This is a genomic window from Sphaerochaeta sp. PS, from assembly GCF_032144095.1.
In the GTDB taxonomy this organism is placed as follows: domain Bacteria; phylum Spirochaetota; class Spirochaetia; order Sphaerochaetales; family Sphaerochaetaceae; genus Sphaerochaeta.
This window is the reverse complement of sequence record NZ_JAVSNJ010000001.1, coordinates 55233-111863: the sequence shown is the minus strand read 5'-3', so window position 1 is coordinate 111863 and position 56631 is coordinate 55233. Positions and strand designations below refer to the sequence as shown.

The window sequence follows — 56631 nt, the reverse complement described above, 5'->3', positions numbered from 1 at the left end:
GCGGCCGTGGTACAGAGGAACAGGACACCCCTCATCATGGCAGGGGCAACGACCGCGGCAGGGTTTCTTGCACAACTTACCAGCCCCCTCGGTCCTTTCAGGACGTTCGGCCTTCTCTGTGCGATCGGGGTAGTCCTTTCGCTTGTCGCAACGCTCTACATTGTGCCAGCCCTGCTCCGCCTATCGTATGCCAACACAACGGTGCAGAAAAGACACAAGCATGTTCGCCAGAGGTTCGACCCATCCAGACTGTTCATCTACCTGGCATCCAAACAGAGCAAGCTGCTCATACTGCTTTCCCTCTTGTTTATAACGGCAACCCTCATCCTTCTTCCCAGGATCAAGACGGGTACCAACATGCTGGATTTTTTCCGGCCATCCTCTGCGCTCGTGAAGGATACCAGGCTCTACAACAGCAAGATGCAGGGTAGCGGTATCCTGACGGTCATGATAAAGAGGGACGGGGATGCCTCCATCCTGGAGCCCTCCTTCCTTACATCCTTGGACGAATTCTCCTCTTCCCTGGAACAGCGGGATGATGTTGGTGGGGTACAGACCATCCTTCCCTTCATCAAGCGGATGAACCAGATACTGGGGCCACAACAGGGAGAGAGTGTACAGAGAGAGCAGGCAGCTCTTGCCTTTGATTTCTTTGGAGGTTCCTTCGGTGAAGCCGGAGGTGATGATGCACCTACCTCGAACGATGAAAACCTGGCAGTGACCGAGGGAGGCAGCTACTACGAGATACCTTCCGACCCTGAGAAGTACGGCCTCACCACAGAAGAGGAGCTCGGTCAGCTGATAACCCAGTATCTCTTGCTCTACAGTGGAAACCTGGGGAAATTCATCAATGACCCGATCGAGCCAAACGCCCTTCTGATGACCATCAGCCTCTTGAAGAGTGATACCAAAACCTTGCGAGAGGTCACCAACACCATCAGAAGCCACTTCGAACAGACCCTTCCTGCAGGGTGGAGAGCTGAGATCGGAGGAGGCGAGGCGATAAGCCTGGCCCTCACCGAGCTGGTCACACGATCGCAGATCTACTCCCTCTTCGGTGCCCTGCTCATTGTCTGGTTCCTGTTGCTCCTACTGTTCCGCTCGGTCAAGCTGGCCACCCTGGGGCTCATCCCCTGTGTCTTTGCCCTGATGGGAATCTTCACCTCCATGGCGGTTTTCTCCATCGAGCTGGATATTGTCACCAGCCTGCTAGCCTCGCTTGCCATCGGGATAGGGGTTGACTATGCGATCCACCTGATAGCGGCATACCAGAGGATAGGATCCACCCTACCCCAGGGGGAGGTCTTTACAGAGGTGATGAAGACCACAGGCAAGGCAATCCTCATCAATGCAGCCTCAGTCACCCTGGGCTTTCTTGGCCTGCTCTTCAGCCAATTCACCCCCATCTCCCGCATGGGCCTGCTCTTCTGCATCTCGATGGTGTTTGCCTCGTTGAGCAGCCTCACCATCCTGCCGGCCCTGCTACGCCACATGCTTGTAAAAAACCAAGAACTCACTCAAGGCACACACCATTCAAGGAGAACCCTATCATGAAACGAGTACGACCAATGCTACTGGCCCTTCTGATCTTTACCCTAACCCTCCCTCTCATGGCGGCCGAACAGCCACAGGAGATCATGAAGAAGGTCATGGAGGTACAGAGCAGCAACAGCTCGGCCCTGGAACTTCTGCTAACCCTCACCGACGCAGGAGGACAGGCCAGGGAGAGGCAACTACAGACCCTCTCACTGACTGAGGAGGGGAGAACCTCCTCCATCACCGTCTTCCTCTCACCGGCCAGCGTCAAGAACACCCGCTTCCTCTCGGTGGAGAACAGTACAGGCAAGAGTGAGCAGTGGATATACCTTCCAGCACTAAAACGGGTCAAGCGGATAGCTGCAAACGAGGAGGGAGGGTCCTTCATGGGTAGTGATTTCTCCTACTCTGACATGGCCTCCACCACCTACGATGCGACTGAGGCAACCCATACCCTGCTTGAGGAGACGGCGACAACCTACACAATCAGGTCGGTGCCTTTCGACAAGAGCAGCTATGGGAAGACCGAGACCACGGTGGACAAGAGCACCTACCTCCCACTGCAGGTCGACTTCTATGCCAAGGACGGCTTGACCTTGGAGAAACAGCTTGTCACCCAAAAGATGGAGCAGATGCAAGGCCGGTGGGTACCCAAGGTCCTCACCATGACCACAGTGGCAAGCGGACACACCACCAGGCTGGAGATCCTGCAGGCCCAGTACGACATCGCCATGAACAGCAACTATTTCACCACCAAATTCCTTGAGACAGGGAGGCCCTAATGAAACGTATCCTGCCCTTGCTGCTTGCCATAAGCCTGCTCGCCACCAACCTCTTTGCCTTTAGTGGCTTTGATGACATATTTGCACCAACCACCTCCTTGGATGAGAGTGCAAAACCAACTGTCTCCGGCTCGGGTTCGGTCGGAGCCGATGTTGGCGTTTTTTTGGATGACCTCCATTTCTCTGAGCAGCTTCTGAGACTAAATCTCCTTGTTGACAGTCAATCGTTCAAATCAGAAGCTGCTCTCTCCTACGACGCACTGGACCAGAGCCTACAGGTATCGACCGCTTCAGTGACCTATTTCTTCGACTGGGGTCAGATAGAGGCAGGCCTATTGAAGGAGGAATGGGGCTCGGCAGACGGCCTGCATGTGGTGGATGTCCTCAATGCCTTCGACTACTCAAAAGGCTTTTCCGATGACCTTGCAAGCATGAAGCGCTCTGAGTTCATGGTAGGGACCACCCTCTACAAGGGATCGAGTTCGCTGCAGCTCTATTTCAAGCCGACCTTTACACCCGGGCTCAGTGCCATGGAAGGCAGGTGGTCCCTCCTGCCCCAAACGCTGACGCTCACCATCAAGGAGCCTCCAAAGACAGACTCGTGGGAGTATGCACAGTTCGCTCTTAGAGGAAGGACCAGCATAGGGGGTGTTGACCTAGGCCTGCTCTATTACCGGGGGCACATGGCCCAGCCAGGTGCCGTACTTACCATGACGGGAATGACAACTGCTGACATGGATATAGTCTACACACCCTACCAACTCTTCGGAACAGAGGCGACCTATCTTCTTGGGCAGTTCACCTTCATGGCAGAGGGAGGGTATTTGCTCAGCAAGGACCGACCAGGTAGCGACCCCACACTCTACAACAGCAAGTGGGTCTACCTGGGAGGGGTGAGCTACCTTGAGCCTACAAGCAACCTCTACCTGGCTCTGATGTACAACGGCCACTTCGTCGAGCACTATGACAAGGTTGAACCCAATGCCCTGGATGTCGACCAGGCCCAGGCCTTCGACAACAAGGCCTATGGCAATACCCTTACCCTTGCCATGGAGGTGCCCCTCTTCCGCGAGAGGGTGAAGGTGCGCCTTGGGGCCACCTACCAGATCGAGACCGAAGGCTATGCCCTGCTTCCCTCCATCGGATGGCAGGTAAGCGACACGCTGTTGCTTGAATGCAAGGCTGTTGTCTATGGCTCATTGGGCTCCAAGTCGAGCGTCTTCAAGACATGGGAGGGGAATGACTCTCTTACGATTGGCATGACACACTACTTCTGACGCCTATCATAGAGCCCTCGGGTGTGGTAGAATCCTCCTCAGGAGGGTTGGACAGTGTTCATTATTGGAGACATCCTGCTTTTTCTGACTACCGCACTGGTCTTTTCCATAACCTGTCTCTGCGTCCTCTTGCATGTCCGGTCGAAGGACAGCTATACCAGCGGTTTTCTGGCTGTGCTCATCCCGTTGTGTTTGCAGATGTTTTTGACCATGCTCTACGCCTACATACCCCGGGTCTATCCGCCAGAGTTGCTTACCGGAGAGATCTACAGCTATTTCTGCCTTAGTGCAACCCTGGTCTCCATATTCCTCACCACCCTGCTGCTCTTCACCATGAGCCGATACCTCATAGCCCTGCTGCCTGCAAGCGAACAGGAAAAGGCCCTGGGAAAGCGGATCCTGGGTTTTCTCGTCCTTGTGTTCCTCATCCTCAGCCTCTTGGTAATCATTGGCATGAGCGAAGGGGACTGGATCTTGGCGATGAACCTCACCTTCTCCTACCACTTCTTCAGTGGCAGTGTGTTCATGGTCCTCCATGGCTTCATAGCCTTGCTATACAGGAAGAAGGCACAGGGTTGGGAGCAGGAGCGCCTGTTGACCGGCATCAGCGCCACCTTCCTGCCCCTGCTGGTACTCTTTCCCCTGGACCTCATCTTCTTCTGGAACCACGCCTTCAAGTTCACCTATCTCAGCTTTTCGGCCTTTGCGGTCTACCTCTACTACTTCATCAGCAGGAGGTATTTCCTTACCTACGAGGTGGTCAGCGAGGCTTCCGTTTCACAACAGACCGATTTCCTCGATGCCCATGATGTTTCATCCCGCGAGCAGGAGATCATAGCGTTGCTGGTAAAGGGGCTGAGCAACAGGGAGATAGCGGAATTGCTCTTCATCTCCCCCAACACAGTGAAGACCCACATCAAGAACATCTATGCCAAGCTGGGGGTCTCCAATAGGGTGCTTCTCTTCTCGCTCTTGCAGAAAGACTCACGTCGCTAGAGCTTTCCTGCACTCTTTGCAGATTCCTGTGATGTAGAAGGTATGGTCATGGACGATAAATCCATGTTCGTCCTCAAAGCCTTGCAGAAGGTCCGAATAAAAACACCCCCCCAGGTCAATGAAGCAGTGACAGCTCTCACAATGGAACCAGTGGTGGTGCCCCTTCCCTTCCTTGCTGCTGTAGTAACGCTCGGTGCCATGTTCGCTGCAGTGCAGGATGAAGGATGTGGCAAGATTGTTCTGTTCCAGATAGTGCAGGTTCCTGTACACGGTGGCTGGGTCGCAGAGGTCGGAGAGTTGCTTGGCAAGATCTGTGACGGAGATGGGTTCCTTGGCATCCTCCAAGCCTTTGAGGATGGCTCGTCTAGCCTTAGTCATGGTGCAGGGCCCTCCTTCTCCTGTAGGTAAGTAGCATCTTGGTAGCGGCAGTGCCGAGGAATACCCCTCCTGCAATGACGACAACCATCGCACCGACAGGGACATCGAGCATCCAACCTGCGGCCAACCCCCCAAAGGAGAAGAGTGCAGAAAACAGCGTTCCCAGCCCCATCATCGCTGCAAGGTTCTTTGCCCAATAGCCGGCGGTCCCTGCAGGGAGGGTGAGCATCGCAATGACCATGACGATACCCACGAAGGTCTGCAGCAGCACCACTGCCACAGCTGTTATGGTGAGCATCAAGAGGAATACCCACTGGGTGGGAATTCCCCTGACCTGGGCAAACTCCTCGTCAAAGGAGGTGGCCTCTATCTGGGGATAGAAGCGCCAGGCGAGAAGGATGACGATTACATCGAGGGAAAAGAGCAGGACCAAATCCTTGGTGGAGATGAGCAGGATGTTTCCAAACAGGTAGGAAGAGGGGTCGGTATAGCCTGGGGTCTTCGCCATGAAGAGCACCCCGATACTCATCCCGATGGCCCAAATGGCCTGGATGACCGTATCCTCGCGCTGCTTGGCCTTCAATGAGACCACCCCAATGATGGCAGCTGCCAGAATGGCAAAGACAATTGCCCCTGCCATGGGGGTGATGCCTGGCACCTTTCCGGTTGCTGAAAGGTAGAGGGCGATACCAATGCCGCCCAACACTGCATGGGAGATTGCCCCTGCTAGCCCGGCGATACGCTTGACGGTCACCACCGACCCTATGACACCAAAGAGGATGGAGGAGAGCAGACCTGCCAGGAGTGCATTCCGCACAAAGGGGAAGTCAGGGTTTCCTAGGGCAGAGAAGAAGCCAAAGAGGTTATCCATTGTTCGGTCCCCCGTCAAATGTGCAGTAGTCGGCAGGAAGCTCCACATCGTGCAAGACGCGCAGGGCAGAGCCGCCATAGAGTTCAGTCGGTGAGTTCAGGAGAGGCTCCAGGGAGTGCTGGACCACGGTGCGTCCCTTCTGCCCAGGTTTCTGGGCCCCGATGCAGAATACACGGTCGGTAAGGGAGGAGACGGTACTCATATCGTGGGTGACGATGAGGATGGTGGTCTTGCCCTTGAAGAACCGCAGGGTATCGAACAGGCGCTTCTCGCTCTCCGCATCCATATTGGCCGTAGGTTCATCAAGGATAAGCATCTTCGGCCCCGCTACCAGGGCACGTGCAACCAGGACCCGTCTTCGTTGCCCACCGGAGAGCTCACTGTAGGGCCTCTGGGCAAGGTCTCTCAGCTCCACCTGCTCAAGCGCTGCATAGGCTGCAGTGTCACGTTCAAGGCGGCCTTTGCGGGAGATGGATAGAAGACCTCCCATCCTAACCACCTCAAGGACCGAGATGGGAAAGGTCGGGTCGTAGGTTATGTGCTGGGGCACGTACCCGATCATCGACCTGTTTTTCCTGGGTGCGTCCCCGAAGAGCAGGACCTCCCCTTTCTGGCTCTGTTCAAGGCCTAGGATCAACTTGAGGATCGTGGTCTTGCCTGAACCGTTGGGTCCTACCAGGGCGCTGAACTCACCTGCATGGATGTGGAAGTTCACATCCTCAAGCACAGACAACGCCTCATAGGAAAACGCAACATGGGAAAACCGTAGTGCAATCGGTACATCGCTCATAATTTCTCCTGTAGGGTATCCAACAGTGCCCCACCCATCAGGCGGATGTTTGCCATCCAGTCCTTGGCAAGAGGGTCGAGTGCAAGGACACGTGCCCCCACGGCCTTGGCGACCGTCTGGGCAGAGGCCAGCGGAAACTGTTTCTGTACAAAGAGGGCTACGACCCTATCTTTCTTTGCTTCCTGGATGAGCAGTGCTAGGTCCTTGGCAGTCGGTTCCTTCCCCCCTACCTCCACAGCTTCCTGGACAAGGCCAAATTCATCGAAGAAGTATCCAAAGGAGGGGTGGTAGACAAACACCGTCCTCCCTGCTAGGGGGGCAAGGTCCCCCTTCAGCTTGAGGAAGGTGGCGTCTATCTCATCGACAAGGGCCTGGTAGTTCGCTTCCAGCAGGGCTTTTTGTTCGGGAAGCAAGGCAATGGTCGTTTCCAGCACCTGGTTGGCAAGGATCTTTGAGCTCTCCCATCCGAGCCAGGTATGGCGATCCCGTTCAAGGCTCTCCCCAGATACAACCTCTGCAACCCCATCCTCGTGCTCATGAGCCTCCAAGGAGCGGAAGGTCACCCCCTGGGTTCCATCAACCAAGAGCAAATTGGGATAGAGGGAAGCCACCTTGGGAACAAGAGCCTGCTCAAAGTCAGTGCCGCTCAAAATCCAGGCCTTGGCCTTGGCGAGGGAGGCCATCTGGGATGGGGTCGGCTCATAGGAGTGTGGGCTCTGCCCTTCCCCTACCAGTACAACCGACTGCACAAGGGAGCCTGCGATGCGTTCGAGAAAATACTCTTGGGGAAGAATGCTCAAAGCAATGGTAGGTCTATCGTCAGAGGCCGGCCTCTCGCCCTTTCCTTGCGAAAAAAGAAGGGTGGTGCCGGTCAGCAAAAGTATCAAGAGCAAAGCAAAACGATTCGGAATTCTCATATTCCCTCCTCGGGGGTAAGCAGAGCATACAAAGAGGGCCGGATATTTGCAAGTCATTTGCAATAATAATGCAAATGAGTTGCATCCTTCCCTCCTGCATCTACCCAAGCCCCACGCTCCGCGTTATGATCAGAGAGAAAGAGGAGACTAGAGATGCTACTACCTTTCAAAGGAATCGAGCCCAGGATTGGGAAGCAGTGCTTCATCGCACCATCGGCAGCTCTCATTGGGGACGTGGTACTGGGCCCTTCCTGCTCGGTCTGGTTCAATGCCACCATCAGGGGCGATGACGCGTCCATCCACATCGGCAAAGAGAGTAACGTACAGGACAATGCGGTGATCCATTGCAGCATAGGAGTGCCGACTACCATTGGGGAACGTGTCACCATCGGCCATGGGGCCATCATCCACTCCTGCACCATTGGGGATGACTGCCTCATCGGCATGGGATCGATCATCCTCGATGGGGCAGTGCTCCCTTCCCATGTGCTGGTAGGGGCCGGTTCCCTCATACCCCAGGGCAAGACCTACCCCCCAAGGAGCTTGGTTATGGGTTCTCCCGCCAAGGCCGTAAGGCCCTTGACCGAAAAAGAGTTAGAGGAGATGCACAAGAATGCCCAGCACTATTGCCAGGCTTCCCTTGCCTATGCCCCTAGTTCTCGTTGACCTTCTCAAACTTCTTGATGGCCTCGTTGTTCCCGCCGACAACCAGGATATCTTCTGCTTCCAGTACGAGCTCGGGGGTAATTTCGGTAATGGCCTTGTCATTCCTCAGCACCACTATCACATTCAGGTGGTACTTTTTGCGGATGTTCAGGTCCTCAATCGTATGGCCTACAAAACTCTCCGCAATGGGGATGTTTGCTATGGAGAAGTCGTCGCATAGCGCAAGGAAATCGAGGGTACCTGTAGCTACCAGGGACTGGGCAAGCCGGAAGCCCATGTCCACTTCAGGAAATACCGCCTCAGCCCCTATCTTCTCCAGGACCCTGCCATGGTCAGCCGACGTGGCCTTGCTGATGACCCGAGGGATGTGCAACTCAAGGGCGTTCATGGTCGCCAGGATGTTTGACTCAATATCCTTGCCTATGCAGACGATGACCGTCCCACAATGGGCTAGTCCGGACTCCTTGAGCACATCCTGGGTAATGCCCGTCACCGGATAGACGTTGGACAACTTGTCCTTCACCGCGTCGAGCTTCTCTTCCTCTATCTCCAGGACGATCACCTCCTTGCCTGCCTTGGTAAGCTCCAGGGCAAGGGAGAGGCCAAACCTTCCCAATCCAATAATTCCATATGCATCCGAATCAAATTCGCTTTTCATTCTGGTCACTCCTTACTCAACCGATGAACACCTTCTCCTCAACATACTTGAGAGAAGATGGCTTGCCCCTGATGCTGGTTGCAACGGTTATGGGCCCCAGCCTCCCAACGAACATGACAACTATGAGGATGAACTTGGATGCGGTATGCAGGTGGGTCGTGATGCCTGTAGAAAGCCCTACCGTTGCAAAGGCTGACACACTTTCAAAGGCGACCTGCAAAAAGCTGAAGGCTCCCCCCTCGGCGAGGAGGATACCCATCATGCCAAATCCGATGACCAGCAATGCCAGCAAAAGCACCTGATAGGCCTTGAGGATGCTCGCTTCGTTGATCTTCCTCTTGAAGGCGGAGCTATCCCGTCTGGATATCATCGACCCCAGGCTAAGCATGAGGGCAAAGGCTGTGGTCGTCTTGATACCACCACCTGTGGACCCCGGAGAGGCTCCGACGAACATCAGGATCATCATGAAGAACTGGCCAACATCGCTCATCGAGCCAATGTCTATGGTGTTGAAGCCCGCGGTCCTGGCACTCGCACTCTGGAAAAACGCACTGAGCAGCGAGATATGCTCGACCAGAAAGAAAACTACAGTCCCCAACAAAAGAAGCAGTCCATTCATGGAGAGCACAATCTTGCTATGCAGGGAGAGGCGCTTCCACCTTCGGGCCTTCGTCACGTCGGCAAGGACAAAAAACCCTGTCCCCCCGATGATGATCAATAGCGAGGTCACCAGGTTCATCGCAAGGTTCCCCTTATAGGCGCTCAGGCTCTGGAAGTTCCCCTGGATATCAAAGCCCGCATTGTTGAATGCACTGATGGTATTGAATGCAGCATGGCCCAAAGCCTGGAGCGGCTCATGAGAGGTGCGGAAGATGAAATATTCGACGAAGGTCCCCACACCCTGGAACACCAGGGCGGCGAGGCCGACAGCCTTCACCACCTGCATCGTCCCCTTCACCGTCCCCAGATTGTACGCTTCCCTGATGACACTGTACTTGCCGATGGAAATGGGGAAGCCCAGCATGAGGATGAAGGTCATGACCACAGAGGCAAAGCCCAGCCCCCCGAGGAGGATGAGAGCTGCAATGACCGTCCTGCCGAAGATCGTGAAGGTCTGGGCAACATCGATGGTTACCAGGCCTGTTACACAGACAGCGCTGGCTGAGGTGAAGAGGGCATCGACATAGGAGAGGGAAATGCCTTCATGGTGGGCAAACGGAAGGGAGAGCAGGCCTGACCCTGCCAAAATTATCAGAGCGAACCCGAGCAGAAGATACTGGTTGGGCAAAAGGGTTCTTCGTCTTATCATACTCATAGTTGGTCTGAGTCTACCATTAGGGAAACTCTAGTACAATATGCTTGTCAGAGGGCCCTGTTGATTTGCCGATAGGCGCATTTTATGGTATATTGGTTCGTGACTGGGAAAAGTCCAGGCAAAGTGAGGTTCTGATGATTGACAAGAAAATTGTGAAATTGATAAACGAACAGATCAACAAGGAATTCTATTCTGCATATCTGTATCTGGATATGGCAGACTTCTATGCCCACGAAGGGCTCAACGGTTTCGAAAACTGGTTCAAGGTGCAAGCCCAGGAGGAGATGGCCCATGCCCTGCTCTTTAGGCAGTACCTCATCAACAACGGCTATGCTGTGGAACTGGCTGCCATCGGCGACCCTACCATGAAGTACTCCGACAACAAGGCACCTCTGGTGGAAGCCCTGAAGCACGAGCAGTATGTAACAGCATCCATCAACACCATCTACAGTGAAGCATTTGCTCTCAAGGACTATCGCACCATCCAGTTCCTTGACTGGTTCGTAAAGGAACAGGGTGAGGAAGAGATGAACGCCGAGGACAACATCCGCAAGTTTGACCTCTTCGGTACCGATGCCAAGAGCCTCTACCTGCTCGACCAAGAGCTTAAGGGCAGAGTATTCACTCCACCATCGCTGGTAATCTAATCATTGTGTCACCCGCTTTCCGATGAAGGCGGGTGATGTTTTTTACTAACAGCACAAAGGAGCCATCATGCAGAGCAAGCCGATCAGGAGAGTAACAGGGGGATCCGTCCAATACGATGGGGCTGGCGTCAAGCTGGTCAGAGTAATAGGATATCAGGATGTCTATGATTTCGACCCATTCCTTCTCTTGGATGCTTTTGACTCCACTGACCCCGAAGACTACCTCAAAGGTTTCCCCTGGCATCCCCATAGAGGGATAGAAACAGTCACCTACCTTATCCAAGGCGATATCGAGCATGGGGACAGCCTGGGAAACAAGGGGTCCATCAAGGACGGCAGTTGCCAATGGATGACCGCCGGCAGCGGTATCATCCATCAGGAGATGCCCCAGAAGAGCGAGCGGATGCTCGGCAGCCAGCTGTGGATCAACCTCCCCCAGAAGGACAAGATGACCCATCCTGTCTACAGGGACATCAAGAGCGAGCAGATCCCAACGGTCAAGGAAGAGGGGGTGGAAGTCCGGGTCATAAGCGGAACCTACAAGGGTACCAATGGCCCTGAGCAAGGCGACTTCGTAAAGACCATCTACCTCGATGTCAAGCTCGATGCCCATACGAAATGGGTATTCCCAGTCGACCCCCAGAAAAAGATCTTCTGCTATATGGTGGAAGGCTCAGCCTTGGTAAGCGACACGAGCCAGAGGATTCCCCACCACCAGGCAGTGCTCTTTGGAGACGGTGACACGGTGGAGATCAGTGCAACTGAAGAGGGTCTTCGCTTCTTCTTCTATGCGGCAAAACCCCTAGGGGAGAGCATCGCCTGGAAAGGGCCCATCGTGATGAACACCCAGGACGAGCTCAAGCTTGCTTCCAAGGAACTGAGGGACGGGACATTCATCAAGCACGCTTGAGAGCTCACCACCCTTCCCTATTCCATTCAACCTTACACCGATACCAGTCGTATCGGTGTTTTTTTGTCCTGGATATGGATTGTCTCGTTTGCCTTGGAACTGACTTCGGATAGCTCTGTCCTCAGCAAAGGCCACTTTGCAACCGCTTCATCAACGCGGCCTCCTTTGCGAAATCTAATGAGGGCCCAAACCTTTGTCTGCCTCATCAGGCCTGACAGGTAATAGTACAAAATGCTGGAAAACTCAGGTTCGTAACAGAGCCTAGATCAGATTTTCTTCGTGCATGATATCGAAAGCAACGATTGCATCATGGACATGTACACGCATCGCTTTTTCTGCCAGTTCCGGATCCTCTTTGCAAATCTCATCCATCAGCAATCTATGCCAATATCGTGGATAGCTGGCTTTGGGGGCGTTCGTTGCTTGTGCACTGGAAAGCATCCAATAGAAATTCACTTTTTTCAACACTTCAAGCAGGATGTCATTGCCTGTACATTCGGTTAGCAACATATGGAACTGCAAATGGATATTTCTGCTCTCGTTGACAGTGTCTGGAGTGTAGGGAGTCGTATCAAGGAGTGTAGCAAGCCGGTAGAGTTCCTCTTTCCTTGCAAGGAACAGGTCCTTGCAAAGGTCACGGGCTGCCTGGCATTCAATCGCTTCGCGTACCTGGAAGATCTTCTTGATCCGGTCGTAGGTAGGAACGATTACGTACGCACCCCATTTGGGTTTTGACTGGACAAGCATATCAGATTCCAACCGCTTAACAGCCTCGATCACAGGAATGGTGCTGGTGCCAATTTCCGTAGCCATCTTCCGCAAGGAAAGTTTAGTACCAGGTTTCAGGTCCCCACTGAGGATTTTATCCAGAATATAATTGTATGCCTTCTCTCCAGCAGTATTGAATACGATATCTTCCACGCGCATACCCTCTCTTAATACCTTTACCAATTGATACTATATTACAATAAATTAAAAGAAAAGGGAAAACTAGATTCAATTTTCCCAGCTTTGGTCACCCTACCCGTGGATGCAAAGGGTTGTTCACCGCATACCGAGGCTTCTTGGCTTCTAGAAGCACATCCATGATGCATTTCCCCATATCCACACTACACCGCAGGAAGGAATCTGTGGTTGCCGAGGCATTGTGCGGTGTCATGACCACATTATCCAGTGTATAGAGCGGATTATCCAAAGGCAGGGGTTCGGAGGAAAAACAATCAAGGCCGGCTCCAAACAATTTTCCTGTTTGCAATGCATCGATGAGATCGGGTTCAACCACAATGCCACCACGTGCGGCATTGATGAAAATTGACCCATCCTTCATGGCTGCAAAGAAAGCTTTGTCAGCCAGGCCTTTGGTGGCAGGGGCGAGAGGCATATGTATCGTGACAATATCTGCTTTGCCCAAGAGCTCCTGCAAATCATTGGCAACAACCACTCCCTCAGTAAGGCTGTCCTTCGGTATGTTTGGATCGTATACAACGATGTTCAAACCAAATCCATCCTTACATTTCTGGGCGACAGCCCTGCCAATCTGGCCAAATCCGATTACGCCGAGGGTTTTTCCCAACAGCTCCATGCCCAGTGTCGAACGGCAGGAGAAATTACCAAGACGGAGATTCTTGTCACAGAAGTGCATATACTTGGCAGTAGACAAGATCAAAAGCAAGGTGTGCTCAGCAACGGCATTCGTCAGAGCAAGAGGGGTATTGGAAACCCAGATGCCAAGGTCATTTGCTGCTTCGATGTCGATTTTTTCAGTCCCTACTCCATACCGAGCGATGATCTTCAGATTCTTCGCATGCTCGAGGACCTTCCTTGAGTATACCTCGGTGCGGGCAAGGACGGCATCACAATCACCTATCGCAGCAATCAAGGAACTCTCATTATTCCCACATCGTACAATCTCGGCTCCGCCCTCGATCAAGGTCTGAACTCCGTCAAGCAATACTTCCTGGGGTACCAATAGTTTCATATCATTTCTCTTTCTTAATTATTTGGTGGATGCGCCTTTCTTTTGGGCTTTCCCAAGGAAAAAGACAAATATAACGGTCAACAGCAAGAAGGCCATGCTATCCGGCTGAAGAAAAACGGCCATGTTGTTGCCAGAGATGGACAGGCTTCTTCTGAAATAGCCTTCGAACAAAGGTCCTAGCATTGCACCAAGGATCAAAGTCACTGCAGGATATTTCTCTTTTCTCATGAAGTACATGATCACGCCAACACCGGCAGAGGCTATCATCTGGAAGACAGAACTCGTGGCAGCATAGGCCCCGGTTATGGCGATCAGGCTGATTGCAGAGTAAAGTACGATCCGGTTTATCCTGACCAACTTGATGTAGTATGGCCCAAAGAGCATCAGGGAGAGGGGAATCATCAGGACAGCAGAAACCAACAGGGCCGCATACATCGGGGAAACCAGTTGAAGCTGACGGGTCATGATGTCTGGACCGGGAACGATACCATAGACCATCAAGACACCAAGGACGACTGCGGTTACACCGTCACCGGGGATACCGAATGCAAGCATCGGAACCATTGCCCCACCACAGACGGCGTTATTGGCCGATTCTGCACAGGCAATGCCCTGCAATGACCCATTGCCATACTTCTCTGGGTGCTTTGAGCCGCGCTTGCCTTCTGCATAAGCGACAAAAGAGGCAAGAGCACCTCCTGCACCAGGAAGGGCACCGATGAAGAAACCGATTAAGGAGCTTTTCATATAGGCAAGAAGCCCGATTTCCTTGAAATCAGCTTTCGTCGGAATGAAATCGCGACGCTTGATCTTGATGTCCTTTACCGCAGCGCTAACTTCTTGGTATTCCTTGTTTGAAAGGTCGCTTTGCATCAAGACTTCACTGATCGCAAATGCTCCTATTACCACAGAGATGAAGTCTATTCCTTCCATCAAGGAAACGGTTCCAAAAGTAAAGCGCGAGGTCGGATTGAACAGACCCATTCCGACCGTGGAGAAGATCATGCCAAGGATGATGAAGAGCATTGCTTTCTTCCAGCCCTTACCTTCCAGAGCACAGATGGTGATGAATGCAAAGAGAACCAGGGATGCTTTTCCAGGTGTTTTCACCAGCAAGGCTGCTTTTACCGCAATGGGGGAAACAAGAATCAAAAGCAGTACGCCAATGGCACCACCGAGGGCTGAGGCAAAGCTGGCATGGCCGATGGCTTTGGCTCCCATGCCCCTTTGCATCAAAGGATACCCATCCTTACCAGTCATGCTGCTGGACGGGGCACCAGGGATGTTGATCGTGATTGCGGTGACGCTACCTGCATACATACCAGCCATGTAGATTCCCATGACCATGCACAGTCCCATGTTCAACGTCATGCTATAGGTCATTGGCATCAGCAGGACGATGGCAACCGTTGCGGTGAGCCCTGGAATGATGGCAAAAACCAGACCAATGATGAATCCAAGGAGCGTTACCAAGAAATTGATGGGTTGGAACACTACGCCGAACCCAGACATGATCTGTATCAAAGTATCCATACCGAACGCTCCTAGTTGAACCTGACGCCGAAGATTAAGGCGTACAGGATATAGACAAAACCAGTGATGATTGCTGAGATGATGAGTTTCTTCACCACTGCAGTAATCTTGTCATCGAAGAACAGCATGAACAAGAACGTGAACACGAACGCTGCCCCAATGAACCCAATCAATTTGTACAGCCCGATGAAGAGGAAGAAATCGGCGAACAGAATAACCTGTTTCAAGCCAATTACTTTGCTCGAGCTCGCCCCTGCTTCGACAGGTTCCTTCAGTCCATCAATCATTATGGATATACAAAGAGCAATTCCAATGACAGCGATGATCACGGGTATGAAGTTTTCATTGCTCAATCCACTTTCGAGAAACAAGGGGCCCATTGACAACCCAACACCAAGGTACCCAAGCAAGAAAATCATGCACACAAATGGGATCATCACCTTTTTATGTAAAAACCTTTGTATATCCATCTTTCAAATCCTTATCAAAATTTCTTAACTAGCTACTCAGCGCTTGAGGAGCCCTTTGGCGACCATGTCATCCAATAGCTTGAATGCAGTGATCTGTACAGTGTTCACATATTCCTGAACCGCTGCACCACTCTTCCAAACAGGGGAGACACCGATGGAGACAACCCAATCCTGGAATTCCTTGGTCTCGGCAGCTTCCTTGTAGTAAGCGGTCAGGGTATCGATTACGTTCTGGGGAGTATCCTTGGGTGCACACATCAGGATGAAGGATGCGCACTGGATCTCAGGATGGCCGAGGGAAGCAATGGTAGGAACCGTTGGATAGGCCTTGTTCTGGACCATTGAGAATTCAACGATGCCACGTACCTGTCCACTTGCGAGCAATGAGTTGAGGTCGCCGAGGCTGGTGATGATGGCATCAACTTCGCCATTGAGCAGTGCTTCCTTCTGGGTTGAAGAACCGATGTACTGGACTTCATTGACGTCAATTCCATAGATAGATTCAATCTGAGAGATTACGAGGGAGGTCCTGGACCCAGCGTTTGCACCACCGATCCTCACCTTGCCGGGGTTGGCTTTTGCTGCATCAATGAGATTCTGCCAGGTTTTAATGGGGGAATCGTTGCGGACCATCACGGCATCAGACTCCTGGGTCAACATCGCGAAGATGTTCAACTTGTTCAGGTCATACTGTGGGATCAGGTTGAAGTAGACAGAACCGACGACACTGCCGTAGGTCATGCTTCCGATGCGATACCCATCAGGCTTTGCAATCATGACCTGGTAAGGACCATTGGCTTCTGTTGCACCATTGTTGGTTACATACAAGGTCTGGCCCTTGTGCTGCTTCTCAATGATGGAAATGATTTTTCTGTTGATGGCATCGGTTCCACCACCAGATTCAGCATTGACGATGACCTCGATGTCCTTAGCTGGGTAGGTTGCTTCAGATGAGCCTTGCGCAAAGGCCATTGACGAGAGTGCAATAAGCACTGATACGAACGTTAAAATCTTCCTTTTCATAAATCCTCCGAACTCCATGTAAGATGTTGTTATCTGTACGATACAGTATTATAACTGTTATAACAGTCTGTCAAGGAAAATCTTATCTTTTTCAAACCGCCTCCCTTGGTGGATACAATGATTTCTTGACAATGTACTAATACACCAGTACATAGTACAAAAGTAGAAGATGAGGGAGTGCAGGTGTACAAAGCAGCCGAGCAAAAACTGGAGTTCAGTCTGGATGTAAAGAGTGGGGTCCCCTATTACAAGCAGATCATCTTCCAGGTGGAGATGGCCATCTCCGATGGCAGGCTGGAGAAAGGTTCCCAGCTTCCCACAGTCAGGAGCCTTGCAGTCGATCTGAGCATCAACCCCAACACAGTAGCCCGGGCATATGCCGAGATGGAGATACGCAACATTGTCGTGACCCAGCAGGGTTCAGGCACCTTCATCAGTGACAAGAAAATAAATCTCAATGCGATCGAGCGCGAGCAGGTACTCTCCCAGATCACCAAATCCTACCTTTCCAAGGCAGCTTCCTTCGGGTTCTCCTTGGAAGAGATAGTAGCAAACATCCATGACCTGGGCCCGGACCTGAAGCTAAAGAAGGAAACAGTATGAATCTCTATCAGAAAAAGTTTGACAGGATCAAGAATGCCAAGACATTCACCCTCAAGAAGGATTTCAGCTTCGGCTCGCTCTCCTTCTTCTCGCTTGCCCTCTTCATGGTAGCTGGAGCATGGGTAGAGTTGCTCATCTACCCATCCTTCCCCTTGGAAGGTATCGCGATGCTCATCTCTTTTGTCTTGGTGATGGCCATCATCATAGCCCTGCTGCCGATGTGGCTCATCGTCATTGCCTTGCTCTTTTTCATGTGGCTATCGGTTATGGGGAAGCTGAGCATATACCTCTACCCCCTTGCCGGCTTTGCCACGGTGGGCATCCTCCTCTCTTGCGGGGTCCAGCTTGTACAACACTGGGACAAGGTCGTTGTCCTGCGCCTGGGCAAGTTCAGGAAGGTCCATGGATCGGGTCTCTTCTTCCTCATTCCCTTGGTGGACAGGATTGCCGAGTTCGTAGACATGCGCATCAGGGCAACCGACTTCAGTGCCGAGAAGACCCTCACCAAGGATACCGTTCCGGTACATGTCGATGCCCTGGCATTCTGGATGATCTGGGATGCGAAGAAGGCCATCCTGGAGGTTGAGAACTACACGGAGGCTGTGATCCTCTCTGCCCAGACAGCCCTGAGGGACTCCATCGGAAAGTATAGGCTCTCATCGCTCCTCTCAGAACGGGAAGAGTTGGGAAAGGAGATTCAGCAGAGCCTCGATGCCAAGACCAACCCATGGGGGGTCTCTATCCTCTCGGTAGAGATAACCGACATCATCATCCCCAAGGAGCTTGAGGACTCGCTGAGCAAGCAGGCCCAGGCTGAGCGGGAGAAAGAGGCAAGGATCATCCTGGGAGCCGCTGAGGTCGAGATAGCAAAGAAGTTCACCGAGGCATCGAAACAGTACTCAAACGATACTGTGGCCCTGCAGCTGCGTTCGATGAACATGATCTACGAGGGTATCAGGCAGAACAACTCCATGATGCTCTTGCCCGCCTCCATCCTCGACCACATGGATTTGGGAGCGGTGCTTGGAAGCGCAGCCATCCAGAGAGCCCAGGAAGCGAAAGAGCGAACCCTAGAGGAGTGACCTATGATCAAGATTGAGAACGTAAGCCGCAACTACAAGACAGGGGAGACGGTCGTCAAGGCACTGAAGAAGGTTTCCCTCGACATTGACGATGGAGCTTTCCTCTCCATAGCGGGACCATCCGGCTCAGGGAAAACAACGCTATTGAACCTCATCGGATGCATAGATGCCCTCGACGGGGGTGAGATAACCATCAATGGCCAAGAGGTCACCAAGATGGGAAAGAAGGGCATGACCGAATTCCGCAGAAACAACCTGGGCTTCATCTTCCAGACCTACAACCTCATCCCAGTTCTCTCTGCCTACGAGAACGTGGCCTTCGTCCTCTCAATCCTCAATGTAGGCGAACATGAGACGCGACAGCGAACCATGGCCCTGCTGAAGGAGGTCGGTCTGGAAGGGATGGAGGACCGCCGTCCTGGCAAGCTCAGTGGAGGCCAGCAACAGCGCGTTGCCATAGCCAGGGCCCTTATCAAGAATCCCCAGATCGTGCTGGCTGATGAACCGACGGCAAACCTCGATTCCAAGACAGGGGAAGAGATCCTCAAGCTCATGAAACGGATGAACGAGAAGTACAAGACAACCTTCATCTTCTCGACCCACGACCAGATGGTCATGGACTACGCCAACCGCCTGGTACAGCTCCACGACGGGACCATCATCAGCGATGAGAGGAGACATGGATGAAATTCATCTTTACCCTCGCGATGAAGAACCTCACCCGGTACAAGAGACGCACAGCCATCACGGCGACCGCCATTGCCCTTGGGTTGATGATGTACCTCGTTGTCGACTCCTTGCTGATGGGCATTGAGCAGGAATCGGAGCGGAACCTCATCTGGTATGAGACATCTTCGGTGAGGATACACCAGAAAGAGTATTGGCCTGACCGATTGCTCTTCCCTCTGGAAACAGGAATATCAAACCCCGAGAAGGCCATGGAGGCCCTCAAGAAGGGTGGCTACACAGCAACAGGGCGTACCATGTTCAAAGCCGACATGATCCTCTCCAGTGATGACTTCGGGGAGGAGGGAAACCTCCCAGCCCTGGTTACGGCCATCGATCCAGAAACGGACAACCAGGTCTTTCACTTCGAGGAGACCCTGGCCGAAGGGAGACTGCTCACCAAGGGGGAGAAGGACGGCATGCTGATGGGTTCCTGGCTTGCCGAGGACATCGGGGCGAAGGTCGGCTACTGGGTTACCCTGGTAACCCGGGGGAACGGCGGCTTCTTCGAGGCGGTTGACCTCCAGATCGTGGGTATCCTCAATTGTCCCAACCCCAATGTAAACCGGACGCTCATCATGGTGGACAAGGAGAATGCAGACGCCTTCCTGGGAATGGAAGGTTCGGTGACAGAGATCGACATTCGCTTGCCAAGCCGGGCCAATGTAGAGACAGAGGTCACCAAGATCCAGGCAAGCCTTGCCTCTGCTGGCCTTGGCGACCTGGAAGCACAAAGTTGGAGGGTCCTGGCAAAGGACTTCCTTGCCATTGCAGAAGCCAAGCGTGGAGGATCGGGCATCATCCTCTTCCTCGTATTCATCATTGCAGCGGTGGGCATCTCCAACACGATGCTCATGGCCATGTACGAACGGACACGGGAGCTGGGCATGATGAGGGCCCTGGGCATGAAAGACAACGATATCCGGCTCTCATTCATCTTTGAGGCGGGAGGCATCGGGTTGGTGGGTTCACTTATGGGAATCATCCTGGGGGCCCTGCTCAACATCTTCATAGCCAATGTGGGCATCAATATGGGATTTCTGCTGCGCGACATCGACATGGGCTACAGGATCCAGAGCATCATGCGTGGGACATGGAGCATCAGGTCGTTTGTCATAACCTTCATCTCAGGCATTGCCCTCTCCATGCTTGTATCGATCGTTCCCATCAGACGGGCACTGAAGATGGACATCCCCTCCTGCCTCAGGCACCAATAGGAGCATGCAATGATGATGAAAAGCCTTCCAAAGCTAGCGTTCAGGAACATATTCAGGAATCTGAGGCGTTCGATCCTCTCTGCTGTTGCCATAGCAGTCTCAGCGATGAGCATTGTCATGCTCTTCGGCCTACTCGACGGGATGGAAGCGGACATGGCCAACAACCTCAAGTCCTACTACACGGGAGAGGTCCTGATCAGAAACAGTGACTTCGAGAAATATGAACGGTACAACCCCATCCACCTTGGTGTCGACTGGCAGGCCATCGAGCCCATCCTCAAGGAGAATGCCCATGTCCGGGCTGCCGCAGCGAGGATCAACTTCCCCTCCAGCATGTACATAGGCGATGACACCCATGTGGTCATGGGTGTCGGTGTCGATTTTGCAAATGAGGAGGCCTTCATTGACTTCCCTTCCCTTGTACAGGAGGGCAGGCTCCCCGAAATGGGGAAAAACGAAATCCTGATGGGCTTTGCCCTAGCAAAGGACATGCACCTTGGCCTTGGAGACAAGGTGACCCTGCTGAGCAACACCGCAACCAGGGGGAGCAATGCCATCACGTTCCAGATAGTCGGGATCGCGGGCTTCCCCGTGGCCAGCCTCAACGCCAACACCATCTGGGCCCCGATCGACCGGGTCCAGTACTTCCTCAGGATGGATGGCCTTACCCAGGAGATACTGGTGCAGCTCACCAAGGGTTCTGACGAAAAACTGGTAGCCAGGCAGATCGGAAGCGAAATCGAGGAGAAGACAGGCGTTGTGACCGATACCCGGTCCTGGAAAGAGCTGAACCAGATGTATGGCATGCTGCAAATAGCCAAGATCGCATACTACTTCATCGCGATGTTCTTCTTTATCCTTGGCAGTACGGTCATCATCAACACCACCATGATGGTCATCTTTGAGAGGATGCGGGAGATAGGCACCCTCTCTGCCCTTGGGATGCAGGGATCGGAGCTTACCAGGCTCTTCCTGCTTGAAGGCCTCTTCATCAGCATCATCGGCTCGTGCATTGGAGTGCTCATTGGCTACCTGGGAACCTACTACATGGGCAAGGTAGGGCTGGACTTTACCGAGGCGCTCAGCGGCATTGACATGGAGATTTCCTCCATCCTCTATCCAAAGACAAGCGTGACAAAGGCCCTCATCATCTGGGCCTATGCAACAGTCATCTCAACCCTTTCCACCTTCATACCCTCTCGCCATGCTTCAAAAATCCAACCTGTGGAGGCTCTACGCTATGTATAGGAAACTACCGGCCATGGTGCTTATGACTCTGCTGCTGTTTGCCATCCCTTCTGCACTCTTTGCACTCAGCTCAGATGAAATCATCGAGAAGATGGACAACATGGCAACATTCGACACCACCTTCTCTACGGGATCAATCCAGACAACAGACCGTTTCGGGACAAAGACCAGCCTCTTCAAGTCTTGGAGCCAGGGCAAGGTTGATTCACTCATAGAGTTCACCAGCACTGCTGAACGAGGGCAGAAGATCCTCCGTACCGCAGGGAGCCTCTACCTCTTCTACCCTGATGCAGAACAGCTCATCAGGATGCAGGGCTCGGCCCTGCGCCAATCCATGCTGGGCTCGGACATCTCCTATGAGGACATGACCGAGGAGAAAAATACCCTGGACAGCTACACGGCCAAGCTTGAACAGGAAGAACCATTCAACCAGCGCTCCTGTTATGTGCTTACCCTCACGGCAAAGACCCGTTCGGTAGCCTACCCGATCCAGAAAATCTGGGTCGACAAGGAGTCCTTCCTTGTCTGGAAGGCCGAGTACTCCACCCAGCAGGGAAGGCTGCTCAAGACCATGGAGGTGCTCCAAACCTTTGAAACCGATACCAGGGTACTGCCCAAACAGAGCAGGATTGAGGACAAGATGAAGAAGGACTCCTCCACCCTCATGACGATAGACTCCTTTGAGGCAAACCCCAAGCTGGACAAGAGCATCTTTACCCTGGAGAACCTGACATGGTAGGCAAGCATTCCAGACATGTTTTGTTGGCCCTAGCGCTAGTGGCCCTCACCCCGCTCTTCGCATCCGGAAATCCGGTGATCGGGATGGACCTGCTGCCAACGCTCTCCTACTCTGCACAAGAGGATAGCTGGACCGATCAGGTGGTAGCCAACCTTACCCTCACCCTCTCTTCCAAGAACGAGGGAAATGTTCGGGGGGAGGTGGTACTCAAGGGCAACAACCTTTCGGTGCCCACAAGCTTTGATGATGTGGTGCACAAGGCATACTTCAAGGCCCGTTTTCCCTCCTTTCGGCTGACGGCAGGAAAGACCCGCCTCTCCTGGGGGGAAGGCATGCTCTTCAACGCTGGTGACGTACTGTATGGAGACAACTCAGCCTCGGTCTCGTTGACCCAGGCGGAACTGAGAAGCACCACAAGCTGGCTGGCCTCGGTCAACTACCCGTTGGGATACTTCTCGTTTGCAGAAGCCGTCGTGATGCCCTCTGAAACCCAAACACCTACGGACCTGTTCCTCGCAGCGCGGTATTATACCACGGTAAAGGGCCTCAAGATGGAGGCTGGCTATGCTACAAGGAAACCACTGGGAGAGGCTCGTGTACACAAGCCGTACCTAAGCCTCCAGGGGAACGTAGGCTTTGACTGGTACCTCTCCTCCTCGTTGGCCATACCTGAAGAAGGAGCGTTCCTAGAGGAGAGCAAAGAGTCCTGGTTGGTCAGCGGGGGTATTTTTTACCTACAGAGATTGCCCCATGAGAGGTCCCTCACCCTTAGGCTGGAGGCTCTCACCCGTCCCTTTGGGGACTGGAAGACCCACTCTGTCAAGGATGCTGATGCTGCTCTCCTCTTCTATCCGGAGCTCTCCCTGGCCTACTCACCGGCCCTTTCCTTCAGCCTACGGTCCATCATCTCGCCCTTGGACCTTTCGGCAAGGGCCACGTTCAGCACTATCTGGAATGTGTTCGAGGCATTCAATCTGGTGGGTAGCATCTCCTGTGATGCAGGGAATGCAGGCGACCTGTTCCCATGGAATTCCACTGGTTCTTCGCTTTCTGTAACGGTAGGGAGTTCCTGGGTCTTCTAGAAGAGATCCCATTTCACCATCGAGTTATTGCCCATGCTGGGCAAACTGCAAAGGTCCTCTACGCCTGGTAGAGGGCCCTATCTTCATATCGGACTTGGGTTATCGGCCAACACCTCCCTAACGGAGGATCTCTCCATCGGAGGAGAGCGTTACCACTGCCAGAGGCAGGATCTTCCCGGAAGCAGCGATGGCCCGCCTTACCGCAGAATCAAGGCCACCACAACAAGGGACCTCCATCCTGACCACCGTGATGCTCCGTATGTCGTTGTGTGCAAATATGGTGGCCAGCTTCTCAGCGTAATCCCCCTCGTCAAGCTTGGGACACCCTATGAGGGTAACCTTGTCCTTGATGAAGGTGTTGTGGAAATCGGCAAAAGCGTAGGCAGAGCAGTCTGCGGCGATGAGTAGGTCACACTTGTTGAAGAACGCAGCATTGGGGGCTGCCAGCTTGATCTGTACCGGCCATTGGCGAAGCTGGCTGACAGGACGCTCTGAATTCCTTGCAACTGGTTCCTCTTGCCTTTCGGACTTTTTCATGACCTTCATCTGGGATCCTGGACAACTGAAGAGAGGCATGGGCTCGGTCATCAGGTGGGCAACCGCTGCATGGTCAAAATCCGGTGCTTCCCTATCCTCGAAGCTAATGGCCCCGGTGGGACAACCCGGAAGGCAATTGCCCAATCCATCACAGTAGTCCTCCCTGAGCAGGACGGCCTTCCCGTTGACCATTCCAATGGCTCCTTCCTGGCAGGCACTCACACAGAGGCCACAACCATTACACAACTGTTCATCTATACGTATCATCTGTCTGATCATGTTTTATTACTCCATTGTCCTTGATGCGAGACCATGATACTATGGGGCAATCATAAGTTATGTTGTTTTTACAACAAAAGGGTACGAAATGAATGCTCTTCCGATTCTTGCACAAAGTGTGCTCTTCAACACAGTCAGCCCTGATGACCTGCCACACCTCATCTCTTGCCTCAAGCCAAAGGAGGCCACCTACCCCAAGGACTACACCATCATAGAGGAGGGGGATGTGCTGGATGAACTTGGGGTCGTACTCTCGGGCTCGATCCATCTGGTCCGTCATGATTTCTGGGGAAACAGGACCCTTGTTGCCCAACTCGGGGTCGGGGACATCTTTGCAGAAACGGTAGCCTGCACTGCAGAAAAAAGCCTTGTATCGGTAGTTACGTGCGAGAAGACCGTTGTCCTCTTCCTCAGTGTCCAGAGGATCATCACAACCTGCCGGTCAGAGTGTGTATTCCACCATGCGATCATCGAGAACATGGTCAGGCTCCTGGCACAAAAGAACCTGGGGCTCATGAAGAAGATGAACCATATCACCAAACGCAACACGCGGGAGAAACTGCTCTCCTTTCTCTCTGAACAGGCCTGGAAGACCGGCAGCAAAGCCTTCACCATCCCCTTTGACCGCCAGCAACTTGCCGACTATCTCTGCGTCGACCGAAGTGCCATGTCCAGTGAACTGGGAAAGATGAAGAGCGAGGGGCTCATCGAATTCACCAAGAACACCTTCGAGCTCAAGCAGTCCATGCTCTGACAGGCCATCATCACTACCAAGGGAGGATCTCACATGAAACAGGTACGGCCCATCATCCTCGTGTTTCTCTTTTCCGCTATGCTGGCCTTCACCTCCTGCGCAACATTCCAGCAGGAGGCTGAGGGGCAGATACCACTGCCACCATTGGAGTCTACTGTCGCTGCGATCGACAAGTATGGTAACCTCACCCTACAGATGGGTAAAGAGGAGCTGCTTGGGTTCGGTTACGAGGTAGGTGACATCACAGAGATAACTGTAGGATCCCTCTCCTTTGAGGCACCCATCGGCACCTCATACAGCGATGTCGACAAGGGAAACCTTTTGGTCCGGCTCAACCAGGGCTCTGTGATGCTGGCCATCAACTACGGAGACCTGGGAAAGGCAAGCTCGGCCGTTGTAGGCTCCCCTGTCCTCATCACCCTATCCAGAAAGGGAGGATACCTCCAGCAGTTTGAGCTCAGGCGCCTGGTACGAAGTGAAAACCGGGAGGACTACGCCTCTGACGAGGTCTTTGCGAACTTCAGGATGGTACAAAACGGCTCCATTGCCGCCAACACACTCTACCGCTCGGCCAATCCCCTGCTTGACGATCCCCGCGCCCCCTATGTGGAGGCCCTTGCCAGGGAAGCCGGCATCAGGACGGTCATCAACCTTGCAGACGAGCAGACCGGCCTGTATGCAAACCTTGGCCAGGCCCCTTACTACAAGGCATTGGCAGAGGAGGGCTCGGTCATTGCCCTCAACATGGGCGTCACATGTACAGACCCTGATTTCACCGCCAAGCTCAGGGAGGGTCTCGCCTTCATGGCCAGCCACAAGGGTCCCTACCTGGTCCACTGCAACGAAGGAAAGGACAGGGCCGGCTTTGTCATAGCCTTGCTCTCGGCCCTGATGGGTGCAACCGTTGACGAGGTTGTCGAGGACTATATGAAGAGCTACCAGAACTACTATGGCCTTGAAAAGGGTAGTGAACGGTACAAGCTCATCAGCAAGATCATCCTGGACCTGTTTGCAGACCTCAATGGGGGCAAGGCTGTCACAAACAGGAGCCTCGGCAGCGTCGCCAGAGCATACCTGACAGACCAGGTAGAGCTCTCCCCGGGCCAGATACGAGCAATCCAGGACAATCTCTCGGCAAGGAAGCTGGAGATCCATGGCTCGATCGTATTTACCCTGTAGGGATGTGGAGGAAGCATCATGGCGCAATCGTGTATATTCTGTAGGATGGAGAAGCAAAGGATCATCAGCGAGAACGAGCATGCATATGCAGTGCTGGACAACTATCCCGTCACTGAAGGACATACCCTGGTCATCGTCAAACGTCATGAACCGGATTTCTTCCTCCTGAGAGAGGAGGAGAAGGACGCTTGCATGCTCCTGCTTGAGGCCGAGCGCGCCAGAATCCTGGCTACAGACCCTACTGTAGAGGGTTTCAATGTGGGTATCAACGTTGGGGAGGTGGCAGGGCAGTCCATTTTCCACTGCCACATCCACCTCATCCCCCGAAGAAAGGGCGACAGCAGCAACCCCAGGGGTGGGGTCCGCCATGTCATACCCCATAAGGGGTGCTATCCTACAGCCTGACCTGCTCCGGTGGCTCGACGATATCCAGGGTGTCACACACCGTATCAAGGAAGAACAGGCGCAGCCGCTGCAAATCGAGCTTCTCCTCATAGGGTCCGAGGTCCTCCCGCTCATCCTTGGAATAGATGTATGCACGCAGCTCGGAGAAGTTTGACTTTGTCCCGTAATCCTGCTGCAGCTCCTTCAGTGAGCATCCCAGATTGAGGGAGAGGGAGCGAAGGTCCTCTTGCTCAAGGGAGACCACCAACACAAGGTTCTTTCCCCGCTTTACCGCCATGGCATAGGGTATGGAAACCAAATCCTCACCACTTTTGCAACGGGGGTTCTTGAGCATCGTACAGACCACAGGCCCGCACTTCCATATTTCATCTGCTATGATCCCATCATTGGCATCCGGAAGGGAGTGCCACATCAAGGGGTCGATTTTTTCCAACGTAGTAACATCCAACAGCATACAAGCCTCCAGATAGACGATAGCCTGTCTCCTTGGTGAAGAACAAGGACCTTTAGCTATTGACCAGTTTGATTTTCGATTTTATCGTATCCTCATGAACAATCCAATACTACTGGCCTTCTTAGCAACCCTTGGGACTTGGGGAATGACAGCCTTAGGTGCTGCCCTCGTATTCTTCTTCAAGACCATCAAAGCGCATGTGATGAATACCCTATTGGGTTTCGCAAGCGGTGTCATGATCGCGGCAAGCTTCTGGTCGCTGCTCGCACCTGCCATCTCCATGGCCGAAGAGGGTCCTGTCCCTGCCTATCTGGTGGCAGCCATCGGCTTTCTCCTGGGAGGAGGCTTCCTTTGGCTGAGCGACAGGCTTCTGCCCCACACCCACTTCAATTCGAAGCCTGGGGAGACTGAAGGCATTCCCACCCACCTGAGAAGAAGCATCCTGCTGGTATTCTCCATTACCCTGCACAACATACCCGAAGGGCTTGCCGTAGGCGTTGCCTTCGGTGCCGCCGCTGCAACAGGGGACCCAAACATGATGCTCAGCGCCATCGCAGTTGCCATCGGTATCGGGTTGCAGAACTTCCCTGAAGGGGCGGCCGTCTCGATCCCCCTCAGAAGGGAAAACCTGAGCAGGTTCAAAAGCTTCATGTATGGCCAGGCTTCCGGCCTGGTGGAACCCATTGCAGGAGTACTCGGAGCACTTTTGGTAGTCGAGGTACAGGCAATCCTGCCCTACGCCCTTGCCTTTGCTGCGGGGGCCATGATCTACGTGGTGGTAGAGGAGCTCATCCCCGAAGCCCAGGGTGACCCCAACGACCACAAGGCAACACATTTCGCCACCATAGGGACGATGATAGGCTTCACGGTCATGATGATGTTGGATGTAGGGCTCGGTTGAGCTAGATCCGTTGGAGCAGGTTCTCTATCGTAAGGTTCCCCAGGGAGGATACCCCACGTGCCTGCACCTGGATAGCTATCGCCTCCCCCGCAGTGTCACGCTCGTCACGCTCTATGGTATCGAGGCCGTAGAGCGCATTCACCAGATCCTGCACCTTCAGGTTCTCCAGAGGCTGCATGGGGATGAAGGTTGTATGCCCGTTGTTGGTGGGTGTGACGAATTTCAATTGGGACAACAGCTCCAGGAACCCGTACAGGCGAAGGTCAGGAATGGCGAGCCGTTCCATCATCTCCTTGGTGGTGGTGGCCCCCCCACCATTACGGAAATTGCTGCCGATGAGCATCATAATGTTCATTCCCTCACACAGCTGCAGGGCAGGGCTCTGGGGAAGTCCCTTGTATACCTGGGTGTCTGGGCGGAACTGGTGGACATAGGCAAGCTCTACACAAAAGAAGATGACAATCCAGATCACATAGCAGAGCACAAGGAAGAGAAATACGCTGGCAAGCGAGCCATAGATCACCGAAAACCTGGTTGCCATGCCTGAGAGCAGTGACAGGCCTTTGCCGACCAACATCAGCAATACGGTACCGGTCACTGAGCCGATCATGGCCGAGGAGAAGCGTACCTTGGTGTTGGGCACAAAATAGGTGAGCAGGAAGACGACAGCCCAGGTTGTGAAGATCGGGGTGATGATGCCCACCACCTTCGACCACCCCGCGATAGAGACACCGATGAGGGTCAGGTACCAGGAATTCACCACAGACTGGATGCTGATGTAGGCGGCTGCCAACAGGCAGGCCACGATGAGAAAGGTGACAAAGCTCGCCAGGCGCTTGAGGGCATTCCTGTTTCGGGTTGTACGGAATATCTGGTTGATGACGGTCCAGACCTTGTTGATCAACAACACCATCGTGATGAGAAACGAGACAAGCCCTACAACTCCCAAGCTAGTGGCATTGGTGGTGTAGAGGTTCAGCAGGTTCATCAGCTCAAGGCCTGCCTCAGGACCTACCAGATCGGTCAGCCATTGTCGAAGCAGGCCGATGATAGGTTCCAGGACACCAAAGGCGCTGAAAAAGGTAAAGACAAAGGTAACTGCAGGCACCAATGCCATCAAGGTGGAGTAGACCATACTTGATGCTGACTGCATCACGTTGTCCCTCAACGATTGGTTGAAGGCAACGGTCGCAAATTTCAGAAAAGCGAGTACTCTGTCTCGTATTGCACGAATGAAGCTCATCAGGCTATATCCGCTCCTGAATCCAGAGCGAGAGGTATTCCATGGTTGAATCCCTGTCGGTCTCATTCAAGAGTTCATGCCTGGCATCCTCAACCAGGTGCAGGGTAAGGTCTTCCATGGCGGCAGCCTTGTAGAGCTCCTGCACCTTCTGGACCCCTTTGCCGTAGCCCCCTACAGGGTCCATGCTCCCGCTGATGATGAGGATAGGTAGGTCATTATGGAGTTTCTTTGCACGTACCAGACTGTTTGCATATCCTATGCCATCCAGCATATCGTCAAAAAACTTGGCGGTGCAGACAAACCCACAGAGCGGGTCGTCATCATATTTCTTTACCTCGGCAGCATCCCGGCTGAGCCAGTCAAAGGCCGAATGGACTTGGGGTATCTTTTTGTTGTAGGAGCCAAAACTCATCTTGTTCAGCTGCTCGTCCACAAACTTTGAACCGAATTTCCTTACATGTGACTGAGCCAGCTTGCGCCCGAGGGTCCCCAGGATGCCCAAGGCAGGGCCGGTTCCCATCATGATGACCCCATCATAGAGGTCAGGTGCATCCACGATTATCGTCCTGGCAAGAAATGAGCCCATGCTGTGTCCCATGAGGAAAAGTGGTTTTTTGGGGAAATCGGAAACAATGACATTGGAGAGTTCCAATGAATCCTGGGCAACCCTCAACCAACCGTCCCTCTCAGCAAACCAACCAAGGGTTTCCTGGGCTTTGGTTGCAGTCAGGCCATGACCCCTGTGGTCCTGCGCATAGACTGCTATATCCTGCTTGTTGAGATACCGGGCAAATCGGTCATATCGTTGGCTATGTTCAGCCATTCCATGGAGAAGATGTACCACCGCCTTTACCTGGCCCCCTTCAGGAATCCATGTGTGGTAATACAACACGTGCCCGTCGCTACAGGTCAGTTCCCTGATTTCTGACATAGGCTCCCTCCTACACTACAATATTTATATAATTTCAGTACTATACTAGCAGTATTGTAGCCCACAAACAAGAATTTCCCACAACTATAGAACAAATTCCCATCGCTTGGCTTATGTGATAGTATGGGGCCATGGATACTATCATCTTTGGTTCTGACCTGCACGGATCTCTGCCAGCACTAACCAAACTACTTGAAAAGGCCGAAAAAATAGGTGCTTCAATGGTGTTGCTTGGTGGAGACCTCTGCCCTCCTGAAAACCCCCTCTTCTCCCTATCCCTTGCCAATAGCCCTGTGGAGATACTCCAGGTCCGGGGGAATTGCGACTCCTCCTATGATTTCTCCAAAGCCCAGATATTCTTTCCTCCCCTTACCCGGAAAATCCCGTTCGGAAAGAGGACCATCCTGCTAACCCACGGTGACCGGTACCCTTCCCCGTATGGCCTTGGCTTGCAAAGGGGTGACATCTTCATCTCAGGGCATACCCACACCCCCCAACTCCATACCGATGCCATGGGGATCATCTGCGTGAATCCGGGCTCGCCCACCTTCCCGAGGAATACCTTGGGGCCCACCTACGGGATCCTCGATGCAGAGGGCATCAGGATTCTCTCGTTCAGGGATGATGGAAGCATAGCTGAATTGAAGACCTACTCAATGCCCCGTCTTGACCAATAGGCATCCAGAAGCCGGGCCAGAGGGACGATCTGGGAGGCATGGTAGTTGCTTGAGGCATCTACCAGCAGCTGCTGGGGCAACGATCCGTACCGTCCTGTGACATTGACAAGCTTGCTGTCGATCTCCTGCTGCAAAAGCCAGGCTCGACTGCCGTACTGGGCCATCTGTTTTGCCGTGACCTGATACCCTTCTGAGGTCGTTGCAAGAGAGGCCAGCAAACTCCATGCCTTTGAGGGCATCAAGAAATAAGGAAACCGCATGATCCATTTCTCATAGAAGGGAAGCGACACCCACGGGCAGAGGCCCAAAGACTCCATGGCGTAGCGTAGGTCCTGGGAGAATACAGCCCATCGGGCGAGCATCCTCTCATTCCCCCGATGGTAGTGGTTGCCATAGAGCAGCTCAGGAAACACCAGGGTATCGTCACCCATTGCCGCAAGCGTCGCTTGGGTAGGAAGGCCCCGGAAATCGAAAGGGGGAAGGGCTTGGGAGTTGACCATGTATGCATGGTTTTCTCCCCCATACAGGGAGACAAGTTTTGCAAAAGGCTCTGCCAGTTGCTCACCAGTCCCTTTCCTGTAGGCTATTGCGTCGATGATCCTAAGGTATTGGATGGCTGAGGACCCACTCAGGTCAGGGAGAAACGAGAGCCCTCCCTCCGATCGGGTCTTCCGCGCCCAGGAGAGGATTGCACCCATGCTGATGGGGTCGAGCCCATTCTCGGCGCAACGCTGGACCAGCTGGGAGACACTGCGATAGTCAAACAATTCCAGGTTGGAACCCAGGGCCATCAGGACCGAGAAGTCGAGCAGGCTCTGTTTCCTTGGCATATGGGCCCCGGGGGTGAGGCAACCTGCACAGACAAGCTCCTGGTTGGGTTGTCCTGCCGGCTGGGTCTTCGGACAGAGGCCCCACAGCCGGCCATCAACGCGCATCGAGTAGTTGTCGATGGCCGCCCATCCAAGCTTGTTTGCCTTCTTCAGCAGGGTAGCCGGCCCCTCGTCCTGCATGGCCTTGCCTATCCTGGTCTTTTTCAAAAGGGTGAAGTACCGTTTTGTGCAGAGCCCCAGTGCTTTGGTATCGTAGCTCTCCCTGCCGCTGGCAATGGATTGGAAAGCCACGAATTTCAGGTTCTTCAGCCCAAAAACCATACCCACCCCGCCACGGGTTATGTTCACCCCTTCATACAAAAGTGATGCATACGGGACCTGGTGTTCCCCTGCAGGGCCAATGCAAAGCAACGACCTCCCCTTGAAATGGGAGTGCAATTCGCCTGTTGTCATGCCATGAAACCGTTCTGCATTGGAAAACACTACCTGTTGGGGGTCAATTTCGATGCTGCAAAGCCTACGGCTTCTCCCCACAAGGACCAAGGCAGAGTAGCCACAACCCAACAAGGTCTTGGCAAGGGTCCCGCTGGCACTGTTGACCGTAAGCTTGCCGGTGACCGGGGAGCGGGTGACGACTGTAGCCGATTCGGCACACAGCATGGGCGTATCGCTGGCGGCACCGGAAGCAATGACCACAGGATTCGCAACCTCATACAGATGGCTTTCCAGGCTCTCATAGTTGGCATAGGTATTCCAGAGGGAGAGGGCAAGCAGCCGCCCCCCAAGCAGAGACTTTGCCTCAGCTTCGGAGAGAAGAATCTTTTGCCAGGACTCCTGGGAGAGGTCAACGAGAAGGATTGCACGTTGACGATACGGGAATGCCATCACTTGCTTTTTTGCCATGTATGTAGGGTACCTTCCACACTGTTTGCTGTCAATCGGAGAAATTCCAGTTTCTTGAAAGCCCAGTATAGCATACAAATGGGCTATCCGGTTTACCCTTGTTATCCCACCGCAGTTGGTCGTATGATGGAACCATGAGACAGATTACCATAACAGATGAAAACAAAACCCTTAGCCTGCCCATCGGCTCAACAGTCGAGGATGCCCTCCTCGCCCTTGGAATCGTGAAACCCTCCGACACCCCCTCCTACCGGCAGGACCCGATCGTAGGAGCTCTGGTAAACCACGAGCTTCAATCCTGTTCACGCTCCCTCGTAAGCGACTGTACCATCGAGGGGGTGCGGTTATATGGGGAGATGGGTAAGAGGATGTACAGACATAGCATCTGCTATCTGCTTTGCTGTGCCGTATCGATGCTCTACCCTAGCAGGAGGCTGGTCATCGGCCACTCGCTCGGTGATGGCTACTACTTCAGCTTTGACGACGACCTTACCCTACAGTCGAGCGACATCACTACCATCTCAGAGACCATGCGAGCCCTGGTTGACCAGGACCTCCCCATCGAGGAGGTTGTCCTGCCCTATGAGGAGGCCATTGCGTACTTCAGGGAAAACCATTTCGACCAGACTGCCAGCCTCATCTCCACCCATAACGAACCGGTGGTGGAGCTCTACCGGCTGCAGGGCTACCTTGACATCTCCTACGAACCCCTCCTCTGCAAGACCGGCCTGATGCAGGTCTGGGAACTGAAGCCATACCAGGACCGAGGGATGCTGCTGCGCTACCCGCGCTCCCACAATATCGGCTCCCTTGACCCCTTCACCGACAACCCACTGCTCTTCGCCGTCTTCAAGGAGTACAAGGCCTGGGGAAGCATCCTCAATGTGCAGGCCCTTGGCCAACTGAACGAGCTGGGAAACAAGAATACCATCGAGGCCTTCATTCGCCTGGCAGAGGCTCTGCAGCAAAAGAAGATTTCCAACATAGCCGACCAGATCAACATCCACAGCAGCGTGAAGGCTGTCCTCATAGCAGGCCCATCCTCTTCGGGAAAGACCACCTTTGCCCACAAGCTGGCCATCCAGCTCCAGGTCCTTGGCAAGAGAACCATCAAGGTATCCTTGGACAACTACTACCTCTCCCCCCAGCAAGCACCAAGGGATGAGGAGAACAAGCCCGACCTTGAGGCCCTGGAGGCGATAGACCTCGCCCAGTTCCAGCAGGACCTCTCCGCCCTGATAGCAGGCGAGCCGGTCACCCTCCCCAAGTATGATTTCAAAAGCCTGAGCCGCACGTACGAGAGCGAACCGGTACAGATGGACAAAAGGACCATCCTCATCATCGAGGGTATCCATGGGATGAATCCCAAGCTTACCAATACGATCGATAACGAGACACTGTTCCGCGTCTACATCTCGGCCCTCACCCAGCTGAACCTCGACGACCACAACCGTATCAGCACCACAGACAACAGGATGATCCGCAGGTTGGTAAGGGACAACAGGACACGGGGAACCGATGCCACCACAACGCTGAACATGTGGCCATCGGTAAGGCGTGGGGAGGACCGCTACATCTTCCCCTACCAGAACAATGCCAACATCATGATCAACTCAGCCCTCGACTATGAACTGGGCGTGCTGTCACCCTATGCCCAGCCACTCTTGAAGATGGTGAAACCCAGCGCAGGGCCTGCATACGAGACAGCACGGCGTCTGCTCAAGTTCCTGGAGAATGTCAACCCGATCCCCGATACCCTGGTCCCCGATGACTCGCTGTTGCGGGAGTTCATCGGAGGAAGCGAGTTCGGGGTCATCTGAGCAAACAGGCGAGAAGAGACAAACGGAGAAAACTGTTTGCTTGTCAGCGGAAAAAGGAAAGAGAGGCGAAAAATCGCCTCTCTCTTCTTTACCATATTATCAACAAACAATTATCCCGTAAGGGTTTTTCGCTCGTTTCAGGTATTGTAGATGTGCTTGAACTGGTCAAAGAGCTCTGCAACCTGCTCCTTGCACTTTCCACAGACCGTACCGTATTCGGTGATCCTTTCCAGGTCATCCAGGGTCTTGGCCTCACCACTTTTCACCAGGTCCTCAATGGCAACGTCGGTGACGTTCTTGCACTCACAGATGACCTTCGCGATCTTGTGCTTGAAGGGGTTGTCCCTCTTCTGCTTGGCAAGATAGTCGTCGATGGCGGCACGAAGGCCCTTGTCCCCAAGGACAGAGCAGTGGAACTTGTGTTCTGGGAGACCCCCAAGGGCTTCGGTAATTGCCATGGGTGAGAGGTGGTATGCCTCTTCCAGGCTCATCCCCTTGACCATCTCGCTCATCATGGAGGTGCTTGCTATCGCGGATGCACATCCGTAGGTTAGCCAACGCAGGTCGGCGATGGTGTCATCCTTGACCTGGATGGCAATCCGCATCTGGTCCCCACAGGCCAGGGAACCGACTTCCCCGACTCCATCGGCCTCAAAGTTCTCAGCCTCGTCCCAAGTGTTCCTCGGGTTCATGAAATGGTCCTTGACTACAGGGGAGTATACCCACTGGCTCATAAAATTAGTACTCATCTTGTTGACATCCCCCTTAGGCGCTTGATGATCGGCGGCATCTTCTCCAAAACGTAGAGAACCTCTTCCTCAGTATTGTAACGACCAAAACTGAACCGTATCGACCCATGTGCCAGTTCTATATCCACACCGGAGGCAAGTAGCACATAGCTGGGTTCAAGAGACCCGCTTGCACAGGCACTGCCGGTGGAAACCATGATCCCTTCCATATCGAGATAGAGCAGTATGGACTCCCCTTCCGCACTGGGAAACGAGATGTCCAGGGTGCCGGGAAGGCAGTGGTCCTGGTTGCCATTGACCACTATGTTGGGGATCCTCTCTTCGAGGCCGATGCGCAACATCTCCCTCAGGTGCCAGAGCCTGGCGTGCTCACTCTCCAAATCCCGCATAGCAATCTCCGAGGCAACACCAAGGCCTACGATCGATGGGGTGTTGTAGGTACCGGCACGCTTGCCCCCCTCCTGGTGACCACCATGGACAAAGGCTTCAAAGGGAGCCTTCTTCCTTGCAGCCAGCACCCCGATCCCCTTGGGTCCGTAGAACTTGTGCCCGGAAAGGCTCAGGTAGTCCACACCCCAGCTCTTCATGGTTACCGGGATCTTCCCGATGGCCTGGGTTGCGTCGGTGTGCATGAAGGCCCCGACAGCGTGGGCCATCTTGGCTATCTCTGCGATCGGCTGGATGGTCCCAATCTCATTGTTTCCTGTCATGACGGAGACCAGGGCTACATCCTCGCCGAGGTATGTGGCAAGGACATCAAGAGAGACCATCCCTGTCCTGTCGACAGGGACCTCATCGATGGCATACCCACGACTGCGGAGAAACTTTACGGTTTCCACAATTGAAGGGTGCTCGATGGTGGTGGTGACGATGCGGTTCCTTTTCGAACCGAGATCGATTATATCGCGAAAAATGCTGAAGACCGTATTGTTTGCCTCGCTGGCTCCACTGGTGAATACGATCTCTTCAGGATCGCATTCGATGAGTTCAGCTACGCGAGCGCGAGCCTGCTCCACCGCATAGGCAGCCTCACGGCCATAGCTATGCATGCTGGAAGCATTGCCGAAGAGTGCATTTGCATCTGCGATAGCTGCAACTACTTCTTCTGCCATGGGCGTAGTCGCATTGTTATCCAGATATATTATCTGATTTTCCATATGGTAATTCCTCTCTGTAAACATAGTGACAAAGACCATCAAAGGTCAACCGACACCGCTAGAAAGCGGTATAGATAAGCTTGTCAGATTCGTCAGAGGGACAGTTCTTGCTATGGATGATCCGCAACATGCGGTGGGGTGCGAACCTGATGTGGTTGGCTTTCGCCCATTTTGCATAGGCGCAGCTGTCAGGGATATAGGAGGCGAACATCGCCCGCAAAAAGGTCATTTTCTTACAGCGTTTGCTTTTGGTGAACCGCTCGGCATAGATGGTACACTGCTTGGTCTTGGGGTCAAAGAACTCACACCATGAGTCCAGGTCGATGACGAGCAGGCGCCCATATACGGCCTTTTCATGGCAACAGAGCCCACATTTGGTGCATTTGCTCTCCCAGGCGGAGTGACAACTCCTAGCCATGGTTCTTTTCTCCAGCCAAGCGTATCAACTTTTGCTGGACACCCTGCTCTATGGGGGGCAGGATCGAGAGGGCGGTAATGCTGACAAACCCTTCAGAGACAGCCTGGAAGTCGGTCTCGATGGTGTTGCACTTCTGCATGGGGGGAATACCCCCATTCAAGGAAAAGACAAGAGGGGTTCCCTGCGGTCCTTCCCCATGCCTGGTAATCGCATCATGGTAGTCCAGATAGCTCATCACAGCAGGCTTCCACTGCCCATTGCCCTTGGCAGGGACATTGATGTTGAGGATGCATTCACTGCTGCAAAGCGGATAGAGCTCTTCAAGATGCTCGACGACAAACTGCGCAGCCTTCTCGAAGACGAAGAGGCCATCATCACTGGATGTACAGCTCAGGGCCATAGCCTTAAGGCCGGTGAGCACGGCCTCCCGTGCAGCCCCTACGGTTCCGGAATAGAGGATATCGGTGGAGATATTGTATCCATGGTTGATGCCGCTGATGACCAGGTCAGGGTCAGAGGAGAAGAGTTCTCCCTTGCGTGCATAGAGCATGCAATCGGCAGGGGTACCGCTGCAGTGGTAGTGCATCGGGCCATATTCGGTGATGGTGATCTCACCACGGAGGGTCATTGCATGGCTGCTGGCGCTTCGTTCCTTCGATGGTGCGCAGACCCAGATCTCATGTCCTGCCTCGGCGAGGAAAGACTCAAGGACAGCAATGCCCCTGCTCTGGTATCCGTCATCATTTGTCAGCAATATTCTCATGTATGGTTTGGGAACACAACCTTGGCAGAACCGCCACCTTCATAGATGTACCAACGGGGATGAAAACCGAAAATGTGTTCGTAGTCCTCCAGACGGCTAATATAACTTGGAAGCGCTTGTTTGCTCAAGAGGATCATGACATTCCCGCTAAAGCCATTGGTAATGAGGACAGCACCCAGGCATCCTGTCAGCTCCGAGGAACGTTTGGTGAGCCAATCGACCTCAGGGCAGGAGACCTCAAGCAGGTCGCGTAGCCCGGTCTGGATCCGCACCATCACCTTTCCATAAGGAATGGCATCCTTTTCGTTGAGAAGGAGTGCACTGTCCCGGGTCAACCTTGATTCCATCAGGATATATTCGCAGATATGCCTTGAGTCCTCATCCAGGGGAACAACACGGGCACTCAGGTCCCCTTCCGGGAAATCCCTGATGAATCCACCAGGTTTCAGCTCCTTGAGGCGGGAGAAGGCAACCTCGATGGCCCTTCTCTTGGATGCAATCTCCTCGCGCATGGCGTTGGGAGAGATCTTGCTGTCGACAATCAGGGCAACATACTCTTCGCTTGCATCAGTAAAGGGGAAAGCCAATTCCTGGAAGGTAAGATGCTGGAGATCGAAGAAGAGGACCTTCCCTCTCTTGCCATTGAGCATGGTAAGCAGGTCGCTTATCTTGCAAAGCTCGTTGTTGAATGTGGTGTTCGCCTGGTAGATCACACGGATGATGGAGGAAAAGCTCATCTTCAGGTCGAGAAGCTCATTGAGGGCCATACAGACACCCATGGCAATGGCTGAGCTGACCATCTGGTTGTCGCTCACCAGCAAGGGGCCTTCGACCGTCACGTTCATGCCAGTAAGGGCGACCCCGTCAGCAGCAAGGATTCCGATCACACCCTTGATATAATTGCCCCAACGGTCCTCTTTGCGGAACTTGATATTGCTCAGGGAGAATCGCTTGCGGTCATTGAGGGTGGCGTTGGTGAGACGGACCATCTGGTCGTCCCGTTGTGAAATGGCAACAAACAAGGTGGAGATATCGGTACCTACAACGGACCAGCCTTTGCATGCATCAGCATAACTACCCATCAGGGTGCACGTTCCCGGCACCTCTACAATGACCTGAGGTAATTCTTCAAACTCTTTCTTATGCTGACTTATTACGTTTTCCATGCCCCAACCTAGCTTTTATGCGGTAATTTTAGGCTACTTACAAATAGATTGCAACTAAAAACCATCATTTATACAATTGACGAAGAGTTTCCTGACACGCATCCACTCATGGAATCGTGGCAGGAAGAATGAAATGGGACCAATGGCATCTTTAGAACAACAAAAAACCACCATCACTGGTGGCTTTCTGTTGCTTGCACAGCTTATTTTTCCAAGCCGTACCTTTTCTTGAAGCGCTCGATGCGCCCTGCGGTATCAACCATTTTCTGGGTACCGGTAAAGAAAGGGTGACAGGCGGAGCAAATTTCAACTTCAAGTTTCTTTGCAGTGGTCTTTGTCTTGATCACATTGCCACAAGAGCAACGGACTTCAGCAACTTCATAACGGGGATGGATTCCCTTTTTCATAATGATTCCTCCAGGAATATGTGTTTTCTGCTGGCAGTACGCAGCAGACACGTTTCTGTAGCCGTCTCCGTCCTAATAACCTGCAGAGTTCGAAGGGATCCCTGTATTTATTGAACGCAAGAACGATTCATTATCCTTAGTCTTCCTAATTTTGTCAATGAGGAAGACCGTCATCTCCTGGTCATCCATGTCACTTACGGCATTTCTTGTCAACCAGATCCTGGCAGCCTCGTCGGAGGGGATCAAGAGGTCCTCCCTTCGGGTTCCGCTCTTCTTGATGTTGATGGCAGGGAACTGCCGTTTGTCGGCCAATCTCCTGTCGAGTATGATCTCATTGTTACCGGTACCCTTGAACTCTTCAAAGATAACCTCGTCCATCCTGGAACCTGTCTCGATGAGACCGGTGGCAACGATGGTAAGGCTTCCGCCGAACTCGATGTTTCTTGCTGCTCCAAAGAATCTCTTGGGCTTGTGCAGGGCGTTTGAGTCGACACCACCGCTGAGGATCTTTCCACTGGCAGGCACGGTCTGGTTGTATGCACGGGCAAGACGGGTGATGGAGTCCAGGAGGATGACGACATCCTTCTTGTGCTCAACCAGGCGTTTGGCCTTCTCAATGACCATCTCGGCAACCTGTACGTGGCGTGAGGCCTGCTCGTCAAACGTTGAGGCAATGACCTCACCCTTGACATGGCGGCGCATGTCGGTGACCTCTTCAGGCCGTTCATCCACGAGCAGCACCATCAGCACAACATCAGGATGGTTTATGCTGATCGAGTTGGCAATCTTCTGCAAGAGGACAGTCTTTCCAGTGCGGGGGGGCGCCACGATGAGGGAGCGCTGACCTTTGCCAATGGGACAGAACATATCGATGATCCTGGTGGCCATATCCCCTTCGCTGGTTTCCAGACGGAGTCTTTCATCAGGGAAGAGAGGGGTAAGGGTGTCAAAGGGCACACGCATCTTGGCAGAGATTGGCTCATCGTCATTGACTTTCAGTATCCGCAGGATGGCAAAGAACCGCTCGCTATCGCGGGGGGTACGCACCTGTCCATAGACAACGTCCCCAGTCTTCAAGTAGAGGCTCTTGATCTGGGCTGGGGAGACATAGATGTCCTCCAGGCCCGAGAGGTAGCTGTTCGCGGGGGACCGAAGGAATCCAAAACCATCAGGAAGGATTTCCAGTGTCCCAATGCCGACAATCACCCCACCCTGGGAGCTATGGATCCTAAGGATCTCGGCGATGATCTCCTGCTTGCGCAGGTCGAGGATGGCTTCCGGATTCATTCCCCTTTCCACACCGACCTTGCGCACTTCATCAATTGTCAGGTTGGTATAGTCGGTCAGGTTCAGTACGGGGGCCTCTGGATGCTCTTCGATGTTCAGGTCATTGGAAGCATCATCCTGCTGGTTGGAACGCATCGGACGATTGGAACTGAAGCTCTGACCCTTCTGGAAGCTCCCCTTGGTGTGGGGGCGGGAGTTCTGCTGGTTTCTTGCAGGGGCGGGCCGACTTCCATATTGGCTATTTTTTCTCGGTTGGTTCTGGTTCTGGTTCTGATTTTGATTCTGGTTTTGGTTTTGGTTCTTGTTCTGAACATGATTTTGAGCAGGATTCTGGTTTGTCCCTGCATTCTGCTCTTGGTTGCCTGTTGCAGGTTGGGAAAAGGAGACGGAGGTGATCGGAGCCTGCTGGGCCTTGGGCTGTTCCGAAACGACGGATAGAACCGGTTCGGCGACGATCAGTTCCAGCTGTGCCTGGTCCCTTGGTGCAACAGGCTTCTTCCTGGTGGCAGTCTTGGTTGAGGAATTCATCTTGGGTCTTCCTCGTTTCTTCTTCGGTTCCGAAGAAGTATCCTCTGCCGGCCCTTCAGAAGGCTCAGAGGCCACTACTGCCACAGGGCTTTTTTTGCGGGTTACGCGACGTATCACTTTCTTTGCAGACTCCTGCTCGGATGAGACAGCTACGTCAGCTTGATCATTCAATATTTCTTCGGAAGACATAGGATAAACTCCAACGGAACGGATTTTTAGACAACTACCTGTAAGCAAATGCTAGAGGCTCGGCCACTTACCGGTTCCTAAATGTAAAACTTACTGTAAGAATATGCGGAAATGTGAAGGAGTATGCACCATTAGTATTTCCGCGGGTTGTGCTCTAAATATATTGCCACTTACGCACAGTGTCAAGCAACACATCCCCATTGATGTATCTACTGGCTAGAATTAATGCAGCAACCGACGCTTTTCGTCGTACCGAGACCCTTCCCCATGAGGTAAATTGGAGTTTTACCGCTTGGGTCTCCCTACCCTTTGCCGCAAACCCAAACCATACCATTCCCACAGGCTTCTCTGCACTGCCACCGGTTGGGCCAGCAATGCCTGTGATGGATATGGCATAATCGGAACAGCTGAGGGCAAGCATTCCTTCAGCCATCTCGGAAGCACACTCCCCACTTACCGCCCCAAAGGCCTCGAGGGTTTTCTCACGAACCCCCAGCATCTTCTTCTTGGCATCGTTGGAGTAGGTAGCTGCCCCACCCCAGAACCAGGATGAGCTCCCACTTTCATCGGTCAGGAGTTTTGCAAGATATCCGCTGGTACAGCTTTCCGCGCAGCTGATCGTCAAGCCATCCCGCTTCAGGAGGGCTGTCAGGAGGTCTAGCGGCATGACGTCGCCCTCCACTACCAATGAGGGGCCAACAACCCCTTTGAGGTGCAGGGCCATCTCCTGGCGCTTCTGTTCCGAGTCCCCCACCAGATAGAGGCTGATCTTCAGGTCCTGGAATCGGGTACCCCACTGGATCCCCGGTGAGGAGACCTGGCGGCAGAGCTCTTCCAGCTTGGCTTCTGCTATCAGGAAGGTCGAATACTCTGTACGGGAAAAGTCATCATGGCCAATGAGCTGTGCAAGCCAGGGCAGCACGGCATCAAAGAACATCGGGTCCATCTCGCGGGGAGGGCCAGGCATCGCAACACAGGCAATGGAGCGTTCCCCGTCTGGAATGAAGCCCCGAAAGCCGGCTGCCGTCCCATTGGGATTCGGGATCGACTCAAAGCCAAGGGGGATCATCGCCTGCTGCTCGTTTGCACCCCAGATGCGTTCGCCGATCCTCTTGTAGAGAACCGCAAAGGTCTCCTCGTCACGGACGAGGGGGACATGTGCAATCTTTGCAACGATACTGCGGGTAAGGTCATCGCTGGTGGGCCCGAGGCCGCCGGTAATGATGACCACATCGCAGTTGTCGATGCAATCCTTGAGCACACTCTCAATGGTCCCGTCATCGGGGACAAGCACCATACGGTCAACCCGGTAGCCAAGCTGCGTCAGCTGGCTGGAAATGACCTGGCAATGCTTGTCAGCAATGACCCCACGGGTAAGCTCAGTACCAATGATAAACAGTGAGGCGCTTTTGTAGAGCATGTTCAATCCTTTTCCCTTGTCCTTATGTATCTGAAGAGCTCTTTGACCAAACCCAAGGAAAGCAGGATCACAGAGAGGTATATGGAGGCAAAAGCCAACCAATCGTCATGTTTCGTGTAGAAGGTCTCGCCTTGGCTCTCGGTGGTGTAGACCGGCACATCATAGATATGCCACCCAACCTTGAAAGGCTCCATGGGGTCGATGATCTTTCCCGTCACATCGATGAGACAGGTCATGCCGCTGTTGGTTCCCCGTACAGTGGTCCTGCGGTTCTCCACAGAACGGAAGACAGCCATGCCCAGATGCTGCATCTCTGCAGAGACGGCCTTGGACCAGCCATCGTTGGTCATGTTTACGATGACCTGAGCCCCGTTGCGCACAAACTCCGCATTCAGGGCACCAAAGACATCCTCAAAGCAGATGGGAGTTGAGAACTTAACCCCTTCATCGGTCTCAAAGACCACACTCTCGTCCCCGGTCTCCCACCAGTTGTAATCATTGGCAAGCAGGAGATTATAGAGCAGGGGAAGCTGTTTCTCGTAGGGGAAGTGTTCGGTAAAAGGAACCAGATGTTGCTTGCGGTAGGTGTTCTTGATCCTTCCGCCTTCAAAGAAGGTGACCGTGTTGTAGTCCTTGCGGTTCCACGATCCATCCTCCAGGAGGGCTGGCTTGCTCGGGTCGTCGATCACCCCCTCAGGGTTTCCGCTCAACAGCGGGATGGGAAGGCTCTTACCGAAGTTGACAAACTCCTCCACCAAGGCAGAGGTTGCCTCGTCAGAGGGATATTTCTCGTGCCAGGCGACCGAAGGGACAAAGGCTGTCTCCGACCAGAGGATCATGTCAGGGTTGGCAACGAGGGCTTCAAGGCTCAGTTTCCTCAGGTTGTTGAAGTTCTTCTTGTACGTTGCATAGCCCCCCTCCCAGGTATCGGCGCTATGCTGGATGGTCGCAACCCTCCAGGATTTGTCTGGCTGTTGGGTTTTCCAGTAGTGCATGGTTGCAAACCCAAAGACCAGGGAGGCTACAACCAACACCAGGTATGCAAAAAGGGGAACCCTATGCTCCCTGAGGGCCTCGCCAAAGGACGGCCCCCTTCCAGCAGTGAAATCACACAGCCAGGCTCCAACAAAGGTTTGTGGAAGCACCATGAGGAAGGTGACCCCCCAAACCCCAACCAGTGAGGCTATCTGGATAAGCGGCAGGTAGGCATAGATGGCGTAGCCGAGTGTCCCGTAGGGATAGCCTGCAAACCAGTTCTGGCTTACATAGGTGTAGGCAACCCAGATTACCGACTGGACAAGATAGCCATACTTCTTGAAGAGCTTCTCAGCGGCCTTCAACAGGGGGAAGAGCAGGACCATCTCACCGCCCTTGATGATAGGGACGATGAGGATTGCCAGAGGATGGAAGGTCTTCAGCCAATAGTTGAAGAACAGATAGAAGACAAACCCAAAAAAGAACCCATATACGGGAACCAGTTTCCAGGTTGTATTCCTGATGACTGCGAATAGGGGTATCAGGGCAAAGAAGGCGATGAACCCAAATCCATGGATAGTAACAAAGCCAGGAAAGGCCATCGAATACACAAAGGCAGTTACCACCAATACAAAAACCTCAGAACAGACTGTTCTGAGGCTCCGTCTCTTTTTCAAGCTATTCAAAAGAGTGTCTCCTACATCCAACCGGGTTCGGTCAATCAGTCATTGACAGGTTTGTTGTCGCGCAAATCCCAAACATAATCTTTGAGTTCTTTACCAGGACGGAAAATTGCAACCCCGTGGGTCTCAACAGCTACTATGGCACCTGTCTTGGGGTTACGAGCTTTTTCCCTACCTTTACGGGTGCGAACTTCGAAAGTCCCAAAGCCGCGCAACTCAATGACCTGGTCATTCTTGAGTCCTGCTTTCACTTCTTCAAAAAATGAGTCAATTATCATATGGATATCGGACCGGTTCAGACCAATCTTTTCATGAAGACTTTCAATAATGGCCGCTTTAGTCAATTTAGGTTCTGCCATGGTTACTCCTTCAACACTTCTTATTTCTCATGCGTAGGCCGGCATAGTACAATACCGGCATTTTACCATCAGATCAGGGCAATTATGCCTGAACTGCACCCTGAGCATTCAGCTTGTTGAAGCGGGCATGCATTCTGGACTTCTTCCTGTCGGCGGTAGAGGCATGGATGATGCCTTTGCTGGCAGTGGAATCGAGCAACTTGAGGCTCAAATCCAGTGCAGAGGAAGCAGCGTCTTTATCCCCAGCTACCAAAGCAGCATCAAATTTCTTGATAGCGGTGCGCATTGTGCTCTTTGCAGCACGATTCCTCATCCTACGAACAACGTTCTGTCGTTCTCTTTTTTCAGCAGACTTATTAATCACGTAATACCTCCAAACATATTACACAGAATATGTATTTCACTTATACATTATAGAATCGGCAACAAGGGCCGACGGTTTAACAAAATATCACACTCTCTAAAATCGGTCAATACAATGCTTTATATCAATTTGACAAATATTCGCTTGCATACTCCTTCGTAATCTCCCAACGACTGGCCTCATCATTGAAAAAAACCGCTGAATGAGGGATGTTGAGCATCCTTCCTTCAGACCCCGATAGAGTGATTTTTTTTGTAAGAATATTTACTTCCGTAATCTTCATCAATTCAAACCCAACCTTGAGTTTGCTTCCTTCCGGTGGATAGTTCCGCTTCTCCTCCACATAAAAGTCAAATTCATAGGAGAGACAACAAAGCAGACGACCACAGGGGCCTGATATCTTCATGGAATTGAGCGAAAGGTTCTGTTCTTTCGCCATCTTGATGGAAACAGGATTGAGCTTGTCAGTCACACTGTGGCAGCAGTAGTCGCGACCACAGACAGCCAGGCCCCCCAGGACACGGCTCTCGTCCCGGACCCCGATCTGCCTGAGTTCAATGCGGATCCTGAAAACCGTCACCAGGTCCTTGACCAGTTCCCTGAAGTCGACCCGTACATCGGCCGTGAAGAAAAATATGATCTTCGGCTCTCCAAGCAGGAAGTGGGCGGTCACCAGTTTCATGTCAAGCTTGTGCAGGGCAATCTTCTCCCTGCAGATCTTCATCGCCTCGTCTTCCTTTTCCGATAGTTCCTTGAAGCGATCCATATCAGTAGGGGTTGCAAGCCTGTCGATCCATTGGGTGTCAGCCGAAAGCTGGACCATCTCCAGGGTGTGCTTTCTGCCCCCGTCGGCGAGGTCCTCGTCAGGCTCATCACTCCAGAGAATCTCCTCTTCCGATGACAGGGGTTCATCAGCAATGGGCTCCCCATGCTGGCAGGCACCACAGCACTGGTCATTTCCCTTCTGGTAGGCCTTGCCCAACTTGTCGGCACCGGAAACCACAACACCCATGTCCAAGCCATATCTGGTAGGCGCTACCACACTGGTCCCTGGGTAGAGAACGGTATCCCAGGCGCAGATGGAAGTCTCATTGGAGGAAGGGTTCTTGACTAGATATATATAGGCACTGGAGGGCCTGTTTTTCACAGGAGCACTCTCAGTAGCTCGTAAACGATCTTTCTTCATGCAAATCCTTTGCCCCTAAAGGCCGAGCACACTCGCTAAAAACTACGCTACCACGTGTTACAATAATTGTCAAACTGTATATAACTGGATATAACTATTTCTGTCTATATGAATTACGTATATTGACGATTACCATTGCTCATGGTATATTTTAGACACTACTTCCTAACAAGTGAGAATCCAACCTCAAGGAGCCTGTATGCAATTCTTTGATACGCACGCACATATAGGGTTGCTCCAAGATGATAAAATGGAACAACTGCTTGCGGTCCAGCTCGCAAGGGTCAAGATGGTAAAACACATCGTGAGCATCTGCAACAGCCTCTCCGACTTCGAGAGGACCTATGCGAACCTCGAAAGCGCCTCCAATGTATTCCACGCAGTAGGGGTATCACCTACGGAGGTTGCCAATCCTGGAAAGGATTGGGAGGAGAGGATCCTCTCCCACGCCACAAAAAACCGTGTCATCGCCATTGGGGAGACCGGGCTTGACTACTACCATATGTTTGGAGGGGACAAGTCCCTGCAGATAGAGCTTTTTCTCAAGCACCTCGAGCTTGCCAAGCAACTTGACCTGCCGGTAATCATCCACAACAGGAATTCAGGGGATGACCTGCTGAACATCCTTGCCGAAAAACTCCCCCCAAAGGGAGGGATCCTCCACTGCTTCGGCGAGGACTGGGAGTTTGCGAAAAAAGCCCTTGAACTCAACCTTACCTTCTCCTTTGCTGGCAACCTCACCTTCAAGAACAGCCGGAGCATCCAAGAGGTTGCGCACAACCTTCCCATAGAGAGAATCGTCATAGAAAGCGAGGCGCCCTTCATGACACCCTACCCCTACAAAGGGGAGCGGAACAAGATATCCTACATAGTTGAAACGGCCAAAGCTCTTAGCCAAATCAGGGAAACCTATCTTGAAGAGCTTAGCGAAAGCCTTTATGCTAACAGCCTAAGGGCCTTCTCCCTTCCAAAGGACGTATGAAAGAACAGGATCTCCATCACCCGGTAACCATAGGAAACGTAGAGATACAGGGAAACCTCTTTCTCGCACCCCTTGCAGGATACACTGACGTGCCTTTCCGCTCGCTCTGCATCGAGATGGGTGCAGACATGACCTTCACTGAAATGGTCAGCGCCGAGGGCCTCTCCCGTGACGGCGAGAAGACCATGGACCTGCTCAAACGGGCAGAAAACGAACAGCAATATGCGGTACAGCTCTTCATGGGGGCTACCGATTCCCTGGAGGGCGCCCTTGAGCGGCTTGCCCCCTTCAACCCCACATTCATCGACATCAATTGTGGCTGCCCCGTGCCCAAGGTGACCAAGACCGGCGCAGGTTCCTCAATGATGAAGGACCCCGCCTCCATCACAGAGATAGTGCGAACGATTACAAGGACGCTCCCGATTCCCGTATCGGTGAAGTTCAGGACCGGTTGGGATGCAAACAGCGAAAACTACCTGGAATTTGCCCAGGCTGCCTTGGATGGGGGAGCCGCCATGCTTACCCTCCATGCCAGGACCCGTGCCCAGGGGTATGCACCTTTTGCAGATTGGACAAAACTGACCACCTTGAAGGGGTACTGCATGCAAAAGGGGTACCAGGTACCCATCTTTGGGTCAGGCGACCTTTTCCATGCACAGGATGCAAAGAGGATGCTCACCGAAACGGGCATCGACGGCATCATGTTTGCCCGGGGCGCCATCGGCAACCCCTTCATCTTCGCCCAGGCCAAGGATATCCTTGCAGGACGTGAGCCCCAAAGCATCCCTCTGGAGCAGACTGTCCATGTCATCCTACGCCATCTCGACCTCATGATAGCCCACTATGGCGAAAAAAGTGCCTGCATCCAGATGCGCAAGCACTCCTGTTCCTATCTGAAAGGAAGGCCGAACACAGCCCAGGTCAAGCAGGCAATTGTAACTGCGACAAAGCGTGACGACTACCTGCAGGCTATGGAAATGCTCCATACAAGTTGTTGACCTCTCAACAGGTAAAATGGTACGTTTAGCAGAGAGAATTTCGCATAAAGGAATTGCAATGAGAATACTAGTGCTGGGCTCAGGAGCCAAAGACCATGCCATTGCATGGTGGTTTTCCCAGAGCCGTCTTATCCATGGCTTGTATGTCGCTCCAGGGAATGTGGGTACTGAATACATTGCAACAAATCTCGCCATCGATCCTGCAGACCCAAAGCAGGTATATGAGGCCTGCAAGGAAAACCATATCGAGTATGTCTTCATCGGAACGGAGGCTCCTCTGTTTACCGGTGTCATCGACTACCTGAATGAACGGGGCATTGATACCTTCGGGGCTCCCAGCAGGGCCTTGAAGCTTGAAGGGGACCGTGACTTCTCAAGGAAGTTCACCGACAGGCATAACATCCCCACCCCAACCCACTATGTATTTGACGATGCCGAGAAGCTTTCGGAATACCTGAAAAGGCATGTTGGACAGCGGTTCGTCGTAAAGAGCAACACCATAGCACCCAGCCGTGTCATGATAGACTCCTCCGATTACGATGCCCTGATGAAGTTCTCCAAGAAAATCCTGGCTACCGGTTCGATCATGCTTGAGGAACACCTCAATGGATTGCCCATCACCCTCACCTTGCTAGTCGACAACAAGGGCTACATGATGTTGCCCTCCTCCAGCGACTACATGAAGGCAGGACATGGTGGCCTACCAACAGGAGGCATGGGATCGATCTGTCCCGTCCCTCTCCAGGAGTCTGTCAGCCAAGCACTTGTCGATACCATCATAGAACCAACCCTGTTCGGCCTCAAGGCCGAGAGAATGGCCTACAAGGGAGTGCTGACCATCAGCGTCATCATCACCAGCAAGGGCCCGATCCTGGTTGACTACCACGTCAGGTTCAACGATCCGGCAGCCCAGGCAATCGTGCCCCTCATCAAGACGGACATCATCGAAATCCTAGATGCCATGAAGAATGATACCCTATCCACCCTCAACCTTGAGGTCTCCACCAACAGTGCGGTAGCTCTTGTGGTCGCATCAGAGGGGTATCCTGAGGAGCCCATCTTCGGAAAGGAACTCAAGCCCATCCCGGCTGCCCTGATGCTCAATGCATTCCAAGGCTCTCCCTTCTATTTCTTCGGAGGGGTGCGTTCTGAGAGTGACAGGCTCATTACCAATGGGGGAAGATGTGTCACTGTCGTGGGAATTGGCTACAATATCATGGATGCAAACAAGAATGCATACAAGGGCGTAGGGCATATTGCATTCCCCGGCTCCTGGTATCGCCCTGATATCGGGGACAACTTCTTTACCAACTGACAAAGTCAAAAAGGCTCTTCGCCAAGCGAAGAGCCTCTCTTTTTCCAGTCCCGCCACACAATTGCATAAGCGCCCACCTCCCCCACGCAAAGGGATACATCAGAAGGTGTTTCGGGGCATATCATGGATGCTTTCTTAGGGAAGCGGCACAATCCCCAGCTAGTCAACAAAAATGCTGTTGTGTACGGTTTCATTCAGGCAGTGTACAAAGAAACCTATATCCTATGCAAAGATACCAGCTTCTAGAGGCAAGAAATGGCAAATCCCTACACGAAGTTTTCAGGAAAGCCAAAGAAAAGAGACGGACACCATGTCGGTACCCGTCTCTCTCGAATCGTTACTCTGTTACAGGTTACTGGGAGATCAAACCTGCAAGCTCATCTGTGACGATAACCTCATCGGCAGGGACAGCTTGGACTGCATAGGCAGGGACCACATACTTCTCCAGCCAGAGGCTCTGGGGTGCATCAGGATTAGCCACCAAGGTGGGGATGGAGATGATGACCATCTCATCCATCAGAGGGACCTGGAACTTCCTGGTGATGCTGATCTCCTCCCAGCTTGCATCGGTGTAGGTAATCGTCACCGAATGCTTCTGCATGGTCACATCAACCTTGTCCCTGTCCCTTGGAACGAACTCCATGGACGGGAACTTGTCGATCTGCACCTCAACAAGCTTCAAAGCAGGGATTTCCTTTCCAGCAACCGTAATGGCCTTATTGTCGAGCAGGATGGTATGCTGCTTGCCGATGAAGAAGAGCATGACACCAAACAGGATGACCAGCACTATCGCAACAAGACGTACCGTGAATGTCTTTCCAAAGTGTATCTTCATGCTCCAGCCTCCTGTTCTGCTGCAAGGATCTGCCCTGCAATGCCCCGGTCATGTTTCTTCCGTACTTCGTAGAGGACCAGCGAGATGGTGATGACCCCATAGGAGACAAATACCCTGAAGTACTCTCCGAGCTGGGCCTGGCCGATCAGGTTCTTTCCGGCCATGGGAGAAACGATGAACATCAGGTGGAAGAGTATGACACCCAAAAAGACGTTGCGGATGTTGGCTTTGCTGACGGTCGCTCCACCCACGAGCAGGGCTGCGACACTGAACATACCGATCTGCATATGGCTGTTGTAGGTGTTGAGGGTTCCAATGTTCTGCAGGTAGATGATCATTCCATAGCCGGCAAACACCGTCGAGATGACGATGGAGACGATACGGGTATGCTCAACCTTGATGCCTGCAGCACGCGCTACCTCCATGTCCTGCCCTACTGCACGCATATCCTGCCCAAGTTTTGTCTTCTTGAACCAGAGGATGAAAATGCACAGCAGTGCGATGACAACCAAGGTAACCAGGGGGATGGGGACGCCAAGCACACGCACCATCAGAAGGCTATCCAGGCTCTTTCTGATGCCGATAAGGTTAACCGTATTGCGGATACCATAGCCACGTGGGAGCACCAGGGCAGCGGAACGGATGGGGATGATGGCACCCATGCCATAGAGGACGACCAGCTGGTAGATACCGTTCATGAAAAAGCCGATGATATAGCTGGTGACCATTTCCCGGCCCTTGGCCATATTCAGGATCTTTCCACACCAGATACCGAGCGCAATGGATATGGGGGTGGAGATGATCATGGCAAGCAGCATCCCGGGGATCCCGACGATGCCCCAGTCACTGATGAAGATCAGCCCGATCTGTCCTGCCATTGCACCCAGTGTCATGCCGAAGTTCAATCCCATGCCGGCGAGGATAGGAATCAGGAGGCTGACGATGAGAAATGAGTTACGGGCGATACGGACCACAACCTCACTGACAAGGTAGTTTGCCGAGTACCCGCTTAGGGGTATGCCGAAGGCACAAATCACCAAAAACAGGATAGGAACCGTATTGTTTCCAAGAAAGCGTTTCACCTTCTGTATGTTTGTTCTTTGGAGCTTCATCGAACAGCCTCCGTTTTTCTGGTCAAAGCGTAGAGGATCATGCCATTGGAAACGATGATCCTGATAACTTCAGACATATCGGTGTGAATCATTGAGTTCATCACTGAAGGGGTCATGGTAAGGATCCCCTGGAACAGGAACGTTCCTACAATGACATTGGTAATGGTGGCCTTGTTGACCGAAGCCCCTCCGATGAGGATGGCCGATACTGCAGGCAGGGCCATGTAGAAGGGGCCCATGTAGAGCTGGATGAATCCAAAGCTCTGCTGGTAGACCAGAATTCCCAAGGCACCCAGCCAGGTGGACATGACAACGCTCAAGGTACGGACCCTGTCAACATTGATGCCGCTTGCCCGGGCAAACACAGGGTTGGACCCTACAGCCGTCATGGCAGTGCCGGTCTTGGTGTGCAGGAATGCCCAGATGGCAAGTGCCAATATTCCGAAGAAGATGAACATGCCTGTCGGAATGGTAAGATGGTCAGTCAGCCTGATCGACAAGAAATTATTGAGCACGTGCAGGTAGTACCCTTCGGTTGAGATGGTGGTACGCAGGCCGCTGCCGCTGTACCCCCATACCATGGTAGGGTTGGAATATGGCAACAAAAGCCACATGATGCACATGAAGGCAACGGAGGAGAACCCCACATAGGTGGCGATCATCATCTCCCCGCCCTTTACCTTGTTGAGCAACTGTCCGTACCCCCAACCGAGTATTACGGCAAACGGGGTTGCAAAGAGGATGGCCATGGCAAAGGAGGCCGGGCCGGTAAAGTTGCATTGCATGGAGAGGGTCCCTCCGAGCAATCCAGCTATGATTCCCAATGGAAGTCCAAAATTCAGGCCACAGCCACTGTGGATCATCGGCACCATCGCCAGGACCATCACTGCATTCATGCCAAACCTGTTCAGCGTATCCGAGAGGCTGGTACCGATATTGACCCCTACAAAAGGAGCCGCAATAAACAGCAACAGCAAAAACAGGCCGATGATGATGCGGGGCAATCCAAAGGATTTGACCGCATGCTGGACGGCAGAGATCACTTTTTGCATGTTCATACACTACCTCCGTCAACTAACTCACTCTTCTGTCCAACCATCAAGAGGCCGAATTCGGCACTATCGGTGGAGGCGGGAAGGATTCCCAGAACCTTGCCATCGGAAACGATGGCAATTCGGTCACAGATCGCCCTCAGTTCTTCCAGCTCGGAAGAAATCATGACAATGGTAGTTCCTTGTTCTTCATTATATTTTCTCAACGCCTGCAAAACCAAGGATTTTGCACCGATATCGATTCCCCTGGTAGGTTCTGAGACAAACAGCAGTTTCGGTTCGACAGCAAAGGCCTTGGCCAGGCAGATCTTCTGCTGGTTACCTCCAGAAAGCTCCTTTGCCTTCTGCTTGGTGCTGGTACAGCGAATCTCCATCTGCTTTACATAGGAGGCCGTAGCCTCTTCAATTGCTTTCTGGTCGCGCCATTTCAGAGCCCCTCCGAGATATTTCTTCAGGTATTTCTCGTGCACCTGCATTGCGGTGAAGGAGACGTTCCACTCCAGGGTCTCGTCAAGGAGGAGGCCAACCCCGCGGCGGTCCTCACTGACAAAGGCCATTCCTGCATCGAGGAAGTTACGGGGGCTGTTAAGCGGGATCTCCTTTCCCTCAAAGAAGATCTGCCCACCAGCAGGGAACAGGCCCATCGCACCGTTGGGGATGCCAAGCTTTCCTTGCCCGGCCATACCTCCAATGCCAATGATCTCACCCTTGAATACATCAAGGTTGACATTGCGTACAACCTCGCCGGGCATATCGACCCAGAGGTTCTTCATCTGCAGCAGGACCTCTTGTTCATCTACCTTGGCCTTTCTCTTGTGATGGGCTGTGGTGCTGACCTCTCGACCGACCATCCATCTGGCGATGTCGGGGATTGCGACCCCCTCAGAGGGAACGGTCTTGATGATCATCCCATCACGCATGACCATGATGGTGTCACAGACATCGATGATCTCCTGCAGCCTATGGCTGATGAAGATGATGGCAATTCCTGACTCCGAGAGGAGGCGCATGGCCTTGAGAAGGCTTTCAGCCTCCTGTTCTGAGAGGACCGCGGTCGGTTCGTCAAGAACGAGGAGCTTGATCCCTTCAGTTACATCAGTGGCTTCCTTGCTCAGCTCACGCGCGATCTCAGTAAACTGCTTGTGCCCGACAGGCATCTGGGAAACCATCATCTCCGGGTCCAAGTAGACAGCAAGACGGCCTATTGCCTTCTCAGAGATCTGAAGCATCTTCTCCCTATCGAGGGTGTTGAGGCGCTCGCCAAACAGTTCGGAGAATAGGGTATATTTCAGGGGTTCCCTATTGAGAAGAATATTCTCAGTAGCGGTAAAATCAGGTAACAGTGAGAATTCCTGGTGGACCATTCCAATCCCAGCGGCCAAGGCATCAATGGGAGTTGAAAAAAGCACCTTCTTACCGTCTATCAGTATCTCCCCCCCAAAGCCACCGGTCTGGTGGATTTCATCCATGCCAAAGAGAATTTTCATCAGGGTTGACTTACCGGCACCATTTTCGCCTACCAATCCGAGAATTTCACCCTTTTTCAGGGTGAAGTTCACATCGGTAAGAACCTGGTTACCGAAAAAGTCCTTGCTGATGTGACTCATCTCCAGCAACGGGGTCTCTTTTTCATTCATATGTTCAATCCTTTCAATCTTGGTTGTGACCCTTGCGTCATAAACGCAACGGTGACGGCCAAGTTTGTCATATAATAGAAGAAAAAACACTACAAGAGAAGGGAACTACTTCCCTTCCCTTCGTACAAAAGGGGAGAGTACGACTCTCCCCTTAAGGATTCAACTACGTAACGTTATTTTATGGAGAAATACTTGTCTGGAACTACCAGATCAGCATTGCCCATATAGCCCTTACCCATCATGTAGGTATCCTGATAGATCAGGATGTGGTTCTTTGCCCTGACGCCAGTATTGACATCTGAGTAGGGAGCACCATTCCATCTGGCTCCAGGAGTATACTTGTTAAAGGCCTTCATGACGTCAGAAAGCTTGAGAAGCTCACTTTCGCCCTTGAGGACGTTGATAGCATGCTGGCCAAGGCCGGCAGTACAGGTATAGCCATAGGAGAATGCCCAGGTGCCGAAGCGGCCTGCGCCACCCTTGGCGACGATTGCAGACTCAACCTTCTTCAGGATTGCGGTGAAATCACCAGCTTCTGCAGAGAGGTCAAGACCCAAGGCGCCAGGATAACCCATCAGAGGGCTAGGAAGGTCAGCTTCGATGAAGTAGCCACCGTAAGCCAAGAGCTGCTTGAGCAAAGGCTCGGTGTGGGCATCGTTCGTACAGAAGAATGCTGCATTCTTTCCATATGTTTCGATCCATGCGGGAACTTTCTCGAGGATGTACTGCTGAGCACCGGCAACACCAACGTCGCTGGTCGGGTCAGGAGCGGTTTCCATGACAAACTTCATGCCGAGGTCTGCACAGGTTGCTTTCATGATCGCTGCACGGCGACTCAAGGTCTCATAGCTGAGGTGCCTTGGGAAGGAGATGTGCACGAATGTATCACAACCAAGTTCATAGGCAGTGCGGATGATCAGGTAACCACGAGCAATGAAGTCGTTGTTGACGGCAAGGTCAGCTGCTGTCTGGATTACACCTGGATCTTCGTGTGCTTCACCAGCGATGCAAAGGACATCACTTCTTTTCTCTTTGATACGGCGGAAAGCTTCGGTTGTTCCAGGAATGGCCTGGTTTACAATGATGGCTTTCATCTTCGGGTCATCAGCAAGACCAGCAATAACACTGATGGTGGTCTCTGCTTCATCCATGAAGTTGTCAGGATAGGTAACGTGCTGGATCATACCACCGTTGCTTACAGAACCGTACTCTTGAATGAGGCGCTCTGCACCACGGAGGTCATCTTCAGACTGGGATACCGTACCGGTGACAATACCGATGTGAAAATCTGCGCCAGATTTGGCAGCGGGAGCAGCTTCTTTGTTTCCGGCAGCAAACATAACGCCAGAAACCAGAAGAATGCAAAGAACGAGAGCAAACATCTTTTTCATTTCTACTTCTCTCCTTTAGGGATAGTTGCTTCTTATGATACGGAAAAGATTGGTTCCTTGCAAGAAAAGAATGGAATTTCATACATTTTACTGCAACTTTAAGGTATAAATATAGAAAACAGGACATTTGCTGCACAAATTGCGACAAATGTCCTGTACTTTTTTACATTTCTGTATGGTTATTTGCTAGGAGTTGCTACCGCTTGTTGTCGCCTGACCTCATAGAGGAGGATTCCTGTTGCAACAGAAACATTCAAGGAATCGATATGTCCTGTGGTAGGAATGGAGACAATCTGGTCGCAAAGCGACTTGGTAAGGTCCCTTAGGCCCTTGCCCTCATTGCCCATGACCAGGACCGTTCTTTTGGGGAATACGGTCTTGAATGATTCCTTGCCAGCCATGTCAGCACCATATACCCAGAAGCCATTGCTCTTGAGGTTCTCTATCTCACGATTGAGGTTGGTGACGACGGCCATCGGAACATATTGGGCGGCTCCAGAGGATACCTTCACCACGGTGGAGTTTGCCTGTGCACTTCGCCTTTCGGGAATCACAACCAACGATACTGAAAACTGGTCAGCAGATCGGAGGATTGCCCCCAGGTTCTGCGGATCGGTGAGCTCATCCAACACAAGGACCAAGGCACTCTCATCATCCTTGAGCTTGGCACAGAACTCCTTGATCGTACTCATCTGAATCTTGGAAGGTCCTTTGTCCGTACTGGCCAATTCCAATACAGCACCCCGATGGTCAGCCTGGTCAACCATGCGATCCATCTCAACCTTGGCAATCTTTTTTATTATTACTTTTCCAGTCAGCACTGCCTGACGTTCCAAAGCTTCTGTATGGCCCCGCATGCCGCGACACAGGTACAATACTGACCCTGATGCGGCCTGCTTGAGGCCCTCTTCTATGGCATGAACGCCAAATATCTTCTCTCCCATTCTCTATCTCCTGGTTCTAAAAGCTTACTGCATTACATAACATTAGGCTACCTCATCGTAGAGGTAGGGCACTATTTAATCCTCAAATGGGACAGGAGTTGGCGAAGTTTCCTCACCAAGGGCCTCTGCCAGATCCTGCATGATTTTCTTTGCCTTGGAGTTCATGCGCTTGGGAACCTGCACGAGCAGCTTCAGGTACATGTCGCCCCTGTCTGTAGAGTTGAGCTTTGTCACCCCCCTTCCACGGACCCTGAGCATCTTCCCAGACTGGACACCAGCAGGGATTGCCACCTTGATGGACTGCCCATCTATGGTGGGAACCTGGATTTCAGCTCCAAGCGAAGCTTGGGTAATGGA

58 protein-coding genes (2 of these 58 running past the window's edge) are annotated in these 56631 nt (G+C 52.8%); 23 read left to right on the top strand and 35 right to left on the bottom strand.

The window, feature by feature from the left end; translation table 11 throughout:
- The 4 genes in view from ROJ03_RS00610 to ROJ03_RS00595 are tightly spaced (at most 54 nt apart) and all read left to right on the top strand, a layout consistent with a single transcriptional unit that may run on beyond the window.
- Positions 1 to 1554, top strand: the 3' portion of a protein-coding gene (locus ROJ03_RS00610) for an MMPL family transporter (protein WP_313725039.1). 909 nt of this gene lie to the left of the window's left edge; only the last 1554 of its 2463 coding nucleotides appear in the window; its start codon lies beyond the left edge, outside the window; its stop codon occupies positions 1552 to 1554.
- Positions 1551 to 2318, top strand: coding sequence for an outer membrane lipoprotein-sorting protein (locus ROJ03_RS00605; RefSeq protein WP_313725038.1), 768 nt, complete (start codon positions 1551 to 1553; stop codon positions 2316 to 2318). The genes ROJ03_RS00610 and ROJ03_RS00605 overlap by 4 nt, the downstream gene beginning before the upstream one ends.
- On the top strand, positions 2318 to 3595 hold the full coding sequence (locus ROJ03_RS00600; protein ID WP_313725037.1) for a hypothetical protein: 1278 nt from the start codon (positions 2318 to 2320) through the stop codon (positions 3593 to 3595). The genes ROJ03_RS00605 and ROJ03_RS00600 overlap by 1 nt, the downstream gene beginning before the upstream one ends.
- Positions 3596 to 3649: 54 nt before the next feature.
- A complete protein-coding gene (locus ROJ03_RS00595; protein WP_313725036.1) occupies positions 3650 to 4591 on the top strand; it encodes a LuxR C-terminal-related transcriptional regulator in 942 nt (313 codons plus the stop codon).
- Here ROJ03_RS00595 and ROJ03_RS00590 read toward each other — a convergent pair.
- The 4 genes from ROJ03_RS00590 to ROJ03_RS00575 are packed head-to-tail and all read right to left on the bottom strand — an operon-like array spanning position 4580 to position 7547.
- Positions 4580 to 4969: a transcriptional repressor gene (locus ROJ03_RS00590; RefSeq protein ID WP_313725035.1), complete on the bottom strand. Its 390-nt coding sequence runs from the start codon at positions 4967 to 4969 to the stop codon at positions 4580 to 4582. The genes ROJ03_RS00595 and ROJ03_RS00590 overlap by 12 nt on opposite strands.
- Complete coding sequence (locus ROJ03_RS00585; protein ID WP_313725034.1) at positions 4962 to 5840, bottom strand: metal ABC transporter permease; 879 nt, start codon at positions 5838 to 5840, stop codon at positions 4962 to 4964. Before ROJ03_RS00585 ends, ROJ03_RS00590 begins: the two co-directional genes overlap by 8 nt.
- Complete coding sequence (locus ROJ03_RS00580; protein WP_313725033.1) at positions 5833 to 6630, bottom strand: metal ABC transporter ATP-binding protein; 798 nt, start codon at positions 6628 to 6630, stop codon at positions 5833 to 5835. The genes ROJ03_RS00585 and ROJ03_RS00580 overlap by 8 nt, the downstream gene beginning before the upstream one ends.
- Positions 6627 to 7547, bottom strand: a complete 921-nt coding sequence (locus tag ROJ03_RS00575) for a metal ABC transporter solute-binding protein, Zn/Mn family (protein WP_313725032.1) — start codon at positions 7545 to 7547, stop codon at positions 6627 to 6629. The genes ROJ03_RS00580 and ROJ03_RS00575 overlap by 4 nt, the downstream gene beginning before the upstream one ends.
- A 153-nt stretch (positions 7548 to 7700) precedes the next feature.
- Between ROJ03_RS00575 and ROJ03_RS00570 the strand changes: the two genes are divergently transcribed.
- Complete coding sequence (locus tag ROJ03_RS00570) at positions 7701 to 8213, top strand: gamma carbonic anhydrase family protein (protein ID WP_313725031.1); 513 nt, start codon at positions 7701 to 7703, stop codon at positions 8211 to 8213.
- On the opposite strand, the gene ROJ03_RS00565 is transcribed toward ROJ03_RS00570, so the two are convergent.
- Both ROJ03_RS00565 and ROJ03_RS00560 read right to left on the bottom strand, forming a co-directional pair.
- On the bottom strand, positions 8200 to 8871 hold the full coding sequence (locus tag ROJ03_RS00565) for a TrkA family potassium uptake protein (protein WP_313725030.1): 672 nt from the start codon (positions 8869 to 8871) through the stop codon (positions 8200 to 8202). The genes ROJ03_RS00570 and ROJ03_RS00565 overlap by 14 nt on opposite strands.
- Positions 8872 to 8887: 16 nt before the next feature.
- Entirely contained in the window at positions 8888 to 10180 is a 1293-nt protein-coding gene (locus ROJ03_RS00560; protein WP_313725029.1) for a potassium transporter TrkG, read from the bottom strand.
- 140 nt (positions 10181 to 10320) lie between these two features.
- On the opposite strand from ROJ03_RS00560, the gene ROJ03_RS00555 reads away from it, so the two are divergent.
- Complete coding sequence (locus tag ROJ03_RS00555) at positions 10321 to 10833, top strand: ferritin (protein ID WP_313725028.1); 513 nt, start codon at positions 10321 to 10323, stop codon at positions 10831 to 10833.
- A 67-nt stretch (positions 10834 to 10900) separates the two neighbouring features.
- Positions 10901 to 11743, top strand: a complete 843-nt coding sequence (locus ROJ03_RS00550; protein WP_313725027.1) for a pirin family protein — start codon at positions 10901 to 10903, stop codon at positions 11741 to 11743.
- 261 nt (positions 11744 to 12004) lie between these two features.
- Here the strand turns inward: ROJ03_RS00550 and ROJ03_RS00545 are convergent, their stop codons facing one another.
- From ROJ03_RS00545 to ROJ03_RS00525, 5 genes are all read right to left on the bottom strand, one after another.
- On the bottom strand, positions 12005 to 12670 hold the full coding sequence (locus tag ROJ03_RS00545; protein WP_313725026.1) for a GntR family transcriptional regulator: 666 nt from the start codon (positions 12668 to 12670) through the stop codon (positions 12005 to 12007).
- A gap of 88 nt (positions 12671 to 12758) precedes the next feature.
- A complete protein-coding gene (locus tag ROJ03_RS00540) occupies positions 12759 to 13721 on the bottom strand; it encodes a hydroxyacid dehydrogenase (RefSeq protein ID WP_313725025.1) in 963 nt (320 codons plus the stop codon).
- Between the two features lie 18 nt (positions 13722 to 13739).
- A complete protein-coding gene (locus ROJ03_RS00535) occupies positions 13740 to 15254 on the bottom strand; it encodes a tripartite tricarboxylate transporter permease (RefSeq protein WP_313725024.1) in 1515 nt (504 codons plus the stop codon).
- Positions 15255 to 15265: 11 nt separating this feature from the next.
- Entirely contained in the window at positions 15266 to 15541 is a 276-nt protein-coding gene (locus ROJ03_RS00530; protein WP_313725023.1) for a hypothetical protein, read from the bottom strand.
- A gap of 219 nt (positions 15542 to 15760) precedes the next feature.
- The gene (locus tag ROJ03_RS00525; protein WP_313725022.1) at positions 15761 to 16747 is read right to left on the bottom strand and encodes a tripartite tricarboxylate transporter substrate binding protein; all 987 of its coding nucleotides are present in this window, start codon (positions 16745 to 16747) and stop codon (positions 15761 to 15763) included.
- A gap of 183 nt (positions 16748 to 16930) precedes the next feature.
- Here ROJ03_RS00525 and ROJ03_RS00520 point away from each other — a divergent pair, with 183 nt between their 5' ends.
- From ROJ03_RS00520 to ROJ03_RS00490, 7 genes are read left to right on the top strand one after another with little or no spacing between them, the layout of a single operon-like run.
- On the top strand, positions 16931 to 17350 hold the full coding sequence (locus ROJ03_RS00520; RefSeq protein ID WP_313725021.1) for a GntR family transcriptional regulator: 420 nt from the start codon (positions 16931 to 16933) through the stop codon (positions 17348 to 17350).
- The gene (locus tag ROJ03_RS00515) at positions 17347 to 18432 is read left to right on the top strand and encodes a slipin family protein (protein ID WP_313725020.1); all 1086 of its coding nucleotides are present in this window, start codon (positions 17347 to 17349) and stop codon (positions 18430 to 18432) included. Before ROJ03_RS00520 ends, ROJ03_RS00515 begins: the two co-directional genes overlap by 4 nt.
- Before the next feature lie 3 nt (positions 18433 to 18435).
- On the top strand, positions 18436 to 19119 hold the full coding sequence (locus ROJ03_RS00510) for an ABC transporter ATP-binding protein (RefSeq protein ID WP_313725019.1): 684 nt from the start codon (positions 18436 to 18438) through the stop codon (positions 19117 to 19119).
- Positions 19116 to 20375 (top strand): FtsX-like permease family protein, encoded by a 1260-nt coding sequence (locus ROJ03_RS00505; RefSeq protein WP_313725018.1) that lies wholly within the window; start codon positions 19116 to 19118, stop codon positions 20373 to 20375. The genes ROJ03_RS00510 and ROJ03_RS00505 overlap by 4 nt, the downstream gene beginning before the upstream one ends.
- Positions 20376 to 20384: 9 nt before the next feature.
- The gene (locus ROJ03_RS00500) at positions 20385 to 21623 is read left to right on the top strand and encodes an ABC transporter permease (protein ID WP_313725017.1); all 1239 of its coding nucleotides are present in this window, start codon (positions 20385 to 20387) and stop codon (positions 21621 to 21623) included.
- On the top strand, positions 21616 to 22362 hold the full coding sequence (locus ROJ03_RS00495) for an outer membrane lipoprotein-sorting protein (RefSeq protein ID WP_313725016.1): 747 nt from the start codon (positions 21616 to 21618) through the stop codon (positions 22360 to 22362). Before ROJ03_RS00500 ends, ROJ03_RS00495 begins: the two co-directional genes overlap by 8 nt.
- Complete coding sequence (locus tag ROJ03_RS00490) at positions 22356 to 23444, top strand: hypothetical protein (protein ID WP_313725015.1); 1089 nt, start codon at positions 22356 to 22358, stop codon at positions 23442 to 23444. The genes ROJ03_RS00495 and ROJ03_RS00490 overlap by 7 nt, the downstream gene beginning before the upstream one ends.
- Positions 23445 to 23561: 117 nt before the next feature.
- Here the strand turns inward: ROJ03_RS00490 and ROJ03_RS00485 are convergent, their stop codons facing one another.
- Positions 23562 to 24260: an ATP-binding protein gene (locus tag ROJ03_RS00485; RefSeq protein WP_313725014.1), complete on the bottom strand. Its 699-nt coding sequence runs from the start codon at positions 24258 to 24260 to the stop codon at positions 23562 to 23564.
- A gap of 88 nt (positions 24261 to 24348) precedes the next feature.
- On the opposite strand from ROJ03_RS00485, the gene ROJ03_RS00480 reads away from it, so the two are divergent.
- The 3 genes from ROJ03_RS00480 to ROJ03_RS00470 are packed head-to-tail and all read left to right on the top strand — an operon-like array spanning position 24349 to position 26598.
- Entirely contained in the window at positions 24349 to 25014 is a 666-nt protein-coding gene (locus ROJ03_RS00480) for a Crp/Fnr family transcriptional regulator (protein ID WP_313725013.1), read from the top strand.
- 33 nt (positions 25015 to 25047) lie between these two features.
- Positions 25048 to 26193, top strand: a complete 1146-nt coding sequence (locus tag ROJ03_RS00475) for a tyrosine-protein phosphatase (protein ID WP_313725012.1) — start codon at positions 25048 to 25050, stop codon at positions 26191 to 26193.
- 18 nt (positions 26194 to 26211) lie between these two features.
- Complete coding sequence (locus tag ROJ03_RS00470) at positions 26212 to 26598, top strand: HIT family protein (RefSeq protein WP_313725011.1); 387 nt, start codon at positions 26212 to 26214, stop codon at positions 26596 to 26598.
- Here the strand turns inward: ROJ03_RS00470 and ROJ03_RS00465 are convergent.
- Positions 26588 to 27052, bottom strand: a complete 465-nt coding sequence (locus ROJ03_RS00465) for a hypothetical protein (RefSeq protein ID WP_313725010.1) — start codon at positions 27050 to 27052, stop codon at positions 26588 to 26590. The two genes, ROJ03_RS00470 and ROJ03_RS00465, sit on opposite strands and share 11 nt — an antisense overlap.
- Positions 27053 to 27146: 94 nt before the next feature.
- Here ROJ03_RS00465 and ROJ03_RS00460 point away from each other — a divergent pair, with 94 nt between their 5' ends.
- The gene (locus ROJ03_RS00460; RefSeq protein WP_313725009.1) at positions 27147 to 27953 is read left to right on the top strand and encodes a ZIP family metal transporter; all 807 of its coding nucleotides are present in this window, start codon (positions 27147 to 27149) and stop codon (positions 27951 to 27953) included.
- A 1-nt stretch (position 27954) separates the two neighbouring features.
- Here ROJ03_RS00460 and ROJ03_RS00455 read toward each other — a convergent pair whose 3' ends face one another.
- Both ROJ03_RS00455 and ROJ03_RS00450 read right to left on the bottom strand, forming a co-directional pair.
- Positions 27955 to 29196 (bottom strand): YihY/virulence factor BrkB family protein, encoded by a 1242-nt coding sequence (locus tag ROJ03_RS00455; protein WP_313725008.1) that lies wholly within the window; start codon positions 29194 to 29196, stop codon positions 27955 to 27957.
- A 4-nt stretch (positions 29197 to 29200) separates the two neighbouring features.
- A complete protein-coding gene (locus ROJ03_RS00450) occupies positions 29201 to 30127 on the bottom strand; it encodes an alpha/beta hydrolase (RefSeq protein WP_313725007.1) in 927 nt (308 codons plus the stop codon).
- 131 nt (positions 30128 to 30258) lie between these two features.
- On the opposite strand from ROJ03_RS00450, the gene ROJ03_RS00445 reads away from it, so the two are divergent.
- The gene (locus ROJ03_RS00445; RefSeq protein ID WP_313725006.1) at positions 30259 to 30804 is read left to right on the top strand and encodes a YfcE family phosphodiesterase; all 546 of its coding nucleotides are present in this window, start codon (positions 30259 to 30261) and stop codon (positions 30802 to 30804) included.
- On the opposite strand, the gene ROJ03_RS00440 is transcribed toward ROJ03_RS00445, so the two are convergent.
- Positions 30777 to 32537, bottom strand: a complete 1761-nt coding sequence (locus ROJ03_RS00440) for an aldehyde ferredoxin oxidoreductase N-terminal domain-containing protein (RefSeq protein ID WP_313725005.1) — start codon at positions 32535 to 32537, stop codon at positions 30777 to 30779. The two genes, ROJ03_RS00445 and ROJ03_RS00440, sit on opposite strands and share 28 nt — an antisense overlap.
- Before the next feature lie 134 nt (positions 32538 to 32671).
- Here ROJ03_RS00440 and ROJ03_RS00435 point away from each other — a divergent pair, with 134 nt between their 5' ends.
- The gene (locus ROJ03_RS00435; RefSeq protein ID WP_313725004.1) at positions 32672 to 34357 is read left to right on the top strand and encodes a nucleoside kinase; all 1686 of its coding nucleotides are present in this window, start codon (positions 32672 to 32674) and stop codon (positions 34355 to 34357) included.
- A gap of 137 nt (positions 34358 to 34494) precedes the next feature.
- On the opposite strand, the gene ROJ03_RS00430 is transcribed toward ROJ03_RS00435, so the two are convergent.
- The 12 genes from ROJ03_RS00430 to ROJ03_RS00375 all read right to left on the bottom strand — a co-directional run bounded on the left by ROJ03_RS00430 (position 34495) and on the right by ROJ03_RS00375 (position 46008).
- Complete coding sequence (locus ROJ03_RS00430; protein ID WP_313725003.1) at positions 34495 to 35106, bottom strand: iron-sulfur cluster assembly scaffold protein; 612 nt, start codon at positions 35104 to 35106, stop codon at positions 34495 to 34497.
- On the bottom strand, positions 35103 to 36263 hold the full coding sequence (locus tag ROJ03_RS00425; RefSeq protein ID WP_313725002.1) for a cysteine desulfurase family protein: 1161 nt from the start codon (positions 36261 to 36263) through the stop codon (positions 35103 to 35105). Before ROJ03_RS00425 ends, ROJ03_RS00430 begins: the two co-directional genes overlap by 4 nt.
- Positions 36264 to 36321: 58 nt before the next feature.
- Positions 36322 to 36681: a hypothetical protein gene (locus tag ROJ03_RS00420; RefSeq protein ID WP_313725001.1), complete on the bottom strand. Its 360-nt coding sequence runs from the start codon at positions 36679 to 36681 to the stop codon at positions 36322 to 36324.
- On the bottom strand, positions 36674 to 37444 hold the full coding sequence (gene surE / locus ROJ03_RS00415; RefSeq protein ID WP_313725000.1) for a 5'/3'-nucleotidase SurE: 771 nt from the start codon (positions 37442 to 37444) through the stop codon (positions 36674 to 36676). Before surE ends, ROJ03_RS00420 begins: the two co-directional genes overlap by 8 nt.
- Positions 37441 to 38610 (bottom strand): galactokinase, encoded by a 1170-nt coding sequence (locus ROJ03_RS00410; RefSeq protein WP_313724999.1) that lies wholly within the window; start codon positions 38608 to 38610, stop codon positions 37441 to 37443. The genes surE and ROJ03_RS00410 overlap by 4 nt, the downstream gene beginning before the upstream one ends.
- 203 nt (positions 38611 to 38813) lie before the next feature.
- A complete protein-coding gene (rpmE, locus tag ROJ03_RS00405; RefSeq protein ID WP_313724998.1) occupies positions 38814 to 39017 on the bottom strand; it encodes a 50S ribosomal protein L31 in 204 nt (67 codons plus the stop codon).
- Positions 39018 to 39089: 72 nt separating this feature from the next.
- The gene (gene rho, locus ROJ03_RS00400; RefSeq protein ID WP_313724997.1) at positions 39090 to 41021 is read right to left on the bottom strand and encodes a transcription termination factor Rho; all 1932 of its coding nucleotides are present in this window, start codon (positions 41019 to 41021) and stop codon (positions 39090 to 39092) included.
- A gap of 154 nt (positions 41022 to 41175) precedes the next feature.
- Positions 41176 to 42441, bottom strand: a complete 1266-nt coding sequence (locus tag ROJ03_RS00395) for a nicotinamide-nucleotide amidohydrolase family protein (RefSeq protein WP_313724996.1) — start codon at positions 42439 to 42441, stop codon at positions 41176 to 41178.
- Positions 42442 to 42443: 2 nt separating this feature from the next.
- Entirely contained in the window at positions 42444 to 44102 is a 1659-nt protein-coding gene (gene lnt, locus ROJ03_RS00390) for an apolipoprotein N-acyltransferase (protein ID WP_313724995.1), read from the bottom strand.
- Positions 44103 to 44137: 35 nt separating this feature from the next.
- On the bottom strand, positions 44138 to 44458 hold the full coding sequence (locus ROJ03_RS00385; protein ID WP_313724994.1) for an HU family DNA-binding protein: 321 nt from the start codon (positions 44456 to 44458) through the stop codon (positions 44138 to 44140).
- A gap of 82 nt (positions 44459 to 44540) precedes the next feature.
- Positions 44541 to 44822, bottom strand: a complete 282-nt coding sequence (gene rpsT / locus ROJ03_RS00380; protein ID WP_313724993.1) for a 30S ribosomal protein S20 — start codon at positions 44820 to 44822, stop codon at positions 44541 to 44543.
- Positions 44823 to 44946: 124 nt separating this feature from the next.
- Positions 44947 to 46008, bottom strand: a complete 1062-nt coding sequence (locus tag ROJ03_RS00375; RefSeq protein WP_313724992.1) for a regulatory iron-sulfur-containing complex subunit RicT — start codon at positions 46006 to 46008, stop codon at positions 44947 to 44949.
- A gap of 199 nt (positions 46009 to 46207) precedes the next feature.
- Here ROJ03_RS00375 and ROJ03_RS00370 point away from each other — a divergent pair, with 199 nt between their 5' ends.
- The 3 genes from ROJ03_RS00370 to purD are packed head-to-tail and all read left to right on the top strand — an operon-like array spanning position 46208 to position 49303.
- The gene (locus ROJ03_RS00370; RefSeq protein WP_313724991.1) at positions 46208 to 46990 is read left to right on the top strand and encodes a TatD family hydrolase; all 783 of its coding nucleotides are present in this window, start codon (positions 46208 to 46210) and stop codon (positions 46988 to 46990) included.
- Complete coding sequence (gene dusB / locus ROJ03_RS00365) at positions 46987 to 47988, top strand: tRNA dihydrouridine synthase DusB (protein WP_313724990.1); 1002 nt, start codon at positions 46987 to 46989, stop codon at positions 47986 to 47988. The genes ROJ03_RS00370 and dusB overlap by 4 nt, the downstream gene beginning before the upstream one ends.
- Before the next feature lie 58 nt (positions 47989 to 48046).
- Positions 48047 to 49303 (top strand): phosphoribosylamine--glycine ligase, encoded by a 1257-nt coding sequence (purD, locus tag ROJ03_RS00360; RefSeq protein WP_313724989.1) that lies wholly within the window; start codon positions 48047 to 48049, stop codon positions 49301 to 49303.
- A 352-nt stretch (positions 49304 to 49655) separates the two neighbouring features.
- On the opposite strand, the gene ROJ03_RS00355 is transcribed toward purD, so the two are convergent.
- The 7 genes from ROJ03_RS00355 to dnaJ form a co-directional block, all read right to left on the bottom strand.
- Positions 49656 to 50138 carry a DUF6672 family protein gene (locus ROJ03_RS00355; RefSeq protein ID WP_313724988.1) on the bottom strand — a complete coding sequence of 161 codons (483 nt, stop codon included), beginning with the start codon at positions 50136 to 50138 and terminating at the stop codon, positions 49656 to 49658.
- The gene (locus tag ROJ03_RS00350; RefSeq protein ID WP_313724987.1) at positions 50135 to 51250 is read right to left on the bottom strand and encodes an ABC transporter permease; all 1116 of its coding nucleotides are present in this window, start codon (positions 51248 to 51250) and stop codon (positions 50135 to 50137) included. Before ROJ03_RS00350 ends, ROJ03_RS00355 begins: the two co-directional genes overlap by 4 nt.
- Complete coding sequence (locus ROJ03_RS00345; RefSeq protein WP_313724986.1) at positions 51247 to 52308, bottom strand: ABC transporter permease subunit; 1062 nt, start codon at positions 52306 to 52308, stop codon at positions 51247 to 51249. The genes ROJ03_RS00350 and ROJ03_RS00345 overlap by 4 nt, the downstream gene beginning before the upstream one ends.
- A complete protein-coding gene (locus ROJ03_RS00340; RefSeq protein WP_313724985.1) occupies positions 52305 to 53939 on the bottom strand; it encodes a sugar ABC transporter ATP-binding protein in 1635 nt (544 codons plus the stop codon). Before ROJ03_RS00340 ends, ROJ03_RS00345 begins: the two co-directional genes overlap by 4 nt.
- 173 nt (positions 53940 to 54112) lie before the next feature.
- Positions 54113 to 55330 carry a DUF3798 domain-containing protein gene (locus tag ROJ03_RS00335; RefSeq protein ID WP_313724984.1) on the bottom strand — a complete coding sequence of 406 codons (1218 nt, stop codon included), beginning with the start codon at positions 55328 to 55330 and terminating at the stop codon, positions 54113 to 54115.
- A 179-nt stretch (positions 55331 to 55509) separates the two neighbouring features.
- The gene (gene rlmB / locus ROJ03_RS00330; RefSeq protein ID WP_313724983.1) at positions 55510 to 56274 is read right to left on the bottom strand and encodes a 23S rRNA (guanosine(2251)-2'-O)-methyltransferase RlmB; all 765 of its coding nucleotides are present in this window, start codon (positions 56272 to 56274) and stop codon (positions 55510 to 55512) included.
- 75 nt (positions 56275 to 56349) lie between these two features.
- Positions 56350 to 56631 carry the final stretch of a molecular chaperone DnaJ gene (gene dnaJ / locus ROJ03_RS00325; protein WP_313724982.1) on the bottom strand. Its footprint extends 864 nt past the window's final position, so the window shows 282 of its 1146 coding nt (coding positions 865-1146); the start codon falls outside the window, past its right edge; it ends in the stop codon at positions 56350 to 56352.

Coding starts and splice junctions, on each gene's coding strand:
- ROJ03_RS00605 (WP_313725038.1), top strand. CDS start 1,551: ATGAAACGAGTACGACCAATGCTACTGGCCCTTCTGATCTTTACCCTA.
- ROJ03_RS00600 (WP_313725037.1), top strand. CDS start 2,318: ATGAAACGTATCCTGCCCTTGCTGCTTGCCATAAGCCTGCTCGCCACC.
- ROJ03_RS00590 (WP_313725035.1), bottom strand. CDS start 4,969: ATGACTAAGGCTAGACGAGCCATCCTCAAAGGCTTGGAGGATGCCAAG.
- ROJ03_RS00585 (WP_313725034.1), bottom strand. CDS start 5,840: ATGGATAACCTCTTTGGCTTCTTCTCTGCCCTAGGAAACCCTGACTTC.
- ROJ03_RS00580 (WP_313725033.1), bottom strand. CDS start 6,630: ATGAGCGATGTACCGATTGCACTACGGTTTTCCCATGTTGCGTTTTCC.
- ROJ03_RS00575 (WP_313725032.1), bottom strand. CDS start 7,547: ATGAGAATTCCGAATCGTTTTGCTTTGCTCTTGATACTTTTGCTGACC.
- ROJ03_RS00570 (WP_313725031.1), top strand. CDS start 7,701: ATGCTACTACCTTTCAAAGGAATCGAGCCCAGGATTGGGAAGCAGTGC.
- ROJ03_RS00565 (WP_313725030.1), bottom strand. CDS start 8,871: ATGAAAAGCGAATTTGATTCGGATGCATATGGAATTATTGGATTGGGA.
- ROJ03_RS00560 (WP_313725029.1), bottom strand. CDS start 10,180: ATGATAAGACGAAGAACCCTTTTGCCCAACCAGTATCTTCTGCTCGGG.
- ROJ03_RS00555 (WP_313725028.1), top strand. CDS start 10,321: ATGATTGACAAGAAAATTGTGAAATTGATAAACGAACAGATCAACAAG.
- ROJ03_RS00550 (WP_313725027.1), top strand. CDS start 10,901: ATGCAGAGCAAGCCGATCAGGAGAGTAACAGGGGGATCCGTCCAATAC.
- ROJ03_RS00545 (WP_313725026.1), bottom strand. CDS start 12,670: ATGCGCGTGGAAGATATCGTATTCAATACTGCTGGAGAGAAGGCATAC.
- ROJ03_RS00540 (WP_313725025.1), bottom strand. CDS start 13,721: ATGAAACTATTGGTACCCCAGGAAGTATTGCTTGACGGAGTTCAGACC.
- ROJ03_RS00535 (WP_313725024.1), bottom strand. CDS start 15,254: ATGGATACTTTGATACAGATCATGTCTGGGTTCGGCGTAGTGTTCCAA.
- ROJ03_RS00530 (WP_313725023.1), bottom strand. CDS start 15,541: ATGATTGATGGACTGAAGGAACCTGTCGAAGCAGGGGCGAGCTCGAGC.
- ROJ03_RS00525 (WP_313725022.1), bottom strand. CDS start 16,747: ATGAAAAGGAAGATTTTAACGTTCGTATCAGTGCTTATTGCACTCTCG.
- ROJ03_RS00515 (WP_313725020.1), top strand. CDS start 17,347: ATGAATCTCTATCAGAAAAAGTTTGACAGGATCAAGAATGCCAAGACA.
- ROJ03_RS00510 (WP_313725019.1), top strand. CDS start 18,436: ATGATCAAGATTGAGAACGTAAGCCGCAACTACAAGACAGGGGAGACG.
- ROJ03_RS00505 (WP_313725018.1), top strand. CDS start 19,116: ATGAAATTCATCTTTACCCTCGCGATGAAGAACCTCACCCGGTACAAG.
- ROJ03_RS00500 (WP_313725017.1), top strand. CDS start 20,385: ATGATGATGAAAAGCCTTCCAAAGCTAGCGTTCAGGAACATATTCAGG.
- ROJ03_RS00495 (WP_313725016.1), top strand. CDS start 21,616: ATGTATAGGAAACTACCGGCCATGGTGCTTATGACTCTGCTGCTGTTT.
- ROJ03_RS00490 (WP_313725015.1), top strand. CDS start 22,356: ATGGTAGGCAAGCATTCCAGACATGTTTTGTTGGCCCTAGCGCTAGTG.
- ROJ03_RS00485 (WP_313725014.1), bottom strand. CDS start 24,260: ATGATCAGACAGATGATACGTATAGATGAACAGTTGTGTAATGGTTGT.
- ROJ03_RS00480 (WP_313725013.1), top strand. CDS start 24,349: ATGAATGCTCTTCCGATTCTTGCACAAAGTGTGCTCTTCAACACAGTC.
- ROJ03_RS00475 (WP_313725012.1), top strand. CDS start 25,048: ATGAAACAGGTACGGCCCATCATCCTCGTGTTTCTCTTTTCCGCTATG.
- ROJ03_RS00470 (WP_313725011.1), top strand. CDS start 26,212: ATGGCGCAATCGTGTATATTCTGTAGGATGGAGAAGCAAAGGATCATC.
- ROJ03_RS00465 (WP_313725010.1), bottom strand. CDS start 27,052: ATGCTGTTGGATGTTACTACGTTGGAAAAAATCGACCCCTTGATGTGG.
- ROJ03_RS00460 (WP_313725009.1), top strand. CDS start 27,147: ATGAACAATCCAATACTACTGGCCTTCTTAGCAACCCTTGGGACTTGG.
- ROJ03_RS00455 (WP_313725008.1), bottom strand. CDS start 29,196: ATGAGCTTCATTCGTGCAATACGAGACAGAGTACTCGCTTTTCTGAAA.
- ROJ03_RS00450 (WP_313725007.1), bottom strand. CDS start 30,127: ATGTCAGAAATCAGGGAACTGACCTGTAGCGACGGGCACGTGTTGTAT.
- ROJ03_RS00445 (WP_313725006.1), top strand. CDS start 30,259: ATGGATACTATCATCTTTGGTTCTGACCTGCACGGATCTCTGCCAGCA.
- ROJ03_RS00440 (WP_313725005.1), bottom strand. CDS start 32,537: ATGGCAAAAAAGCAAGTGATGGCATTCCCGTATCGTCAACGTGCAATC.
- ROJ03_RS00435 (WP_313725004.1), top strand. CDS start 32,672: ATGAGACAGATTACCATAACAGATGAAAACAAAACCCTTAGCCTGCCC.
- ROJ03_RS00430 (WP_313725003.1), bottom strand. CDS start 35,106: ATGAGTACTAATTTTATGAGCCAGTGGGTATACTCCCCTGTAGTCAAG.
- ROJ03_RS00425 (WP_313725002.1), bottom strand. CDS start 36,263: ATGGAAAATCAGATAATATATCTGGATAACAATGCGACTACGCCCATG.
- ROJ03_RS00420 (WP_313725001.1), bottom strand. CDS start 36,681: ATGGCTAGGAGTTGTCACTCCGCCTGGGAGAGCAAATGCACCAAATGT.
- surE (WP_313725000.1), bottom strand. CDS start 37,444: ATGAGAATATTGCTGACAAATGATGACGGATACCAGAGCAGGGGCATT.
- ROJ03_RS00410 (WP_313724999.1), bottom strand. CDS start 38,610: ATGGAAAACGTAATAAGTCAGCATAAGAAAGAGTTTGAAGAATTACCT.
- rpmE (WP_313724998.1), bottom strand. CDS start 39,017: ATGAAAAAGGGAATCCATCCCCGTTATGAAGTTGCTGAAGTCCGTTGC.
- rho (WP_313724997.1), bottom strand. CDS start 41,021: ATGTCTTCCGAAGAAATATTGAATGATCAAGCTGACGTAGCTGTCTCA.
- ROJ03_RS00395 (WP_313724996.1), bottom strand. CDS start 42,441: ATGCTCTACAAAAGCGCCTCACTGTTTATCATTGGTACTGAGCTTACC.
- ROJ03_RS00385 (WP_313724994.1), bottom strand. CDS start 44,458: ATGGCAGAACCTAAATTGACTAAAGCGGCCATTATTGAAAGTCTTCAT.
- ROJ03_RS00375 (WP_313724992.1), bottom strand. CDS start 46,008: ATGAAGAAAGATCGTTTACGAGCTACTGAGAGTGCTCCTGTGAAAAAC.
- ROJ03_RS00370 (WP_313724991.1), top strand. CDS start 46,208: ATGCAATTCTTTGATACGCACGCACATATAGGGTTGCTCCAAGATGAT.
- dusB (WP_313724990.1), top strand. CDS start 46,987: ATGAAAGAACAGGATCTCCATCACCCGGTAACCATAGGAAACGTAGAG.
- purD (WP_313724989.1), top strand. CDS start 48,047: ATGAGAATACTAGTGCTGGGCTCAGGAGCCAAAGACCATGCCATTGCA.
- ROJ03_RS00355 (WP_313724988.1), bottom strand. CDS start 50,138: ATGAAGATACACTTTGGAAAGACATTCACGGTACGTCTTGTTGCGATA.
- ROJ03_RS00350 (WP_313724987.1), bottom strand. CDS start 51,250: ATGAAGCTCCAAAGAACAAACATACAGAAGGTGAAACGCTTTCTTGGA.
- ROJ03_RS00345 (WP_313724986.1), bottom strand. CDS start 52,308: ATGAACATGCAAAAAGTGATCTCTGCCGTCCAGCATGCGGTCAAATCC.
- ROJ03_RS00340 (WP_313724985.1), bottom strand. CDS start 53,939: ATGAATGAAAAAGAGACCCCGTTGCTGGAGATGAGTCACATCAGCAAG.
- ROJ03_RS00335 (WP_313724984.1), bottom strand. CDS start 55,330: ATGAAAAAGATGTTTGCTCTCGTTCTTTGCATTCTTCTGGTTTCTGGC.
- rlmB (WP_313724983.1), bottom strand. CDS start 56,274: ATGGGAGAGAAGATATTTGGCGTTCATGCCATAGAAGAGGGCCTCAAG.